Source organism: Kosakonia sp. H7A (genome assembly GCF_003028445.1).
Classification (GTDB): Bacteria; Pseudomonadota; Gammaproteobacteria; order Enterobacterales; family Enterobacteriaceae; genus Kosakonia; species Kosakonia radicincitans.
Map to the genome: position 1 here is coordinate 1 of NZ_PYTZ01000016.1, position 44,426 is coordinate 44,426.

The window sequence follows — 44,426 nt, forward strand, 5'->3', positions numbered from 1 at the left end:
CAGCAGGCTTTGCCGTCTCCGAAACCGGCAGCGAATTTGTCCTCTTCCTGGCGGGCCTGTCCGGCTCGCTCCCCAACAGGCAGTTCAATATGTTTATGTTCTGCCTGAATTTCTTCGGTTCTCAGTCTCCGGCTGACGTGGCCGTATTCGACGATATCACGGTCGTGAAAACAATGCGCCTTGTCCGCGTTATCCGCCGTCTGCGTGAGCTGCAGCGACTCGCTGCGAAAGGAGGGGAAAATGTCTGATGATCTGAATGATGAAATGGCCCAGGCCAGTACGGCTCTGTTCATCCAGCACGGCATTGATGCCATCCGGGCAAAGGTAAACTCTGCAACACCGTCAAAAGCCTTCTGCGAATGCTGCGGTGCGGCTATTCCGGTTGCCCGTCAGCTCGCGGTTCCGGGGGTGGATCTCTGTGCCGGTTGTCAGGAGGTTAAAGAGATGAAAAACCGTCACCGGGCTGACGGCGTCAGGGGGAAGCGCCATGCAGGATAATGCAAAAGTCACAGCCCGTATCCGGCGCCTGATGGCGCTGGGCACCCGCAACAGTAACCCCCATGAAGCTGCCCGTGCGGTGGCTCTGGCCCAGCGGCTGATGCAGCGTCACGGCCTGACGCCGGATATGCTTTCTCTCAGTGACATCACTGAGTCAGTCTGCCTCAGCCTGACCAGTGATGCGGATAAGGTGCCGGCCTGGCTGAGCTCGCTGGCAACCGTGGTCTGTATGGCCACGGGCTGCCGGTGCTGGTTTGGCTGGAATATTCATCTCAGTCCACAGGGCGTGAGCAGCGTGCGCCGGTCTCTGCACTTTTATGGCTTCAGCGAACGACCGGAGGTGGCGCTCTACATCTATACCGTTCTCCAGCGGCAGCTGCGTGTCGCTACAGACGCGCATATGGCCGGGTATCGCACGCGCCGCATTCTTCTGCGCACGCGCCGTCGCCGGGCAGACCAGTTCCGCGAGGGCTGGGTATCCGGCGTCTGGCAGGTATTGCAGTCCTTTTCACCCTCCGGGGAAGAGAACGCCGTACTGCAGCGCTGGCTGTCCCGGCGTCATGCCGGCGAGCCGCTGGCAGATATGACGGTCCGGTCTGCGGGAAAATGCCGGGGTGACAGAACGGCCCGGGTGGCCGGTTTTCTCGCCGGCCGGGATACAGAGCTTCACCATGGTCTCAGTGGTGAACAGGCTCCCCGACAGATTACGGCCGGAGGACATTCGCATGACTGACGTTCTGTTATGGAGTGCCTGCCTGTCAGGCTGGCTTTTCGATGTTCTGCTCGCCGCTGACCCGGTGATTTCAGGAGGTGGCCTGTGAGCCAGCATAATCTTTCTCAGGCCACCACGGCCATTCTGTCCTCACTGCTGATGGACATCAAAAACGGCAATATCCGTCGATGTGAATCACTGGGAATGTCAGTGGAAGAAATCCGTGCACTGAGTCAGGTCAGCCTTGATGAACTGCACTACCTCAGCCAGTCGCACGTTTCCGTGCTCGATGTCACCCTCAACCATGAAAACTTCTGGCTGATGCTGAATCAGGCCCGGAATGAGCAGAAGCGTTTCATGATGATTGACCGTGCGCTGGAACTCGGTGGCTCGATGGAGCTGATTGATCGGTACTTTGGTCTTTCTCCCTCAGAAGTCAGTGCACGTCGCCGCCTGATGGGGATTGAGTCGCGTCAGGGGCGTACGCAGTCTCTGACGGAGCCGCAGGATGCGGCGCTCTGGACAGAGTGGAAAGCGGCCGGGCTGTCATCACCTGATTCACATCAGGCACTGGAGGCGATGATGCTGGCGGCTGAACTGCACGGTCTGTCGCTGACGGCGGTGTGGAGTCGGGTCTGCCAGTGGTGCCGCGAGGCAACCCCGTCCCGTGCGCCCGACTCCCGGCAGCGTAAGGAGGCGTGATGGAAATGGTTGATTTTTCCCCACGCCAGCAGGTGTCACCGTCCGTACGCCGTCGCGCGCAGCGGCTGTTCCGGGCCGCATGCTGCGGACAGAAGGTGTTCCGCAGGCTGACCATGAACGGCTACCTCAAGATAGATGTGGGGCCGTGCTGGCGCATTCTCAGTAAAGATGGCGGCCGGCAGTGGTGGCTGATGGACCATGAGACCTACAACCGTGAAATACGCCGGTAACGGACTGCCGCTGATGACCACACAGTGCCGGGTTTACCCCGGCACTGTGCTGTCTCAGGCTGAAGAGGAGAGCATAAAATGACCATTCCTGCCGACAGTATTGTGGCGCACACGCTCGCCAGAATGCAGCAGAACCTTGAGCGGCGCACCGATAAGGGTGATGTCAGCCAGGAGCGCAGCGGACTGCTGTTTATGGGGAACGTGCATGACGCATTCCCGCGCAGGCTGTTTCTGGATACACGTCTTTCGCCGCTGGATAAAACCGCCTGGGTGATGATAAGGCTTTACGCCCAGCAGAATGAGGGAGCCATCTTCCCGACTTACGATGAGCTGCAGGTTCAGCTTGCATCCGCGCATTCAGAGAAGGCATCGAGGGACACTGTCAGCCGTGTCCTGCTGATGCTGCGCCTGACCGGCTGGCTCAGCCTGTGTAAGCGCGTGCGCGATGACCGTGGGCGTGTGCGGGGCAATATCTATGCACAGCATGATGAACCGCTGGGTTACCGGGACGCCGAAACTTTCGATCCGGGCTGGCTTAAGCTGCTTGAAGAGAGTTGCCTCAGCCGTAATAAAGCGGTCCGCATGACCGCGCTGGCCGTGGTGAACGATATCCTGCAGGACCCCGGAATGCGTCACCGTCACAGTCGCCTGTCCCTCATCGAAAGCCGCCTTTGCGCGCCGTCCACACCCAGGCAGATGGTCAGCCATCGCCGGGCAGTGAACCGGAGTCCGGAATCCGGACTCAGTCAAAAAAGTACCCAAAACACCCAGGAATCACTGAGTCCGGAAAACGGACTCAGTACCCCGTCAGCGGATAAAACACTGAGTCCGGAATCAGGACTCAGCCTGAAATCAACGGGTTACACCGGAGTCCGGAGTCCGGACTGTAACGTACGTTCTTTCACACAGAGTGTGAATAAAAAAACGTACGTACCGGGCGGGGAGCATTTTCTGCCTGACGATTTTGTGAACAAACTGAACAGCGAGGATCGGCAGATGCTGACCACGCAGATGGCCTCACTGCCTGAGACGGTGGCGAAAACGCTGGCTGACATGCTGCGTGAACAACTGCGGCTTGGCAGGCTCAACAACCCGGTAGGCTGGTTGTTCACGATGCTGCGGCGTGCCCGCAGCGGTGAGCTGAATCTGCCGGAAGCCCCGGCAACTGCCCGGACAACTGACACGCGTGCTGTACCGGATGCCACCCTGCCAGTTCAGCCTGCGAACCGCCCTTCACCTGACGCGGTCAGGGCGATGATTGCTGCCATACGTAACAAAGTCAGCCACTGAACATGAATGTCAGATATGTATTCAGACTATTTTCGGTTAATGATTCCGGCGATTTCGAATTTCTCAGACTGCTCAAAAAACGACCTTGTTGCGGGGCGCAACAAGGCTAAAAAATAAACACCCTGCTGTTGTGTAAGTGGTGACCGGCAAAACCTGCAACAGTAACCGGAACAGACAAAAAGAGTGAGTGGTTAAAAAATAGCCTTGTTGCGGGGCGCAACAAGGCTAAAAAATAAACATCCTGCTGTTGTGTAAGTGGTGACCGGCAAAACCTGCAACAGTAGCCGGAACAGACAAAAAGAGTGAGTGGTTAAAAAATAGCCTTGTTGCGGGGCGCAACAAGGCTAAAAAATATACACCCTGCTGTTGTGTAAGTGGTGACCGGCAAAACCTGCAACAGTAACAGGATCAGATAAAAAGAGTGGATGGTTAAAAAATAGCCTTGTTGCGGGACGCAACAAGATTAATAAACAATCAGATGTTAATTTCTTAATTGTCGTTATGAGTTTCACATTGTTGGTCATGCACGAGATTCAGGACTATGCCAGCTCTTCTTAACTGAATACAGGTGACGGCAACGATGGCAGATAAACAGGTAACAAGGACTGGTTCGCTCCAGTCAGAAATGACAATCGCGCTCCATACTAATTATGCAATTGGTTTGTGGCTGGGCCGCAGACGGGAGAAACAGGAGGGAGATGCTCCGGTTAAACACGGCATCATCGGGATGCCTCAGTTCTTCGTGCGCGCAACACTGATTAACCAGGACTCCCTGAATAATAATCCGTGGGCAGATGAAGCCATGTACCGTCTTGAGGAAAAGCTGAGATCTGCAACTGAGACGATGACCGGGCTTATTAAGAAACTGGATGAAGAGATGAGTATGCTTCCTGCAGGTATTACGCTGACAGAGATTACTTCGGTCGAACCACTCGATATTCATGTGTTTACTCGTACTCCTCTGGGATACCGGTGTGTGTTTTTGCTGGTCGGGTTTGACCAGTTTGCCAAGAAGGTGCTTCAGGCGTCACATTACGGGCTGATCACCCGTAATGGCCGGGATAATTATCTCAGTGAAGGTGGGAGACTTTTGCGTCAGATTTACGGGACGGTTCTTTCTTACCGCAGGGTGGATGCGACACGCCTGGACGCAGCAGAGAATAATGAAGTCTGGCAGAAGGCCTGTCAGGAGGCGGGTGAGCCCGATCGTGCTGTTCTGCTCGGAGAAAAACGTTCAGCATTTTCCCCTCCAGTTAATGAAGCGAGCGTGAACCTGCTGCGCCTGCGTTATCAGACAGTCTGAGTCGCCGGAGGCTGGTAATGCGGCTATATATCTGTGAAAAACCCTCGCAGGGGCGCGATCTGGCCGGGGTTCTCGGTGCCACCCGGCGCGGCGAGGGTTTTCTGGCGGGCAGCGGCGTCACCGTCACCTGGGCGGTGGGGCACCTGCTGGAAACTGCTCCGCCGGAGGCCTATGGCCAGCAGTACGGTAAACCCTGGTCGCTCTCTGCACTGCCCATTCTGCCGGCACCCTGGCAGGTCGTGGTCAAAAAAGAGACGCAGGATCAGTTTAAGGTTATCGAGCGGCTGCTGCGCCAGGTGGACGACGTGGTCATTGCCACTGATGCAGACCGCGAGGGCGAGGTCATTGCCCGTGAGTTGCTGGATTACTGCCGCTGGGAAGGTCCGGTGCAGCGGCTCTGGCTGTCTGCACTGGATGAACTCAGTATCCGCGCGGCGCTTCAGGACCTGCGTCCCGGTCAGGCCACGCTCGGGATGTATCACGCCGGACTGGGGCGTGCCCGGGCCGACTGGCTGATAGGCATGAACCTCTCCCGTCTTTACACCCTGCGCGCGGCGGAGGCCGGCTTCGATGGCGTGGTTTCTGTCGGTCGCGTGCAGACGCCGACGCTGGCGCTAGTTGTCCGCCGGGACCGGGAAATCGCAGCTTTTGTGCCGAAGCCGTTCTGGCAGGTTAATGCGCTCATTTCGGCCCGGGGGCTCACCTTTCCGGCGCAATGGGTGCCGGCGAAGGTGTATACCGACGAGGAAAAGCGCTGTATTCACCAGAATATCGCGCAGCAGGTGGCACAGTTATGCCGGCAGGCAGGTCACGCCGTGGTGACAGAATGTGACACAAAGCGTGAAAAAGACGCCGCACCACTGGCTTTTTCGCTGGGGTCGCTGCAGCAGGCCTGTGGCAGGCTGTGGGATATGTCACCCCAGCAGGTGCTCGATACCGCGCAGAGCCTGTATGAAAAGCACAAGGCCACCACCTACCCCCGCACCGACTGCGGTTACCTGCCTGAATCCATGCGGGAGGAGATTTCCGGTGTGCTCGATGCCATCGGCCGTACCGACCCGGAATGTGCGCCGGTGCTGGAGCGCCTCGACAGGGCATTTGTTTCGCGCATCTGGAACGACAAAAAAATCACGGCACACCACGGCATTATCCCCACGCGAAATGCGTTTCAGTTGTCCGCGCTGACGGAGACCGAGCGTAACGTCTATATGCTCATCCGCCGTAACTATCTGGCCCAGTTCCTGCCCCTGCATGAGTCTGATTTCACCCGGCTGCAGTTCGACATTGGCGGGCAGCTGTTCCGTGCCACCGGGCGAACGGAGGTGATAAAGGGCTGGAAGGTCCTGTTTGAGAAAGCCGGTGATGATGAGGTTCAGGATGATGACGGGGCTGGCGTTGCCCTGCCGCCGCTGGCGAAGAATGACCGCGTTACGGTCACCGGAGCCGAAGTCATTCAACAGATGACCCGCCCGCCGGCACACTATACGTTTGCCACGCTGATAGGGGCCATGATGAACGCTGCGGCATTTGTTACCGACGTTGCACTGCGTAAGGTACTGAAAGACAATGCGGGACTGGGCACCGAAGCCACCCGCGCCGGCATCGTAGAGCAGCTGCTGAACCGTCACTTTATCGTGCGTAAAGGCAGTAAAATCATGGCAACTGAACTGGGCGCCGATGTGATTGATGCCCTGCCGCCACAGCTGACCGAACCGGGCATGACGGCACTCTGGGAACAGGCACTGGATGAGGTCGCCGCCGGTCGTATGTCACTTGATGACTTCCTTCAGCGACAGGCAGGCTGGACGCGTAACCTGGTCAGCCAGGGGACACAGCAGCAGGTGCGTATCCGGATTCCGCCCACGCCCGCCTGCCCGCTCTGCGGGGGAAAAACCCGTCTGCGCAGGGGAGGGAAAGGGGAGTTCTGGAGCTGCCAGCGCTGGCCGGAATGCAAAGGTGTCATCAATATCGGGGGCACCAGAAAGAAACGACCGCGCAGGGCTAAGTCTCCTGAATCAAAGAAGAATTAATCCGCTGTCTCCGATTGCGGGGCGTTGTGGGCTCTGCTATTGTGACCCCGGCTCTGAAGCCGCACCCCGTGACTGCGGGTTTCGTCAGCATCTAATGCATGTGCTGCCGGAATACAGTCTGACCGGCCCTGTCCACACCTGAACGGGAGCCGGTAAGGCACGAAAACTCCGTGAAACCCGTGCCGGGCCCTTTCAGCCAGCGGAGCCACTGCGAAATGCAGATTAACCTCAGGTTGATGGTGCAGACCTCAGAAGGCGGTGCCGAAGGGTGCCGCTTTTTTTATTTTTGTGCACTGATGATTTTTTGCACGCTGCGGCGTTGACATCCGTGGCGTCTGAATGAATGATAAAGAGGCTAATCGTTGTCGTTCCGACAACTGCCAATGTTCCGGTGATTTGAGAGGAACGCCTTCGGGTAATCACATGCCAATGCCACATTAACCTGAGAGTGGCGCCTTCGGGTGGTTTAAACCTGTTTAACCTTTGCAAACAGGGACCTGATAACCAGGTTAAGGTCCATTTCACCAATACAGCCAGTCGGCAAACCTTGCTTGCTGACCTCCCTGCGGGAAACACTTCCCGTACGGGACAGATGTTTCTCCGCTACCTGTTCAGCTTTACTCCGGAGAAAACATCATGACTGCAACTGCTTCAACCCCCGCTTCATCTTCTGCATCAGCTTCCAGTCAGCAGAAAAAAGAGTATTTCAACCTCAACGTAAACGGTATTGGCTATCTGAGTTCGATCCGCCGTGTTCAGAGTGGTAATGGCGAATTCACCTGCGCTGTTATCAATGCCCTGACCGGTCCGACAGACAATGCGTCTTATACCCGTTTCGATGTCACCATCGCGGGTGCGGAGACCACCAAACTCATCAACCGCTGTCAGAAAGCCGTTGATGAAGAAGAAAAAGTGCTGATTGGCTTTGTGCTGAGCGGACTGAAAGCCGATGTGTTTACCCTGCAGACGGGTGATCACGCCGGTGAAAGCCGCCCTTCCCTGAAAGCCCGCCTGATTAAGGTCGAGTTTATCAAGAAAGGCCAGGACGTCGTTTATCAGGCACCCAACGCTTCCCAGACGCCGGAATCCGGTTCATCGGCTCAGAAAGAGTACGATCCGAATTCATTCTAAGCGTCACGGACACACCACCGGAACACATCCCGGTGGGTGTGTTCCTCTCAACTTAATCTTCTAAGAGGAAATCATTATGTCCGCACGCGGCGTCAACAAAGTCATCCTGGTCGGTCATCTCGGACAGGACCCTGAAGTTCGTTACCTGCCAAATGGCAATGCAGTGGCCGGTTTAAGTCTGGCCACTTCGGAAACCTGGCGTGATAAACAAACTGGGGAAATGAAAGAGAATACCGAATGGCATCGTGTCGTGCTGTTTGGCAAGCTGGCTGAGGTTGCCGGTGAATACCTGCGTAAGGGTTCACAGGTGTATATCGAAGGTCAGTTGCGCACCCGCAAATGGACGGATAACAGCGGTACCGATCGCTGGACAGCCGAGATTGTTGTCGGGGTTAACGGAACAATGCAGATGCTGGGCGGTGGTCGCAATAACAGCACCAATACCAGTGGAAACGGAAACAACGCGCAGTCAGGTCAGCAGGGTGGCTGGGGTCAACCTCAGCAACCTCAGACACAGTCCGCGCCACGAAATCCGGCGAATGAGCCACCGATGGATTTTGACGATGACATACCGTTCTGAATGATACGGGTATGACATCCGCCGAAAAGCCATTTACGCAATTTCATAACGGATTCATATTATTTTACCCTCTCCAATGCGCCAGTTTGACTGGCGCTTTTTTATTCAGGATAATTCGTGCAGAAGTGAGGTGCTTTTTCGATGCCGGTTATACTCAGACTTAATGGATTTAAGTTTTTCTTTTATTCGAACGAGGGGAATCCCCTCGAACCTGCTCATATTCATGTCCGAAATGCCGATGGTGAGGCGAAGTTCTGGCTTGAGGATGCGGTAACGCTGAGTCGTAACGATGGTTTTGATGCCCGTACTCTCAGAGCGTTGACTAAGATGGTTGAAGATAACCAGCGTTTTTTTGTGGAGGCCTGGAATGAGTATTTCAGCTAAAAATGTGAAGTTTGACGAGACTACGATGTGGGTTGAGTTAAGCGATGAGCGGGTCCTGGGTGTTCCCCTGGCCTGGTTTCCACGCCTGCTGAATGCCTCCGCACAACAGCTCAATGATTACGAATTGAGCAAAAGAGGCATTCACTGGGATGAGCTTGACGAGGATATTTCCGTTGAGGGTTTACTGGCCGGGCGTGGTGACATCAGTCATTTGCCAGGCCGGGTAGCGTAATCTCCCATACAGCCATGCTTCATTATTCTGTTTGTTAATCTGACTAAAGCGCCGAACAGGCGCTTTTTTTTCACCATTTTGCAGAAGTAGTTTCGTATTGTCCGATGGCCCGTTAACCGGGGAATATCCGCTTTGTACTTTTTCATCAAATGGATATATCACCGGAGCCCCTATGAAATTCATGAAGCATTTCCCGCTTATCTTCCTGGTCCCTGCCTTGCTGATGGCGGGCTGTAGTCAAAGTGCGCAGCAGGCACCAACACAGGTCACGCTATTAAATTCTGCCAGTGAAATTCCGCAAGGAACCATCAGCCTGAGCACCACGCTTATCCGTGTGAAGAAAAAACACGCTATTGCCTGGAAGGATGTTTTACCGGAGTGGAACCCTGCCAAAATGGTTTTTATCTTTCAGGGGGATGCACCTGCTGTTCATGACCGTATAGCAGCCAGAAGTGATGTCAGTATTGAATACGCAAGCACGGGAACAACCAACAATGGTGATCCGATGCCCATATCTGTGCATCGTAACTCCGACACGAATGACGGCGGGACTCTGGTCAACAAAGGCCTCGACCTTACACTAATTCCCTGGTACCAAAACGTGAATGGTCCCATTAATCTCAGGTTTTCTTTAAATATCCAGGATGAACGGGGCAGTTTTCAGGCAAGTCAGCTTATGAGCCTGCAACAGGGGAAAAGCCTCCTGATTTCCCGCATTATTGATGAGAATACGCAGGAGGTGCTAATCGTAACTCCCCGGATTGATCCTCAGGGGCTTCCGGGATAGCCTTACGCAGCTCTGTCAGCGGCGGTTTGCCCGACGCTTTTTTTCTATATAGCCGCTTTAAAAAAGGTATTGCCCATGAACGTATCGATAAAACAGGTCCGGATTGCCGATGCCATGCTGTGGGTTGAACTGAATGATAGCCGTGTACTGGGAACGCCGTTGACCCGCTTTCCGCGATTGTTGCAGGCAGGTGAACATGAACGGCAGCAATTCGAAATATTCAGGGATGGCGTCCGGTGGAAAGCGTCCGGAGAGGAGATATTCCTGACGGACCTGTTTTCTTTGTCACTGGCCTCTGATGACACGAATGTGTCTGAGGTACAGGCGGGAGCTGCGTCCGCCGGACGCTAATAATTGAGCACACCGAAACGCAGGTAGCCTGTGACGACGCCCCCGGAGCTGGCAGGAACCTGTTCCGGAGGTGTGTCAGCAAGGGGATCAGGTTTCAAGTGTTTTGATTGCGAGCTCCATTGCTTTCAATGTCATTTTACTTCTTTCTCCGGAGTCGCTGATCATAGCGGTCCTCAGAGCGTCAGCAATAACAATATGTTTAGGTTCGATATCAAGATCGTGAAATATCATCACCATATCGCCGATAACCCTGCACATTTCGTCATAGAGTTCATCTGCAGTTATCTGTGGTTCCATAATTCCCCCATTGATTAATGCCGTTAAAAAGCGTCACTCATCATATCGCCTCCGGCAGTCACGTCAGTGACATCAGTTCCGGTCCCGCCTTGCGTCTCTGCCCTTTTCTTCATCCCCGAAAAATAGTTTCGTGTTGTCCGGAATGCTGTCGCCGCCAGAATATCCGGGTTGTTTCGGACTAATCCTGGGGTGAACCTGATGGTAAAACTACAAAAGCGAGCGGGTGAGCATTACCGGCTTGCGGGGGTGGCCCTCTGCTTAATTGCAGCGGGTTGCACAGACAGCTCCCGCACGGAGCCTTTAAGCAGACTGCAGGGGGCACCCCGTGTTCAGGATGTTTATCAGAATACTTCTCCTGAAGTCGTTCGTTACGATCGCTATACGCTCGCAAGTACCCGACCTGCAGATGCCCAGCGTGATCCGTTAAATCAAATCATTGAAATTCGCATGCCCCAGCAGGTCGTCAGAACGGTGGGCGAAGGGTTGCGTTACCTGCTGCTGGAATCAGGTTATTCCCTGTGTAACGGGGATGCCACCGTTTTTGCTGAGCTGTTCAGTAAACCCCTTCCTGCCGTTCAGCGTTCGGTGGGGCCGGTTCGTCTGACTGAAGCACTGCAGGTACTGGCCGGACCCGCCTGGCGGTTGCATGTGGATGATGTGAACCGTGAAGTCTGTTTTGCTCTGCGTGATCAGTACCGCCATTTTGCACCAACTGCGTCAGTGTCGGTCCCGGGCAGTTCACTCAGTCAGGGGGCAGCCCCGAATTCAGGTTCACTGTTGAGTCCGGGTCTGAAACCCGCGGCCACCGGAAACAACAGCTTCCCGCTGCCTCCGGCACGCCCGGAAGGTCCTGGCGCACCAGGCACCATATCCTCTGTTACCCAGGCTGCATCGTCAGGGACCCCGAAAGTACCCCGCAACCCGTTTTCCGCCGGCGCATCTGCCGGGCCGTCACCGACCCCGGCGCAGAAAACACAGGCTGGTATCGTATCTCAGTCTGCATCCGGCAAGATCAAACCGTCAACAGCGCTGGCACCGGCGCCGGCAGTCTTGTCCGTTCCTGTCACTCCACTAAACACCGCGGCTCTGGGCGTAGCGCCAGTCAGTGCCCCGAAAGCGGACCGTACTGTTCAGGGGAAAAACCTGTCTTCAGCGACACCGCCTGCTTTTATTCCGGGAGCCCCGCTTTCATCGTTACCTGACGGTCAGGTATGGACCGCGAAGGCCGGGACTACGTTAAAAGAGACCCTGACGCAGTGGGCCTCCTCCGTCCACTGCGAAAGTGGCAGCAGCCCGACCTGGGTGGTCATCTGGCCCACGCCAGTGAATTACCGCATCGATGCGCCATTCACCCTTCGGGGGAATTTCGAATCAATGATCGTGCAGTTGTTTGATCTGTATCGCAAGGCAGAGAAACCGCTTTATGCCGGACCAAATCGTCTCCAGTGCCTGGTGTACGTCGACGACAAGCCGATTCAGGACGGGCAATAAGATGGGGTACGCCATAGTGGCCATCGCCATGCTGATGATGTTGGTGACCGACAGCATCACGTCAGTGGATGTCTCCGCGCAGCAGACCCAGCGTGATACGGCAGCGGCCACGCTGCTCGCTGACGATATCCTGCGCACGGCAAGCATGGTTAACGACTGGCGCTACAGCCACAGCCTCCCCGAAGGCGGGCTCACCCTTTCACAGTTCGGCTTCTCACCGGCACCGGATAGCCGCATTCGTGCCGCGATCGGTGGTGGACGCCTCTGGATATGGACAGCTGAACTGCCCGGATTGCGGTCTGCACTTAATCGTCAGTCCTCTGGCTCTGCGCTGATCCTTTCCGTGACCGGTGGGCATCTGCTGATGGCGGATGGCGCTGATATGAATCTCTCCTTACCGGCCGGGGTGTCGGAAGGCAATCTCGTTTATCTCAACTGAAGGAAGGCCGGATGACATCCTTACTGCCCCGTTTACGCACTGCTGCGCTGGCGATTTCGCTTGTTCTGCTCTCCGGTTGTGCATTTCAGGACATTAATAAAATCGGTAAGCAGGCGCGCGCGGACGGTGATACTGCGGCACGGCTTATGGACAGCAAAACGGCCCGTCCTCCGCAACTGGTGACCTGGACCGATAAACCGTGGGTTAACCTGACGCCAATCGGGTTCTCAGCCGCCGTCTCCGATGACCGGAATGTGCCTGACTGCCACATTCTTATCAATAATCCTGAAGGGGTGACGCTTCCGGATCTGGCACAGCGTATTACCACGGTCTGTGGTATCAGGGTGTCGTTCACGCCGGATGCCCTGGCGTCATTGTCGACGGGCAGTTCTGGTTCAGCGGCAACCCGGCAGGTTTCCGGCACCCTGCCGGCACCAGATGATAATGGCCGCGTCTCGCTGGACGCGATCAACGGGCAGAACGGTAACACCCAGCCCCTCGTGAACGCCAGTGCCGGTCTGATGGTGGGCATCAAATGGGATGCGCAACTGAGGGGACTGCTGGATGTGGCAGAAAGCCGGTACGGGCTTTCCTGGCGCATGGAAAACGGCGGTATTCTTTTCTACCGCTTTGATACCCGCATGTACCAGCTGTCGTTTATGAACACCAAAATCGACAGCTCAGCGTCGATCAATTCCGGGTCAGGCGCGCAGCTGGGCAGCGAGGGCTCTTCCAGCTCCGGTGAAGTCAGCACCGAGCAAAAAACGGCCTACGGTCTCAGCAGCGAAATCTTTGACGATATCCGCAAAACTATTGCGCAAATCCTGACGCCGAACGTCGGGCGGTTCTTTCTGTCCTCTTCCAGCGGTACGCTGACGGTCACCGACACGCCGGAAGTGCATAACCGGGTGGCGAGCTTTGTTGAATATGAAAACAAAATTCTCAACCGCCAGGTACAGCTGAATTTCCAGATCCTGACCGTCACGCAGTCGGTTAACCATGAACTGGGTATTGACCTTGATCTGGTCACTAATTCCCTTCGCAACTACGGCATCAACATCAAGGGCACCTTCAACGGCGCCACGACCGGTGCGGGGGCGATGGGAGTCTCGGTGCTGGATACCGCGACCGGAAGGGCGGGGAAGTTTGCCGGAAGCAATCTGATTGTCAAGGCGCTGTCTGAACAGGGCGATGTCAGCGTGGTCACCCGCCAGAGCCGTCTGACCACAAATTTCACGCCGGTACCGTACCAGCTGTCAAACCAGCAGGGAATGATCACCAGTACCGCCTCGACGGCGACGGCCAATGTCGGGGTGACCTCGACAATGACCACAACGACCCTCACGACGGGGCTGTTTATGACGGCGGTGCCTTCGATTCAGGATAACGGCGACGTGCAGATGCAGTTTGCCTTCAGCTATGACACTCCGCCCAAAATTGAGTCGTTCTACAGCGCTGACGGTAACACCCGTAACGATACAGCGGCCTATTCCAAAGAGGCGATTACCCAGAAATTCAACATGCGTACCGGCGAAACCATCATGGTCACCGGTGCCGATCAGGTCTCTAACTCTGCCAGTAAACAGGGGATGGGATCGGCAGATTTCTTCGGTTTAGGCGGCGGGCGAAGCGGCAACAGCAAGCGTACCACCCTGGTCATTCTTATCACACCGGTACTGATGCCATGATTTTCAGGAAAAGCAGAAAACTGTCAGCACAGGGGGAGCGCACTGCGGGTGTACTGGTTCTCAGTGGTCGCACTGGCTGGGTTGCGGGTATGCACTGGACGCAGGCCGGTGCAACTGGCCTGATGGCCCGGCTGCGTCTGCAGGACACCCACCGGGTAACCAGCGGTACCGGCACCGCCCGGGTGACGGGGCTGGTCAGCCCCGGGAAAGTCCGTCGCGGGGTGAAACTGTATTCACTGGCTTCGGTATTCCAGAGCGCCATCGGCGGCAGCAGCCATGGTCTGTACCGTCTTGACGATGGCAGTAACCAGTGGGTGTTTCTGGCAACGGTCCGTGACCAGCTTACAGTGATGGCGGACGTGACCGGTACGCTTCAGGAAGTGTGCATGGCCCGCAGCCATTTTCTGACGTTTAACGACCCCGGGGAGGAAGGCTGGAACTGCGTCGCGGATCATCAACAGAATATCAGCTGGAAAACCCTGGTTGAGGGACTCCCGGCCCGGACTCTGGCCCGCGCCCGTCTGAAAGAAACCTCCCTGCGCCGACCCGTTGTCGTGACGATCCTTGTCGTGGCCATGGTGGCTGCCGGGCTCTGGATACAGAATGAGAATGCGTCGTCTCAGGCTACCCGGGACGCGGCGATTAAAGCGAGCCGGCAGGTTGTCCGCGCCATCAGGCCTGAAGCGGCGGTAAAACCTGAGAAACTTCCCGGCCCCTGGGCGACCCGGTTCACGGTGCCGGCATTTATCGTGCAGTGCTGGGAAACCCGCAGCGTGACGCGGGCGTCCATCACGGGATGGCGCCTGTCGGTGGGGGAATGTGATGAGCAGCAGCAGGGGCTGCACCTGCATTACGAAACGACTCCGGGCAGCACGCTGGAAAACTTTGACAGCCGGGTTATTCAACTCTACGGGCATCCGGCAACGTTCGATTTTGTGGACGGCGGCAAAAACGGAAATGTGTTTATTCATTTTGCCTTTCCTGATGCGACGTCACTGCAGGATGAGCCGCTGCGTCCGGCCAATGAACTACTGAAAGGCTTCATCTCCCACATGCAGCGTAAAAACGTCCCGGTGCAGCTCAGTGAAGTGAAGCAGCCTGACGCGCTGCCCGGCACGAAAAGCGAACAGCCGAAAACCGACTGGCAGGAATACACCTTCACCCTTTCAACCGGGCTGATGCCCGAACTGCTGCTTGAGGGGATGGACGCCAGGGGCGTTCGTCTCAGTTCCATCTCTTATACCGTAAGCCCCCAGGGGCTTTATCACTACACCCTGCGCGGGAGCCTGTATGCAAAAAAATAATGCGATTCGCTGGCTGTTGCCATGCGCGCTGACCCTGCTGGCCCTGACGGGCCATGCCTGTGCTGATGAGCCTGTGACCGTCAGGCAGGTCATCCCTGACAACGTGACCAGCGGTGAGCTTGAGCTGGCCCAGGCGCGCAATATGGTGCTTGAACAGCAGGTTCAGACGGCACGCCTGAAGCAACAACTGCGTCAGGCCGAATCCTCCACTGAGCTGAACGTCGGCACGGAAGGTATCCCTGCCGGATATCCCCGGACATCCACTGTGGTTGCGCCTCAGGTTCAGACGGGCGATACCCCCTCTTTCAGTCGTATGCCGGTTCGTGCCCGTCTGCGTGAAATTTACGGTAAACCCGGCGATCTCCGGGCGCGCGTCAGCCTGCCGGACGGGGGCGTGACGGAAGTTAAAAGAGGGGATGCCATACCGGGCATGAAGGGGACGGTGACGTCAGTCACTGCTGAGGCCGTTCGCCTCAGCGACGGAAGCAGCCTGACTTTCTGAGGATACCGCGATGAACGCATATGCAGACATTGAGGAGTTTGTGCTGGTCGAGGAGTCAGCCGGACAGGTTTCTCTGGTCATCGATAAAAACCGCCGCACCGATGTGCGTATCCAGCGGTGGGTGATGGATCAGACCCGGCTCTTTCCTTATGCGAAGCCGGAGTTTGTCTCGCTCGGCGATCTGAAGGCCCGGCGTGAAACGTTCCGGCTTACGCAGACGGCGCTGCGGGTCAGCGCCGCGTTCGACAGTGACTGGAGTGACGTGCAGAAGCGTATGGTGAGGTATTTTGCGCTGGCCCAGTTGCTGGGCTCGTCGGACATCCACATTACCATTATGCGCAGTATTGGCCTGGCGCGCATTGAAATGCGTATCCATGGCGAGCTGGAGGTGATCGACGAGCTGACGAGCGATGAGGGAGATTCCCTCGTGCAGACGCTGTTCAGGTCCATGTGTGATATCCGCATTCCTCCCGCCTTCAACGACAGCGATATGCAGGCCGGACGCGTGGACGCTAAATTCGTGCGCGCAGCGGGACTGTTCGGTGCCCGCTACCAGCATATGACCACAGCTGACGGGATTTACGTTGTGCTGCGCACCATTGTGGATGACAGCGACAGGGTGCCGACGCTTGAGCAGCAGGGGTTTCTGCCTGAGCAGATTGCGCTTGCTAAACACATCCTCCGTTTTCCCAACGGGCTGGTTCTGCTCACCGGCCCCACTGGTTCCGGTAAAAGCACCACCCTGCGTATTTTCAGCAATATGTGGCTGGAGCGTACCCGGCACCGTAAACGTCTGCTGACCGTGGAAAACCCGGTGGAAGGGCGTATCGCCGGCGCAGTCCAGACACCCGTCATTAATGGTGACTGGGACAAGAGCAATGCTGCGGTGGTGCGCTCTGACCCGGATGCGATCCTGCTGGGGGAGATGCAGGAGATAAACGCGCTCATTGCGGCTATCCATGCCGCACATGCCGGTCATCTGGTCCTCGATACGCTGCACAGCAACAGCGCTGCCGGCGCGCTACCCCGCATGGAGGTGATGGGCGCTGACCGGCGGCTGATCGCGGATGCGGAACTGGTGAGAGGTCTGGTGAGCCAGCGCCTCGTGCCAACCCTCTGCCCTCACTGCAGCCTGACCTGGGCGCAAATGGCACCGCAGTTACCGGCGGAAACACGCGCCTATCTGGAAAAATACTGTACCGAGCCCGGGGTATGCGCCCCTCAGAACCTGCGCTTTCACAACCCGGAAGGGTGTGAGCACTGCCGAAAAACCCTTGAGCTGACCGGACGTGTGATAAGCCGCGGGGTAACCGGCCGGACCGCCATCGTCGAGATTATCCCCCCAGATGCCCGCTTTATGTCGCACTGGCTTTCCGGGGGCACTGCGGCGGCCCGCCAGTACTGGCTCAATAAAGGCGGCATCAGCCGTCGCACCCATCTGCTGATCCGGCTGAATGAAGGGCTGGTCGACCCGCTGATGGGGGATGTCGAAGTCCCCCTTGATGAAGATGAACTGCTTGCCATGGAGGTGTCCGGTGTCTGATAACCCTTTTCGCCCGTCACGGCCGATGAATCTTTTTCAGCGCGCCCGCTATCATTTTTTACGTCACTCCTTCTCAGGCAAGCGCCGTAAGCCGTTTTATGAGGTGTTACGTTTCCTGCTGGAGAACGACAGGGCCGATGCTGAAGCCTTCCGCATGATCGGCGACGTGTATACCGATTTTGGCCGGCACTGGCATCCTTATTCGGAGCTGGTCGAAGACTGCCTGCAGGCGCTCCGGGACAACCGTCCAGGGCAGCAGCTTCAGGACGTGCTGGCGCGCTGGCTGCCGGCAGAAGAGGCCGCACTTCTGGGGGCCGGCCGTACAGGGAAAACCCTGTCGGTTGCCCTGGCGCAGTCAGAGCGGCTCATTGATGTGCGGGGGCGCATTCTGGAGCAGGTGATTTTTGCCGCCACCTACCCGGCACTGTTTGTGGTGTTTTTCGGCATCATGATGGTGATCAACAGCGTAAAAATTGTCCCTACGCTAAGTCAGATGTCCGATCCGGCGAGCTGGTCCGGCGCGCTGGGGGTGATGAACAGCATGGCAGAGTTTACAAATCAGTGGGGACTGGCGTGTGGGGCCACCTTCACCGTTCTCCTGACCATTGTCTTCTGGTCACTTCCCCGCTGGACCGGGCGGCTGCGCCAGTTTGCCGACCGGTTTATGCCCTGGTCCCTCTATTCGGATTTGCAGGGGGCGGTATTTCTCATGAACGTCGCCGCCCTGCTTGAGACCGGACTCCCGGAAATTGACGTGCTGAAGACCCTGCGTAAAACGGCGTCGCTCTGGCTGTGTGAACGCCTTGACGCGACGATTGACGGCATTAACCGGGGTAACGCGCTTGGACGGGCGCTGCGTAACAGTGGCTTTGACTTCCCCAGCCGTCAGTCAGCCAACTATCTCTCCCTGCTGGGCAAAGGCGAGGGGGCTGCCGTTCTCATCAGTCGCTACGCTGACCGCGCGCTTGATGACATCACTGCTCGCGTCAAGCGGCGTGCGAATACCGCCCGCGGTCTGTCCCTGCTTCTCATTTTACTTTTCTTTGGTCTGATGGGCTCTATGGCCTTCGAGATCCAGGAAATGTCCCGTATGCCAGTGCATTAATCAAAAGGAAATTTATATGAATCAGTTATTAACCGTGTTACGTAACCGGATGCGAGGGCGTTCAGGGTTCCATCCCGACAGCGGGTGGGGAACAGCAGACCAGGGGGGCTCCGGTGTCATCGGTGTTCTTGGCGTCGTGTTTGTTGCGGGGCTTATCTGGGGGCTCTGGAGGTTGTTTAACGGTGGCTCAGAGACAACGAACATCTCCGACATTGCCACCAAAACAAAAGGTTACATGGGGGGACGGAGCGGTTACGACTTTACCAGCGGCACCACCATGACCGGTAATTTTATCCAGCGTGGACTGGCCCCGGGTAACATGCGCGTGGTGGGCGATCCGGATTCCGGTACGGCCACGCTGTGGAATGCCTGGGGCGGGCAGGTGGTGCTGGCTCCTGAATCAAGTGGTGCGGGAATAAACACCGGTTTCTCCATTACCACCAACAAAGTCCCCCTGAAAGACTGCATTTCGCTGGCGCAACAGTTCGGCAATGGCAGCATTTTCAGTGAGATTGAGATTAACAGTACCCAGCATGCTGACGGGACCGTCACCTCGGAAGAGGCAGGTAAGGAGTGCACCAATAACAGCGGCAGTGCCGGGACGAATACCCTGAAATTCCAGGTGAATGGGTAAGGTATGTGGCGTCTGCTTTTCCTGCTGTTGCTCCCTTTTCCCTTCTGCGTCAGGGCATTCTGCTTTGACGCTGCGGGACAAAAGTACCATGTCGATCCGCTGTTGATTGAAGCAATAGCGATGGGGGAAAGCGGCAAGCGGCCCGGTATTACGCATGATAACCGCAACCCGGAAACCGGGAAGATCGTGAGTACGGACTACGGGCTGATGCAGATTAATTCGACACATATTCCGGGGCTGATCCGGAAGGGCTATATCCGCAGCCCGCAGGATTTGCTCACGCGTCCCTGCCTGAATGTGCAGATTGGGACCTGGATACTGGCCGGCCATTTTCAGGTCTGCGGGATTTCCTGGAACTGCCTGGGTTCCTATAACGCGGGCTTTCGCAGGGACCGGCATGAAACCCGGGAAGCCTATGCCAACCGGATTTACCGGATATATGTCCGGCTGCTCCGGGATAGAAGGGGGATTGTATTGTGAGTCCTGCCGTGACAGCACCTCTGCTGTTTGTATTGCTGCTGTGGCTGGCCAGGGACGGGGTGCGTGCTGAGCTGGTGAGACTGACGGGGGAGGATGGCTCCGCTTCTCCGCTGACGGAGACACTCTGGATTGTCTTCCATGCGTGGGTGATGTCGCTGTACTGGCTTGCTGAAGCCGGATTATGGCCAACCTGCTGTGCGTTGCTGTTCTGCGTCTTTGTGTTTCGTCTTACGCTCACCGACCAGCTGACGGGGTATCTGCCGCGCGAGATGACCGTCAGTTTTCTGGTAGCGGGCCTGCTTGTGGCAGTGGCTGAGGGCACTCTGCTCCGTCATGCCGGTGCGGCCCTTGTACTCTGGAGCCTCATGATGGCGTGGCGACAGGCCGGACATTACCTGGCGGGGCATGAGACGCTGGGTATGGGGGATGTCTGGCTGGCCGGGGCGCTGGGGGCCTGGCTGGGGCTGTTGCCTGCGTTGTACGTCACGGCCGCAGGGACCGGTGGTTTTTTTCTCTGGCTGATGTTGTCCCGTCGTGCCGGGGGGCCTGTGGGCCCCTGGCTTGGATACAGCGCGCTGGGCGCGATGCTGGTCCTGCTTTATCAACCTGTAACCGAAGTAATGTGGTGAGCCATGACTCCAGAAACTGAAATACCGGCACCCCGCCACGATCGTGGCTGGGCCATTGCATCGACCGGCGCGGCCCTTGTTATCCTGATAAGCGTCGTTATCTGGGGGGCACAGCGATGGGATGAATATTTTGCCCGTCAGGACTGGCAGGTGAGTGCCCGGCAGGTCACGCGCTTTACCCAGGCCGTCCGGGCCTATACGGGTAAGTTCTACGATACGCTCCTGAATTCGGCGACAACGACACAACCCGTCATTATTACCGCGGATATGCTGAAAAATACCGGCTTTCTCGAACCCGGGTTCAGTGAAACTATTTCATCCGGGCAGACGCTGCGTGCGGCGCTGGTCCGAAATACCACTAATACCGATCAACTGCAGGGGCTGGTTGTCAGTCAGGGAGGCTCACCGCTCCCCTATATGGGCGTCCGGGATATCTCGGTGTCGATAAATGCAGGGCTGGGGGCCTATCTCTGGGACAGTAATACGACCGTGACGGGGGCGAATAAGAGCTGGACCGTTCCGCTGTCGGCATTTGGTATCACCTCCGCGACCGGACATGTGGCGACGTTGCTCACGACGGATGCCCTGAACGAGGCCCGCCAGGACTCCGATCGCCTGTACCGTTTCGCTGTAACGGGTAAACCCGACCTGAACCGGATGCATACCAGTATCGATATGGGCGGGAATAATCTTAATAACGCGGCAGCGGTGAACGGGCAGACCGGGAATTTCAGCGGGGATGTTACGGCCGGTGGCAATGTTTCTGCCGGGGGGAATATGGCGGCTGGCGGTAATGTCACCGCTAATGGTGGAGTGACCGCCAGTAATGATATTCGCAGTAATAACGGCTGGCTTATCACCAGGGGCAATAAGGGCTGGCTCAATGAAACATACCAGGGCGGATTTTACATGTCCGACAACGACTGGGTACGGGCAGTTAATAACAAAAATATTTATACCGCAGGGCAGGTCCGCGGGGGGAGCGTGCGGGCAGACGGAAATATGTCCGCTGGAGGGCTTCTGTATCAGGATCAGATCAACACGATAGGTTCAGACTGCACTATTATTGGCGCTCTTAGCCATGATTCAAGCGGCGCGTCACTTTCCTGTCAGGACCTGAAGTGGAAGAAAAATGCATCTGGTGTTCCGGGATATTATTGTCGGCGGACATCTTTTGATAAGGGACGTTCAGATGACTACGTTGGGTATACTCCCAGAACCGATGATAATTGTCCTGTGATTTACCCAGGTCAGTCTCCGCAGGGATATTGTAGCTGTATCAAAGTTATCCTTGATTATTAACTATAGCTTATTTCACTCTTGACAAAACAATAGAGCGACATAACACAAATCTTTGTTTGTTGATTTTTAATTTGTCCTGGTTATGTCCGAAATAACAGGACATGTAGTAATTTAACTGTTTGTATATATTCAATTTTTATATTCTGGTTTCAATGATGAAAACGACTTACTCTGACAATAGTGAGAACAGGTGTGACGAGAATGATTTTTCCAGCCAGCTGAACTTTCTTAAGGAATGTCTGCGACTTGAAGTTATTAATCGCTCCGGAAATAAGGAGTTTAGCTGGCTGAAGGTATTCCACCGCGTATTAACGAATCCGGGGAGACGATTTTATTTCTGGTGGCGTATAGCTTCTTTTTTGCACAGAACCAAAAAAGCGAGGCTGAAAAGGTATAGCCGTAAGATCAACAGCCGGTTGCGCAGTAAATATTCAATCGATATTGCACTGGATGCTGAAATAGGTCCTGGAATGAAAATCAATCATGGCTATGGCATTGTTATCAGGCCAGAGTGTGTCATCGGGAAGCGATTAAATATCCGACATGGTGTAACGATTGGTCGTAAGTCAAATGGTGATACGGAAGGGAAAACTGTCATTGGCGATTATGTGGATATAGGCGCCAGCACATGTATCATTGGCGATGTGACCATCGGACATAATGTGGTGATTGGCGCTGGATCATTTGTTAATAAAAACATTCCTGACAATGTTATTGTCTGCAACCCCCGACCTCTGAGTATAAGGGAAAGACCAGATAGCTAATCTCTTCAGCTAAGGGTGCTGGCGTTATTTATCGTCATCAAAAGACATCCCCGATTACGAAAACAGAAATCTTCATAACCGGCTGAAGAGTTAATCATCGTTATTCGCCGCGTGTTTTTGCACCTTATGGCCGTTCTGCTGTGCAGCCATAAGGAATCCCAGTATGTCACTCAGTCATGCCTCGCCCGACGAGCTGCTCCCGGAAACGCCTGAACCTCAGGAAACACCCCGGGAGGCTTTGCCCGATGCGGCGGGGGGCCCGCGTCAGCGGTTCCCTTTTAACGTCCGAAAACTTCTCCGTACCGGCGGCATCGTTTTTCTCACCCTGAGCCTTGCCGGTTCTCTTGCCGCGCTGGTCGTGATGGGGAACGCGATGTCAGCGCTGACCATCCGCGTCAACACCCTCGATGCTGCGTTTCGCAGTGGTCAGATAGGTCAGCTCACTTCAAACGTCTCTGAGATGGAAGCGCGCCTGAAAACACTCGAACAGCAGGCGGCCACGCTTGCCTCACTGCCTGCTGCCATGCAGTCGGTCGGTGAGCAGCAGAGCGCTCTGAAGATATCCGTCAGGCAGCTTCAGGAGGCCGGCAACAGCAGTAATCAGGCGGTGACTGAGATGCAGACGCGTATCAGTGCACTTGAGCACGAAGTACAGCAGTCTTCTGCCTCGCTGGGCGAGATTACCCGACAACTGGCGCAGAAACCTGCAGAGCCTGCAAAGCCCCGGACTGCTACCGGGACGGTTAAACCCCGGGCGGTGATCACAACAAAAAAGAGTAACCGGTCAGCTAGGCGCGTGGTGACGCTGGCTGCACCGTTTGTGCTGACCGGCATTGAACGCCGTGGCGGTCAGACCTTCGCCATTGTTATTCCCCGTGGTGCCTCGCAGATATCCGCCATGCGCCTGCTCTCACCGGGGGATGCCATGCTGGGCTGGCGGCTGCAGTCGACAGAGGGGGAGCATGCGGCCCTCTTTGTCGTGAATGGCATCGAGCACCGGCTGCTGGTTGAATAAACGGAGAACCACCCGTGATGAAAAAGAAATTCCTGGCTTCACTCTTACTGACACCGCTTCTGACCTGTGCGGCCACTGTTCAGACCCCGTCAGCACAAAGTACGGCGTCTGAACAGCAGACATCTTCCACCGCCTGGCTGAGTTCGCAGCAGCAGGCACAACAGTGGGGGTTGTCCGACAGTGACTGGAGCCGTTATCAGATGCTGATGAAGGGGGAGCGCGGCATTATGTCACCGGGCCTTGACCCGCTGACGGCGCTGGGTGTGGAGACCGATAACAGCGCCGAGCGCCGTCGTCTGGCTGAACTCTGGGTCCGCCATGAATACCAGCGCAGCGAGAAGGAACTGGCCTTCCAGCGTGAAATCAATGCCGCCTGGCTGCGCCTGTATCCCGAGACGCTTGCCGTCAATATGGGCAGCAATGCGGCGGGCATTGCGCACGACACGCAGGGACGTCTGGCCCTGTTTGTAAAGGATAACTGCTCCCGCTGCGATGCGCGTCTTGCTGCCGTACTGGCCGATGACCGCCCGGTCGATATTTATCTGGTCGGCGGGAACAGCGATGAAGCCATCCGCACCTGGGCCATCCGTCACAACATCCCGGTGGAAAAAGTCCGCAACCGTCAGATAACACTCAACCACGACGGTGGTCTGTGGCTGCGTTACGGGCAGGGCCAGATGCCGGTCATTCTGCAGCAGGGGGAAAACGGATGGCAACTCGCCGCGTTCTGATGCTGGTTGCCGGGCTGCTGTTCGCGGCTGCGGCGTCCGGCACCACAAACCTGCAGGTTATTCCTGATGCGTACCGGCAGATTGCTGCCGCAGAACGGGTACCAGCCGAGTCGCTGTATTCGCTGGCGATGGCTGAAAGTACCCGCAAAACCGAATGGGGCGCGAAGCCGTGGCCCTGGACGATTAACGTGGCGGGGAAGGGATACCACTATGAGACGCGCGATGCGGCGTTCACGGCGCTACTCGGTTTTATGCAGCGCTGGCCGCTGAAGAACATTGATGTCGGTGTGGCACAGGTGAACCTGGGCTGGAACGGACATTTCTTTCCCACCTACCGGGACGCGTTTGACCCGTATACCAACCTTCGCGCGGCGGCGCGTATCCTGCGCGCCTGCTATGACGCCCGGCCCGGCAGCTGGCTGCAGGCGGCCGGCTGTTACCACCATCCTGCAGGCGGGCGTCATGCTGCGGTCTATATGGCCATTGTTCGCCGCAAGCTGAGCCAGATAGACGTTGCTGATATTTCAGCCCGTCCTGAACAGGCCGTCTCCCTTGCCCGGAATTCTCTTACCTGGATTGAACCTCAATGAAAAAGAAACGCTTTAACGTGCTGTCAGCCACGTTGATTCCTGTCTTTCTGGTTGCCTCTTTCAGCGCATATGCCGCGCTCACGGTAGCGGGAGACCTGGGCGGGGAGTCCACTGCGCCGTTTTTTGATGCGATCAACGCCGCTCCCGGTAACGCGGTGGAGGGTGCCACACTTCCTCCTCCTCCGGCGTCCCTGTCCATTTCCGATATGTTGCCGGTCAGCACGCCGGAAATGTCTCCGGGGGCTGTTGCCGCCCGTCCGCTGGATCTGCCGGCTATGCCGCCGGTGTTTGTGCTGGGCGACGATCCTCTCTCCCGCCAGTGGCTTCAGCAGCGTGCCCAGGAGCTGAGCCGGATTCAGGCAACCGGCCTGGTTATCAGCGTGAAGGATGAAAGCGGACTTACCGCACTGCGTCAGATGGCTCCCGGGGTGGCGATGGTGCCTGTCCGCGGCGGCGATCTGTCGCGCCGGCTTGCCCTCGAACATTATCCGGCGCTCATCACCGCCACGGGTATTTCACAATGATGCCGGCTTCACTCATCGCTGAGCTGCTGAGCCAGCATCGCTGGATGTTTACGCTGGTTCTGGCCTGCGTGGTGCTGCTGACCCTGATGGGTCGCATCCGGCACACCGCCAGTCAGCGTCGCCACCGTCGCTATCAGAAACAGGCCGCGCGGGCGCTGAGCAGGCTGCCACAGCTGCGCGATGAGGCTGCCCGCATAACCTGGCTGCGAAAAATGAACCCGTATGTGTTCGAGGAGATGCTGCTGACGGCACTTTCCCGGCAGGGGCTGCGCATACAGCGTAACCCCCGTTACAGCGGTGATAACGGTGCAGACGGTCAGGTCTGGATCAACGGTCATCGCTGGCTGATTCAGGCCAAACGGTACAGCGCCACCATCAGCGCCGCCCATGTTTCTGCATTCGGACAGCTGACAGAGCAGGAGGGCTGTCCTGGCCTGTTTGTGCATACCGGCCGTACCGGCGAGGTGAGCCGGGAAGCCTTTCGTCACTACAGCAGCATCACCCTTATCAGCGGACAGCGACTGCTCTGGCTGCTGTCCGGTGACCGGCGCTGGATGAACACACTGACCAGACCGTCACACAGCTCCCTCATCCCACAAAGTCAACGTAAAGAACCGGCACCATCTCCCGTCATCCGTGATTAAGAAGGAACATTGCCATGCCTAAAATATTGTATTCCCTGACAGACCGCATCTTCGACCTGGTTACCTCTCATGCCTCTCAGGCGGCAAAAACGGCCTCGATGGTCTTTTTCGTCTTCGTGCAGTGTGCGCTCAGAGTATTTATTCTGCGTCCCCTCATTATCTTTTGCTGCATGGTACTCGCGGTTCTGACCGCCGTGCCTGTTGCGGTTTTTATCAGTCCGTCGTTCACCCAGGATGTGCTGGCTCAGGGCCTCTTACGGGTGATTCACCTGCTCCCCGGGGCGTATACCCCGCTGTTCGTTGCCGGTGCACTGTCTGAACTGGTTTACCTGATTCGCCGTTTTACGGTTCTGCCTGCTTTCTGGCCGGATAATGCGGCTCAGCGAAAAGGGAGATAAGCGATGAGTGATTTTCTGGCGAGAACGGACGCTAATCCGCCACACTGGGCGGGGGAGGTCATCGGTAAATGGGATGACCATAAGTTGCGCCTGTACGGTGGTTTTTTACGTCGGCATTACTGGACCGACCAGGGCAGTATTAATGTGTTCTGCATAAAAGGCACCGACCATCCTGACTATCAGGGACTGACCTGGCATGAGTTTCTGCACCGGGGTAAGCGCATGGATCGGAACATTCCGATGCTGGAGCGTAATCCGGGTTACTACCTGGAGACTGACCGCAAAAAACCTTCCATGTATTACAACAGCTATGACGGCATTGACTGGTATATCGGTGCTGACGGCAATCACCGCAGCGGTCTGGCGCGGTTTCTGTTTCATGAGCGGGAAATGGCGTATCTGCACGGCGTGCATCTGAACCATTATGAGTTCGATGAGCCCTTGCTGACCGTGTATCTGGCGCTTCATGAAGAACTGAGTCAGCATGCCGCACAGGGTTTTCATATGGACCTGAGTGTGGACCGCTTCCATCACAGCCGGGAGGATACCGCTGGCTGGAAAATTGATATCTTCACCACCTCGCTGTTTTTCGGTGCGGGGGAATGGCGACGGGAATATCAGGATAATCCTGCCGTCAGTGTGATCACTGCGGCCCGCGCCATTACCGACCCGATGCAGGGATGGGAATTGCTGTATTCTCTCAGGGAATGGCGCGATAAGCGTACAGCCACAAAACGATCCGGATTTTTCAGACGACTGACCGGCTGGGGGCGCAGATGAGCGATCGCTATGTCATGGAGTCCCTGCTGCGCCCTGCGGTGGAGCTGTATTCCGCGACGGTTGCGGCCAGTGCGACCTGTATCTGCCTGACCGCCCCGTGGGCAGTGGCCCTCGCGCCTTCTGTCAGCTGGGTGACGGCCGCCGGATTCGGCGTTCTGGCCCTGAAGCGCACCCGCGAGGGCATGAAAATCCTGCGTTACCGGCAGAATATCCGCCGTTTGTCCCGTTACGTGCTGACCAGTGAACAGATACCGGTCAGCCGGCGCCATCTTTTTCTCGGTAAGGGGTTTCAGTGGTCGGCTCGCCATACCCAGCGGCTGATGGAAGCACGTCGACCGGAGTGTGAAATCTATGTGCAGCCCTCCGTGCTGTACCGCATGGCGCGTGAGATGGAAAAGAAGATGGAGTACAGCCTCCCCTGGCTGTGCCGGCTGACCCGCACGGATTCGGCGCTCAACCCGTTTCGCCCTTTACCGCCGGTCGGCGGCAGCCCTGTGTATCACGGCGTGGAGCCTGATGAGACTACGGTGACTTACGATCTCGGCGAACGCGTCGGGCATATGCTCGTTATTGGCACCACCCGCGTGGGCAAGACCCGACTGGCGGAGCTGCTTATCACCCAGGATATCCGCCGTACAAACGCCGCCGGTGAACACGAGGTTGTTATTGTGTTTGATCCCAAAGGGGACGCAGATTTACTCCGGCGGATGTACGCGGAATCGCACCGCGCGGGGCGTCAGGATAATTTCTGGGTGTTCCACCTTGGCTGGCCCGATATCAGCGCCAGGTATAACGCCGTCGGACGGTTCAGCCGTATCTCCGAGGTGGCCTCCCGCGTGGCCGGACAGCTCTCCGGCGAAGGTAATTCTGCCGCTTTCCGGGAATTTGCCTGGCGTTTCGTCAATATCATCACGCGCGCGCTGGTCGCACTCGGACAACGACCGGACTACGGCCTCATTCTGCGTTATGTCACCAATATTGGTGAGCTGTATGAGACTTACGTGGATAACCTGCTGAGCGAAAAGGCGCCGCAACTGATGAGTGTGGCGGAAGCTCTGATGCAGAGCGGGATCAGCGATAAGGATCTGCCGCGTCATCTCCAGGGCAGGCCCAACGGCGTGAAAATCTGGGTGTCGGAGCAGGTACTCGGTAGTCCGGAAGGGAAAAAACTCTGGGACCCGGTGCTTGATGGTCTGCGCAGCGCAGTACAGTATGATCGCACCTACTTTGATAAAATTGTCGCATCGCTGCTGCCGCTGCTGGAAAAGCTCACCACCGGTAAAACGGCCGCACTTCTCGCCCCCGACTACGCCGACCTGGACGATCCGCGCCCGATCCTCGACTGGCACAATATCATCAAGTCGCGCGGCGTGGTGTATGTCGGCCTCGATGCGCTCTCCGATCCGGTGGTGGCAGCAGCAGTCGGCAACAGCATGTTCGCCGACCTGGTATCAGAAGGCGGTCATATCTACAAGTTCGGCCTCGGTGACGAGGAGGAAGGGAAATCCGCAAAGGTGGCCATCAACCTGCACTGCGACGAGTTCAATGAACTGATGGGGGATGAATTTATCCCGCTCATCAACAAGGGCGGCGGTGCTGGTTTTCAGGTTACGGCCTACACGCAGACACTCTCCGACATCGAGGCCCGTATTGGCAGTACGGCGAAAGCGAACCAGGTGGTGGGGAACTTCAACACCCTGGTGATGCTGCGCGTGCGCGAGAAAAATACCGCCATGCTGCTTACCGATCAGTTGCCTGAGGTGGACGTCTACCAGAAGACACTGACATCGGGTGTCACTGACGTCTCACGTCCCGGGGAAGGCACGGACTTTAACAGCAACGTCAACGACCAGGTGAGTCTGGTAAAAGTACCGATGATCAGACCCGCAGATATCATCAATCTGCCGAAAGGCCAGGCCTTTGCGCTGCTGGAAGGGGGAAGACTGTGGAAAATCCGCATGCCGCTGCCGGCGGAAAACAACGATCCGCATATGCCGGCCAGCCTGAAACACCTGGCCGACAGTATGGAGAAAAACTACCACACCGGTGAAACCTGGTGGACCGGTGGGGACATGACATTTGCAGGAGGCGCGGATGTCACGGCAGGACAGTGAAAACGGGCAGCGCAGTGTACCTGCGCGTCAGCGACAGTCCGGGCCGATTGGGCTGCTCCTGTGGGATTTTCCGGTGGGCCTTCTCGGTATTCTGCTCGGATCGCTGCTGGTCAGCCTGCTGATTGAGTATGCCTGCATCGCGCTGCTGTGGCCTGAGGAAGGCGCCGCTCACAGCTACCAGGTGATGGTGGCGGAAAGCCACTGGTTGTCGGAGGGGTATACGCGCAGCCTTCTGATGTCCGCGCCGGTTGAGACAGTCAGCCGCTGGGTGCATGTTGCCTGGCAGTGGCTGTTCGTGGACAGCGGATTCAGCGGCTGGCTGCAGTCATTTAAATCCCTGAGTGAAAAAGGCAGCGGGCTTATTCCGGCGCTGAATGGGGTGGGGGCTTCACTTGTGAGCTGGCTGGGTGTGTACCTTCAGGCCACGGTCTGGGTCACGCTGATTTTCTTTATCCGGGTTATGATCCTGTTTCTCAGTCTGCCGCTGTTTGCGCTGGTCGTCATCATGGGCGTGGTGGACGGTCTGGTCAGACGCGACCTGCGTCGCTACGGAGCGGGGTATGAATCGAGTTTTGTGTATCACCACGCCAAGCGTTTTATCAAACCCGCTCTCTATGGCCCCTGCATGCTCTATCTGGCATGGCCCACGGCGGTGTGGCCAAACCTGCTGTTGCTGCCATCCGCATTGCTGGTTGGTGGTGTGCTCGCCGTAGTGACGGGGTCCTTTAAAAAATATCTGTAGCGCGATATCGCCTGAAGTACCGGTTTCGGGATGATGCCCGGCAGCCCGCAGCTGATGCGGGCTTTTTTTATTCTTTTTCTCAAAAACGTTGATGATTCAGGAAGGTTAATGACTTTCGGCCTGGAGTGCTTTGCTGAGTTTATCCCTGACCTGCTGAAGGAATTTCTCAGGTGTAGTACCCCACAGTTCAGGATCAAATTCATCGCCATATCGTTCCATGAACTCAACGGCCAGATTATCACTTTCATCTGTCAGCAAATCGATATCAGCAAGCAGACCATATAGATTGGCTCTGCGTGAATCCTTTATAAAGGCGTCAATCTTTGGTTCTATTTCATCGCTTTCATCAATAAGGTCGTAATCCTGACCAAAGTAAATAGTAATGAAGCAGCCAAGCTCGTTAAGGTTTAATTTTTTCATATCAGGCCTTTGGAAACGCTGTCAGAACGAAGTACGGCTTATCATGCCAGTACTCAAAGCGTAAGATAACCCTCACTCTGTAGCAGGCTGTGACCTGTGCAGATCCTCTTGATACAAGAATACCTGTCTGACCAGAGAAGAGGCTTTCCAGTTCCATTTTTGCATTCATTCCAGGCGGGAGGTGCTTTACCCACATCTGTATCTGGTTCCGGTTATCTGCAATAACCTTTGATATAAGCTGTTCTGCTTCTCGCACATTCCTGAAACTGCTTGTCGCCGTTAATGTTGGTCTCCTCTCCAGCCTCTCAAACAGTTCTTCCGGCGTTTTACCTATGTGTCGCTCCAGCGTGTGGCCACCCGGAGTCCGGCCGGACAGGGATTCATGCTCAGCAAGACGTATTCGCCCTCCGCGGATCGCAGCAACACGTACTGCACCGGCAGCAATGGCAAATCCCACTGGTATCGCCAGGTCAACCGTCATACCGACTTTCATAGCGGTATCTTTATCGGCGCCCAGTGATTCAGCCAGTGCCACGGCAGAGTTGTAGGTATCCGTTGTTGTCTGGCGGCCTGTCCATATCTGCCGGACAGAGGCCTGTATGGCGTCCAGACTGTGTGTGCCGACAATCACGCAGCCTGCTTTTGTAATCATTGTGGGTTCAGGCACAATGCACAGGGCTCCGGCGCCAAGCATTTCAACGACACCGCCGGCCAGTCCCAGTCCGCCGTAAAGTCGATTGCTCAGGGTCTCTCCTTCGCTGATACTCCGGTCCGACAATACCGCAGCCATCTGCACCGGCGACATGGCTACTCTCAGTCCGTATTCATTGTCCATACAGCCACACTCCCTTTTATTATCCTGGAGGAAGTGTACCAGTATTGCTGCTATTTCGCGCAGACCCCGGGGTTTTCAACGTCACAGTCGATGCCGGATTCAGAGAATTCCGGCATTAATTTTCGCTGACACATAAAGAATTTCCTGCTGTAAGACACGCGGCTTTGCGTCACTCTCCCGACGACCAGTTAACCGGAGAGCCGCAGAATGCCTCACACCCGAATCCTCACAGCACTGCTGTTCGTCACGCTGCCCGTGCTGCAGTGCCAGGCCTCAGAGAAAGACGAGCTGGCACTGGTTATGCGTCAGCTCGACCAGGTACAGGCCGGACTTGACCGCGCCCGCGTGGCCGCCAATCAGACCCAGGATGCCCGCTTTTACTTTGATTACCAGCAGGCGACACGCGATATCACCACCATGAAGCTGGGTATCTCCTCCTATCTGGAACCCTCACGTGCTCAGCCGGTATCACGCCCTTCTTCTGTCACAGGTCAGTACCGTTCTGAGGAGCCGGCATGGCGATGAACGGCGCGCAGCTCAACGGCTGGAGTGCCGGCACCGGCAGCAGCCTGACACCTTCACAACTGAACACCCTCATTCTCGGCTCGCTTGCCATTGCCATTCTGCTTTTCAGCGCCTGGGCACTGGTTCAGGCCTACCGGGGGCTTACCACAAAGTCAGTGACATTCCGTCAGTTCAATGAGCTGGTCGTACGTCTTGTGGTGCTGTACCTGCTGATGCTGTTTCTGTTTTTCCACTGAAAGGACAACTCCATGAAATCCATGTTTCTCAGGCTTTATCATTCTGCTTTTTTGCGTTCAGGACTGCTGCTCACGACATTAATGACGATCGCTTGCCAGGCGCTGGCAGACCTGCCTCCGGTTGAGCAGCCAACCACTGGCGGTGGTGGCGGGACTTATAACACCGCCATGGGCTACATCAAGATGGGCGGGCTGGCGCTGGGCCTCCTGGTAAGCGTGGGGGCGTTCCTGGCCGTGGCGCATGCGGTCATCACCTCCTTTCATGACATTCGCCGGGGCAAGGGCGAATGGACCCAGTTCCTGATTTATCTGGTGGTTGGTATCTGCCTCATCCTGCTCGTTATCTTTCTGGCCACGAAGGCCGCGGATATTATTTGAGGAGTGCATATGGCCGTCATCGATTTTCTTCCTGACCGACTGAATAATCCGCCTGTGGTATGGAAAGGATTCACCTCCGGTGAGTTCCTGCTGGCGGCCATCATTGGCATTATTGCCGGTGTTCCACTGGCAGTACCGCTGGTACTGGTGCCTTTTATCGGCTGGCTGGCCTTTCCCACCTGTATGCTGCTGACGCCACTACTCGTTATCTTCTTTGGCGGTGGATGGATCGCCAGCTACAAACGCGGTAAACCGGAGAATTACATCTGGCAGCGCCTGGAGGAAATCCGCTGTCGTACCGGTCTGTCCCGCGCCTTGATCCTTACCAGCCGGGCATGGGAGATGAAACGTACCACAGCGATAAAACGTGGGGGCAGTCATGAGTCGTTTTCGTAACGGTATGACCGCGCGTGATAACCACATTTTCTCCCTGCGCATTGCCTGTGGGCTGTTGTTTGCCGGCATGCTGATCTGCGGTATTGGCTGGATGCGTGCGCCCTCCGAACTCACCATCCATAATCCGCCGGATCTGCGTTCCGGCAGCACCCGAAAATGGTGGGAGGTGCCCCCCTCAACCGTTTACAGCTTTGCTTTTTATATTTTCCAGCAGCTGAACTCATGGCCAAAAAATGGTGAGGTGGATTATCCGGCGAAAATTGCCCAGATGAGCCCCTATCTGACGCCGTCCTGCCAGGACTTTCTCAATAAAGACGCTGAGATGCGCAAAAACAGCGATGAGCTGCGTGACCGCGTGCGTGTGGTGTACGAGATCCCGCGCCGGGGTTACAGCAGTCACAGTGTCACCATTCTTGATCAGGACCACTGGATTGCGCAGCTCGATCTGGTGGCGGATGAGTATTACCACACCGAGCCGGTAAAACGTGCGCTGGTCCGTTATCCCCTGAAAGTGGTGCGCTGGGAGGGAGATCCTGAACGCAATCCTTTCGGACTTGCGCTGGACTGCTATGCGGCCACGCCGCAGCGTCTGGAGGCTGCCACGCTGTCTGAGCCGGAGAAAAAATAATGATTATTCAGCTGAAAAAAGGCTGTCTGGTGCTGCTCGCCGGACTGACCCTGTCGGGGGCGGCAGACGCGGTTGAGCTGATGAAGTGGGAGCGTATCCCGCTGCAGGTCCCCCTGACGGTGGGCCAGGAGCGTATCGTTTTTGTGAATAAAAACGTGCGTGTCGGCTTTCCACCCGCGCTGAACAATAAGCTGCGTATTCAGAGCACCGGCGGCGTGGTTTATCTCGATGCCAGCGAGGCGTTTCCTGTGTCGCGCCTTGAGCTGCAGAACAAGGAGAACGGGGAAATTATCCTGCTGGATGTCTCTGCTGTGCAGGGTAAAACCACGCGGGAGCCGGTGAAAATTGTCTACGATGGCGAGGTGGCCACCGCGACTGCCAGTGACAGGCAGTCCGTCAGCAGTGACGGTGACAGCACCGGCCGTCAGCCTGAACAGACGGATGCAAAAAACGGCGTGCCGGACCATAAGCCCGCAAAACTGAATGCGCCACTGCCTGTCGTGCTGACACGCTATGCGGCACAGAACATGTATGGCCCGCTGCGTACGGTTGAGCCGGTGCCGGGTATCAGCCCGGTGTCGCTGAAGCTGCCCTCTGCTATTACCACTCTGATGCCGTCAGAACCTGTCATCGTTACCCCGATGGCGGCATGGAGCCTGCAGGGCAGCAGCGTGATTGCGCTGCAGGTGCGTAACCGTTCTGCCGGAAAAGTCGTTCTCGATCCTCGCGCGCTGGAAGGCCAGTTTGTGACGGCGACGTTTCAGCACCGCTGGCTGGGCCGTGCGGGCACGCCGGAGGATACAACTGTCCTCTATCTGGTGACGGCAGGTCGCCCGGAGGGGGCCTTTATTGCGGAGCCACCGGTGCTTCAGCCTGCTGACGGGCATAAACGGAGAGCGAAAAAATGAAGGCGCCATCCTCAAATCTTCTTGTGAAAGTCGCCGTTCCACTGGTGCTGGCCGGTGCCGTCGTGGTGGGTGTGAAATCCTGCTCAGGAGGCGGGGATAAGACGGTGGCGCCACACACGGCTAACAATGCCGCGCTGAAAGACCTGTCTCCGGAGGACCTTAAGGCGCTGGGTATTGAAGGTGACACGCCGCAGGACACGCTGCGCACGGTGGTGGGGAACTTCCGCAAGGTCCAGGATCGTCTTGATGCGCTCGCGGATGATAACAAAAAGCTGAGTGATGAAAACAAAGCCCTGAAAACCACCAACAGCAACGTGGACACGCAGATTAATCAGGCGGTCAGTAATGTCCGTGCCGAGGAGGCGCAGAAACGCCAGCAGCTCAGTGCTGAGGTCACCGATCTCAGTACCCAGGTCAAACAGTTGATGGATCAGTTGCGCAATGGCGGTGCCGGCACGGAATCCGGAAAAAACGGCGGCTCCGGTAGCGATATTCCGATCGGGCTGGGTTATGACAGCGGACTGAACAGCGGCGCTGCCGGCGTATCGTCTTCCGCTGATGGCCTTCAGTGGGTGGAGCCAAAAGACGGTGTCCCCGTTGATGCCAGCGGTCGACCGGTGACCGACAGCAATAAAAATAATGCTACGGGCTTCTCCTTCGCTTCCTCATTCAGCGAAGCGGGTGAGGCAGGTAAACAGGTTGCCGGGAAAACGGCCACAGCGGTCCAGACGCAGCTTACTGATGCACAGAAGGCCACCGACCCGGTGTATACGCTGCCGGAAAACTCGACTCTTGTGGGCAGCCGCGCAATGACCGCGCTGCTGGGGCGTATCCCCATCGATGGCAAGGTGACGGACCCCTATCCCTTTAAGGTGATGATTGGCAAGGACAACCTGACGGCAAACGGCATCGAGTTGCCTGACGTGCAGGGGGCCATTGTCTCCGGTACGGCGACGGGCGACTGGACGCTGTCATGCGTACGTGGCGCCATTACCAGCATCACCTTTGTCTTCAGCGACGGCACGGTCAGGACGCTGCCTTCGCCTGACGGGCAGGGACAGAACGCAAACAGTGGTAATCAGAACAGTCAGGGCGGTAATAACAGCAGTATTGGCTGGCTGTCCGACGATAACGGTATTCCCTGCATCTCCGGCACGCGTAAAAGCAACGCCTCGACCTATCTGCCGACCATGGTCACACTTGCGGCCGCCAGTGCGGCGGGTGATGCCGTGGCGGAAAACCAGAGTACCGGCCAGACCAACGCGTACGGTGGCGTGACCTCAACGCTCACCGGTGATGCCGGTCAGGCTGTGCTGGGTAAAGCGCTTTCAGGCGGAATGCGTGAGACCGTTGACTGGGTGAAGGCCCGCTATGGCCAGACGTTTGATGCCATCTATGTGCCACCGGGGAAGACCGTGGCCCTGCATATTACACGCCAGCTGGCCATCAATTACGAAGAAAAAGGCCGTAAAGTGAAATATGACTTCAGCCTGGCCGGTAACGGCACGGGTATGGACTGACGGGAGTTCCGATGCAAAACACCAATCTCAGTTTACTCTCTACAGCAGTCGCTCTGACGCTTCTGCTGACCGGCTGCAGTACGTCGAAAGATGAGATGCTGCCGCCCGGCGACAGCACCATGCTGGAACTCTGGAACGACGGTGCCTCCGCAACCCATGCAACCGGCGAGGGCCGCACCACCCTGCGCCGCCCGGTCACCGACAGTGAGCGCGTTATTTCACAGCAGACGCGCGAAAGCTACAGCCGCACTCAGGAGAATGAAATCCAGCAGACGTTTCCGCGTCTGCCTAATCCCGACATGGTGATGTATGTCTTCCCGCATCTGGCCGACGGCAACACGCCAGTGCCTGGCTACAGCACGGTATTTCCTTTCTACAGTCAGGTGCAGTACGCGCTGCCTGGCGAGCGCACGGAGGATTTGTAATGGCATTTTCACTTTTCCGTCGCAGGGCTGAAGCGCAGGAGGCGCACCAGTACGGTGACGGGCCGTTTTCCGTTAACGGCCATGAGCCCCTGACGCGCGAGGGGCGTCTGACCCGCAGCGATGAAGCGAAGCTGTATGAGACGGCCCCGTCCATCATCGATCACATTCCCTGGGGTGAATATCTCCCTGAACATCAGTGCATCCTGCTTGATGACGGCATGTCCGTAGGGGCGGTCTACGAAATCATTCCGGTGGGCACCGAGGGGCGTCCGGATTCCCGCCTGGAGGAAATCCGCGACGTGGTGGAAAACGCGCTGCAGGACAGCCTGCCGGAGCTGGATACACATCAGTGGGTGGTGCAGTTCTACTGTCAGGATGAGTCTGACCTGATGGCGTATATGGATAAGATCCGGGGATATGTGAAGCCCCGGGCGCAGGGCACCGCTTTCACGAACGCCTGGCTGAAGGAGCAGGCCCGTCACCTGCAGAATGTGGCCACTGAAAAAGGCCTGTTTGTCGATGAGGCCGTCACCGGTGCGCCGTGGCGCGGTCAGATCCGTCGTACTCGTATGGTCATCTACCGCTGGGTGGAATCACCGTATCGCGACCCCATGGCCCCCGAGGTGCTGCTGAAGCAGGTCTGCGATCGCCTGACGGCCGCGATGAGCGGTGCCGGTATTCAGTGCCTGCGCCAGAACGGTGAACAGATCCACAGCTGGCTGCTGCGCTGGTTCAATCCCGATCCCAAATGGGTTGATAAAGCCACACTGTATCGTTGCGCCAGACATACTGACGACGCTCCTGGCGAACTGCCGTTGCTGAATGATTTCAGTGAAAGTCTGTGGTTCACCCGCCCCCGCAGCGACGCGGAGAAAGGGGTGTGGTGGTTTGACGACGTGGCGCACAGGGCGGTGCCGGTGGCCCGCCTGCGCACACCACCGTCCACGGGGCACCTGACCGGTGAGGTCCGGCGCGGCGATAACATCAACGCCATTATGGACCTGCTGCCGGAAGGCACGGTGCTCACCATGACGCTGGTTATTCAGCCCCAGGACAAGCTCGAGGAGAACTTTGCCCGCCTGAGTCGCGACTCGATGGGGGAGAACGTGGATTCGCTGCGTGCCCGGGAGGATGCGGCCACAGCCCGCACTTACCTGGGTAATAAGCATAAACTGTATCGCGCGGCCATTACCCTGCTGATTAAAGCACGGGATCTGTCTTCGCTCGACAAACGCTACCTTGACCTCAGCAGTAAGCTGCTGAACTGCGGGCTGGAGCCGGTAAACCCGGAGCATGATATCGGGCCGCTCAGCACCTATATGCGTGCATTACCCATGTGCTTCAGTCCGGCACAGGACCGGCACAACTGGTATACGCGGCTGATGTTCGTGCAGCATTTTGCCTGCCTGGCGCCGGTGTACGGGCGCGATACCGGCACAGGGAATCCCGGATTTACCTTCTTTAACCGGGGCGGTGGTCCACTGTCCGTCGATCCCCTCAACAAAAATGACCGTACGCAGAACGCCCACCTCCTGCTTTTTGGGCCGACCGGTGCGGGTAAATCGGCTACAGCACTTGATAAGCTGGCCCAGATGATAGCCATTTACCGTTCACGTATCTTTTTACTGGAAGCGGGTAACAGTTTCGGGCTGGCCGGAGACTATTTTGAGTCCCTGGGGCTCACCGTTCATCGTGTCAGTATCAAGCCCGGTAAGGCCATCTCTCTGGCGCCGTTCGGGGATTCGCATCTGCTGATGCAGGAAAAACCGGATGAACTCATTATCAGTGAAGAGGCGCTTCCGGATATTGATGACGATGAGGACAAGGATGAAAAACGTGATGTGCTGGGAGAGATGGAGATTGCCGCCCGCTTGATGATCACTGGCGGCGAGCCAGCGGAGGAGCAGAGAATGACGCGCGCCGATCGCGGGATGATCCGTGAGGCCATCATGATCGCCGCGCGGAGCACGTTTGAGGCCGGACGGCAGATGTTGCCTGAAGACCTGATGTTTGCGCTGCAGGGCATCGCCCGCGATACGGGTATGGGTGAGGACGGGCGTGAAAAGCGCACGGCCGCGCGCCGGGCCCGCGCCGAGGAAATGTCGGAAGCGCTGCGGATGTTTACCGAAGGCTTTGAAGGCGAGCTGTTTAACCGTCCGGGTACGCCGTGGCCGGAGGCTGACGTGACCATCGTTGACCTTGGTACGCTGGCGCGCGAAGGCTATGAGGCGCAGATGGCCGTTGCGGTGATTTCCCTGCTCAACACCATCAACAACATTGCTGAGCGCGAGCAGTACAGTGACAGGGATATTATCGTCTCTATCGATGAGGCGCATATCGTGACCGCAAATCCCCTGATGGGGCCTTATGCCACCAAGATTGTGAAAATGTGGCGTAAGCTGGGTGCCTGGCTCTGGCTGTTCACGCAGAACCTGGCCGACTTTCCGGATACGGCCAAAAAGATGCTCAATATGGCGGAGTGGTGGATTTGTCTGGTGATGCCCCCTGATGAAGTGGAGCAGATAGCGCGCTTTAAAACGCTGAACAGTGAACAGAAGGCGATGCTGTTGTCTGCCACCAAACTTCCTAAAAAATATACGGAAGGCGTAATTTTGTCACGTAAGGTGCAGGCCCTGTTCCGTGCCGTACCCCCGAGCCTCTACCTTGCTCTGGGTATGACAGAAAAAGAAGAAAAAGCTGAAAGACGGCTCATTATGAATAAATTACAGTGCAGTGAACTTGAGGCCGCATTCCAGGTTGCACGTCGTCTTGATGCCAGCCGTGGTTTACATATCTGACAGGGGAATTCATGAAGAAACTGACTATGGCACCGCCGATGGTCGTTGCGGACAAAGCGCTGATTGCTTCTGTCATTTTTACCGTACCGCCGCAGGGTATGGCCTCGATAGGGCAGTCTGACAGCGCGTCGCTTGATACGCTGCTGCGGGAAATACTGAAACGCCTGGAAACACCGTTTTTGCTGTCGGTTTACCCGCACCGTGTGGGCCGTCGCAGCTGCGTGGCGGTACACCTGACGGATGAGAATGAAAAAAAACTGGATATTCTGATCACCGTGACCGGCAATACGCTGTGGCCCGGTGAAGCGGAGTTCAGAAATGGCTTGCGATGGAATGTCTGCGTACCCGACGCCACAGACCTGCTGTGGGTACTGAAGGAGATTGACAGAGTTACGGGCGGGGAAATCTGCAGTTAACAGGACCTGCGTGTTTGTCGGACAGCGCTTTCTGCTGTCTGACAAATACGCAGGCTGCGGGTGCGGGCGGCAAAGAGCCCGCGTTAATGTACGTTTTCATTCTGTACAGCGATTGAGTCTGATACTTCAATAAACCCTTCATTCATTTCCTCGCTCAGCTATCAGTACCCTTCATTTTATCGGCTCTGCATTTTATAAAGGCGTCGTGTTTCAGTCCGTTGCCCATTCGGCGTGTGTTCACCTCTATATCAATGTAGAGTTCCCGGCAGTCACAATGGCTTCCCGTTCATTATCGTCTCCATAGAGGTGGCCTTTCCTTTACAGACCGGTTTCCTGTCTCTCCACTGGCAGGCTGTCATGACATTGCCGACTATTCTTCCACAGACGCAATCACAGTTCTTTATTTAACCCTCCGCGCGCTTCCGGAAAATGACACCTGAACCCACATAACGGAGTCTTCCGATGCGCTATCCCTTTGAACTCGATCCGCAGATTATCCACCACATCATCTACAGTCAGGCTGGTTCGATCGGCAAGGCCGTGATTGAACTTATTATGAACAGCGTCGATGCCGGCGCTGGCGCGGTGATTATCGACATTACCCCAGAGGGGTTCTCCTGCCGAGACGATGGCCGGGGTTTTGCGTCATACGATGATGTTAAGCGCTACTTTGGCCGGTTCGGTACCCCGCACCAGGAGGGCGATGCCACTTATGGCCGTTTCCGGCTCGGTCGTGGTCAGATTATGGCACATGCCCGGACTCTCTGGCGTTCGCAGGCATGGCAGATGTCCGTTGATACGCGTGAGATGGGGTATCACTATGACCTGGAAGAGCTGACCGCTCCGGTGCCGGGCTGTGTCATCAGCGGTGAATGGTATGATCCGCTGACCAGTCAGGAACGGATGTCGTGTCTTCAGGAAATTCGGGACCTGGTGCGCTATACGCCCGTCACCGTGCACTTGAACGGCACCGTCATTACCCGCCTGCCAGCGCTGGAAAAGTGGGATTTGGAGGACGATGAGGCCTGGTATCGCCTGCGCGAAGACGGTGCCGTGTCGGTATACAATCAGGGCGTCCTGGTGCGACATGACCCGGCTCATGTCTGGGGCGTGGGTGGCCTTATCGTCAGTAAAAAGCCGCTCGCACTGAACGTCTCCCGCACCGAAATCCTGCGCAAGACCTGCCCGGTGTGGAAATCGATTGCGGCCCGGTTTGGCCGGCTTGCCGCCACTTTTTCTGACCATCAGGGTAAGCACCGTAAAACGGAAGCCCGGCGGGAGAAAACGGCGCGTTCGCTGCTGTCCGGCGAGGGAGACATGCAGAGTCTTTTCAATGGTGAAGAGGCGATAACCCTGCTGCCGGGAAAGCAGCACGTCACGCTGGAGCACTTCATCCGCAAATGCTGCCATTACCCCTCTGCGGTGGATAAAAACTTTTTCACTCTTATCCGCTATGCCGGTGAGGTGCCCCGGGGAGAACTCATTGCCCGTGCGGGGATCGCGCCGGTGGTGCATCCGGTCACGCTTTCCCGCTTTGGCTGTTATGAACCTGAAGAGTTCATGGAGTGCCTGAGCCGTGTCCGGGAAAACCTGATGGCGTACCGGGAACCCCTACCCCGTGAGCAGCGATGGGGTTCCGGCTGGCAGTCAGAACTGGCGCTCGTTGACTTTGAGACGCTCAGTGCAAACTTTATCGACTGCACGCAGATGGTCAGCGAAAAGCAACTGGATAAGGAGACCCGGCGGGCGTGGACGGCGCTGCGCTGGTGTCTGGCCGAATACGCTGCTGTCTGCTCGGGCGGCGAAGCCGGTTATCAGTCGCGGGCGTATGGCGGCAAACGCTTCCAGATTCTGCTGGGTGAGTCGACGTCGTCCGATGCCTGGACGGACGGCGAAACCTACATCGCGTACAACATCGATATCGTCCGCCGGCTGAAGCCTGATGCGCTGCGTACCGCCAGTCTGCTGTTCAGCCTGACGGAGCACGAGGTGGCACACCAGGGCGACAGCCTGGACTGTGGCCACGATGAGGCCTTTTACCAGCGCTTTCATGACATCAGTACCCTTTGTGCGCCCGATCGTCAGCACTACATGCACATCTGGCTGATGAAGTACACCACCAGTCTGGAAGCGGAGGGCAGGCGTGCCAAAGGCACGGCATGGCGGGAGCGTTACCTGTCGGAGCGCGCCAGTACCGGCCGGGAGAAAAAGGGGCTTCCCGGTGTCATCAGCCATGAAGGCATTGAGGTCGCTGTGAACGCGCCGTCTGAGCCGGAGGATGTTGCCCGGCTCAGCTTTCTCAACCTGCAGCTGAACGGTGCGGGCACGGCAGTACCGGCGGAGATCGACTGGAACAGCGTGGTGGCCGCGGGTATTGAGCAGACCCGGGTAAATCAGGACATACGTGGCCAACAAAAGAAACTACTGGAGGAATGGTACGCTTCAGATGAGGGCGCGGCCGGGATACTGACGGATGAGCAATGGGGAGGGGAAGATGAAGAGCAGATGTGGCTGGAGTCCCGAAAACTGCATTACCTGTCCATTTTACCCGGGGCGACTGAGGAAAATCTGAATGACAGTGCCCTGAAGTTTCTGGCTTATATGACCGTTTCAGAAGAGGAAGAACTGGCCGCCTGGGCCATGCGGGCTTGGGAAAACAGTGACCAGTGGTACGCCAGAAATACCCCTTCATACCCTGAGAGTGAAGACCTGTATGACCAGGACTTCGATCAGTCACCTGAAAGTGAAAGAGCGATCCCGGCGGACTGGCTGCCCTTTGTGCGGGAGGGGGAGACCCGCTGGATGGTTGAACGTAATACCGCCGCAGCGGGTTTCATGTGGGAAATGGATTACCTTCACTGGCGTAAGGAGAACGAAGCCTGACATCCGGTTTAATTTTCATTTTCCGGGTATGAGTTAAATACTGACCTGTCCATCAACTGAACGCACCCTGAGCGGGTTACTCACTCAGGGAGTGTTCTCCATGAAATTACCCGTCTGCTGCCTCGCAGCACTGTTCCTTACCGCCGGCGCCCGTGCCGGCACCGTCATTTATACCGACAGCGCCCACCCGGTAACGGGCAACCCGGGCCCTGACGTGACCGTCATTCTGCTGGATGCCCCTGACCGGCTACAGTCCGGACTGTTCGGCCCGCTGCCGGCAGACCCGGCGCAGGCTGAACAGCAGGCCCGCGCTGTCATCAGCTCGTCCGCTTTTCAGCAGCGTCAGCAGGACCTTGCCGGAACCTGGGCCGGTCTCACGCGCGCCTGGTCACTGGGGGTTGAGAAATATCCCGCCGTGGTGTTTGACGATAAATGGGTGGTCTACGGTACCACCGACGTCGGTGTGGCCACGCAGCAACTGACTGCCTGGAAGGCGAGGGGACAATGAACATGATGCTCTCCCGTCCGCGCCGGCTGGCGCTGGCCACGTTGCTGACCTGCACGGGGACGCTGGCCAGCGTCAACACCGCGGGGCTGCTCTCCAGTGCGGCCAGTCCGGACTGTATCAGCTGGCGTATCAGCGGTATCTGTTACTGGCTTCTCTGTACGCCGTTCGGCTGCTCGGTCAAAACCTCCGTGAAGGTCACGCATTTCATCCCGCAGGCCGTGGTCTCGGCCTATCTCAGCCCCGGCGCCAATCCCTGGACAGAAATGTCGGCCGTCAGCAGCCTGGCTGACGGTGCCGAAAGTACGCTGCTGGGTGGTGCGGCCGGTGTGGCCACCGGCGGCGGACGTCAGGAGATGAAAGCCCCCGGCGAGCGTAAACAGAACCTGCACTTTTACTACGGTGACGCCTGGGGTCACCCGGCCACGAAACTCATCGGCGGGATGGTCCCGGGGTATTCCTGTGACAGTGCCGCCACGCCGTTTATGCCGTACTTTACGAGCAGCCTCGATGCGCTGGCCTGGCGCACCGGCGTGCCGGAATCGCTCTATCCGGAGGCGTTAATCCCTGGGCAGCGTGAAATCGGCAGCACGACCAGCGGCAATATGTGGGGCAATGTCTACCCCCGCAGTGGCTTTGTCACCCAGACCGACAGCTACAAATCGGCGGCCGTTGTGGTACAGCGCGTGGCCGACATTATCACCCGGCAGGGACAGCTGCATGTTTACAGTCCTCTCACTGGCCAGCGATCGCCGGGATACTGGCCACCTGAGCCGGTGCAGGAGAATACCGGCACGAAAAATCACAAGTGGCAGCGCCTCTCTCCGCAGTTGTCGCAGAACTGCGCGGTGTTCCCCGACACCGGCGGACAGACGGCTGAAGACGGCAACTATGCCTGGGCACTGTGGCAGCCCTACAGCTGCTGCAAACGACGTGGCCAGACCTTCCTTTACAGCACCGATTTCTCATGAGGATTATGCAGATGAAACAGCAGTATCCGCAGCGGCTGCGCCGCCCCCTGGCGACACTGGCGCTTTTTGCCGCTCTTTCCCTGCCGGCACTGGCCGTGAATACATCGCTTTCGTCCGACGGTGCCTCGGTCAGCGGCGCCATCAATGACGGCCTTTTTTATTCCATCGGTGGTGGCTCAGTGATTTCTCCGCCGCCGAGCCGCAGCAATATGTCGCGACTCGGGCTGAACGGAGGCTGGAGCAGCGATCTCATGTGCGGCAACTTCGACCTGAAAACGACCGTGGGAAATCAGCTTAATGGTATCACCAGTGGGTTTAAGGACCTGATGGGCAATGTGATTCAGGGTGCCACCGGTGCGGTCATGAGCATGCCGGCGATGGCCATCCAGCGTGCCAATCCGGGGCTGTACGAAATGCTGACCAACGGCGTGCTGCAGGCGGGGCTCAGTTACGATAAAGCCCTGCTGAACTGCCAGAATATGTCGAAAAAACTCGCCGATTACACACTTGGCAGCAAATGGCAGCAGGCTGCTGTAGCCGAAGAGTATAAAGACGTCGTGGCTTCGAGCGGCGGGGATGCCGTCTCCAGCGACCAGCAACTGCAGAAGGCCACCGGTGAAGAAGGTGTCACCTGGG

The 44,426-nt window shown here is 57.0% G+C and carries 50 protein-coding genes and 2 pseudogenes; 49 read left to right on the forward strand and 3 right to left on the reverse strand.

Going from position 1 to position 44,426, the window contains the following annotated elements:
- The 14 genes and pseudogenes from CWM66_RS27045 to CWM66_RS27115 form a co-directional block, all read left to right on the forward strand.
- Nucleotides 1-248, forward strand: a pseudogene (locus CWM66_RS27045) (hypothetical protein); the annotation flags it as partial.
- The gene (locus CWM66_RS27050; RefSeq protein ID WP_071921503.1) at nt 241-498 is read left to right on the forward strand and encodes a TraR/DksA C4-type zinc finger protein; all 258 of its coding nucleotides are present in this window, start codon (nt 241-243) and stop codon (nt 496-498) included. The pseudogene CWM66_RS27045 and the gene CWM66_RS27050, both read left to right, overlap by 8 nt.
- On the forward strand, nt 488-1,231 hold the full coding sequence (locus tag CWM66_RS27055) for a DUF2786 domain-containing protein (protein ID WP_107147687.1): 744 nt from the start codon (nt 488-490) through the stop codon (nt 1,229-1,231). Before CWM66_RS27050 ends, CWM66_RS27055 begins: the two co-directional genes overlap by 11 nt.
- Nucleotides 1,232-1,315: 84 nt before the next feature.
- Nucleotides 1,316-1,912, forward strand: coding sequence for a DUF2857 domain-containing protein (locus CWM66_RS27060; protein WP_107147688.1), 597 nt, complete (start codon nt 1,316-1,318; stop codon nt 1,910-1,912).
- On the forward strand, nt 1,912-2,142 hold the full coding sequence (locus CWM66_RS27065) for a hypothetical protein (protein ID WP_107147689.1): 231 nt from the start codon (nt 1,912-1,914) through the stop codon (nt 2,140-2,142). The genes CWM66_RS27060 and CWM66_RS27065 overlap by 1 nt, the downstream gene beginning before the upstream one ends.
- A gap of 78 nt (nt 2,143-2,220) precedes the next feature.
- Nucleotides 2,221-3,432 (forward strand): STY4528 family pathogenicity island replication protein, encoded by a 1,212-nt coding sequence (locus tag CWM66_RS27070; protein WP_107147690.1) that lies wholly within the window; start codon nt 2,221-2,223, stop codon nt 3,430-3,432.
- 580 nt (nt 3,433-4,012) lie between these two features.
- Nucleotides 4,013-4,735: a PFL_4669 family integrating conjugative element protein gene (locus tag CWM66_RS27075; RefSeq protein WP_107147691.1), complete on the forward strand. Its 723-nt coding sequence runs from the start codon at nt 4,013-4,015 to the stop codon at nt 4,733-4,735.
- 17 nt (nt 4,736-4,752) lie between these two features.
- The gene (locus tag CWM66_RS27080) at nt 4,753-6,765 is read left to right on the forward strand and encodes a DNA topoisomerase III (RefSeq protein ID WP_107147692.1); all 2,013 of its coding nucleotides are present in this window, start codon (nt 4,753-4,755) and stop codon (nt 6,763-6,765) included.
- Nucleotides 6,766-7,401: 636 nt separating this feature from the next.
- Nucleotides 7,402-7,896, forward strand: coding sequence for an STY4534 family ICE replication protein (locus tag CWM66_RS27090; protein ID WP_107147694.1), 495 nt, complete (start codon nt 7,402-7,404; stop codon nt 7,894-7,896).
- Nucleotides 7,897-7,972: 76 nt separating this feature from the next.
- Nucleotides 7,973-8,476 (forward strand): single-stranded DNA-binding protein, encoded by a 504-nt coding sequence (locus CWM66_RS27095; RefSeq protein WP_107147695.1) that lies wholly within the window; start codon nt 7,973-7,975, stop codon nt 8,474-8,476.
- Between the two features lie 141 nt (nt 8,477-8,617).
- On the forward strand, nt 8,618-8,860 hold the full coding sequence (locus tag CWM66_RS27100; protein WP_071921493.1) for a DUF4160 domain-containing protein: 243 nt from the start codon (nt 8,618-8,620) through the stop codon (nt 8,858-8,860).
- Nucleotides 8,844-9,092, forward strand: a complete 249-nt coding sequence (locus CWM66_RS27105; protein WP_071921492.1) for a DUF2442 domain-containing protein — start codon at nt 8,844-8,846, stop codon at nt 9,090-9,092. Before CWM66_RS27100 ends, CWM66_RS27105 begins: the two co-directional genes overlap by 17 nt.
- Nucleotides 9,093-9,264: 172 nt before the next feature.
- Nucleotides 9,265-9,879 (forward strand): hypothetical protein, encoded by a 615-nt coding sequence (locus CWM66_RS27110; RefSeq protein WP_107147696.1) that lies wholly within the window; start codon nt 9,265-9,267, stop codon nt 9,877-9,879.
- A gap of 75 nt (nt 9,880-9,954) precedes the next feature.
- A complete protein-coding gene (locus CWM66_RS27115; RefSeq protein WP_071921490.1) occupies nt 9,955-10,230 on the forward strand; it encodes a DUF2442 domain-containing protein in 276 nt (91 codons plus the stop codon).
- Nucleotides 10,231-10,317: 87 nt separating this feature from the next.
- Here the strand turns inward: CWM66_RS27115 and CWM66_RS27120 are convergent, their stop codons facing one another.
- On the reverse strand, nt 10,318-10,527 hold the full coding sequence (locus CWM66_RS27120) for a DUF2767 family protein (RefSeq protein WP_107147697.1): 210 nt from the start codon (nt 10,525-10,527) through the stop codon (nt 10,318-10,320).
- 198 nt (nt 10,528-10,725) lie between these two features.
- Here CWM66_RS27120 and CWM66_RS27125 point away from each other — a divergent pair, with 198 nt between their 5' ends.
- The 21 genes from CWM66_RS27125 (at nt 10,726) to CWM66_RS27225 (ending at nt 29,946) form a co-directional block, all read left to right on the forward strand.
- On the forward strand, nt 10,726-12,018 hold the full coding sequence (locus CWM66_RS27125; protein WP_107147698.1) for a TcpQ domain-containing protein: 1,293 nt from the start codon (nt 10,726-10,728) through the stop codon (nt 12,016-12,018).
- Between the two features lies 1 nt (nt 12,019).
- Nucleotides 12,020-12,457: a type IV pilus biogenesis protein PilM gene (gene pilM / locus CWM66_RS27130; RefSeq protein ID WP_107147699.1), complete on the forward strand. Its 438-nt coding sequence runs from the start codon at nt 12,020-12,022 to the stop codon at nt 12,455-12,457.
- Nucleotides 12,458-12,468: 11 nt separating this feature from the next.
- On the forward strand, nt 12,469-14,145 hold the full coding sequence (locus CWM66_RS27135; protein ID WP_107147700.1) for a PilN family type IVB pilus formation outer membrane protein: 1,677 nt from the start codon (nt 12,469-12,471) through the stop codon (nt 14,143-14,145).
- Nucleotides 14,142-15,449: a type 4b pilus protein PilO2 gene (gene pilO2, locus CWM66_RS27140; RefSeq protein WP_107147701.1), complete on the forward strand. Its 1,308-nt coding sequence runs from the start codon at nt 14,142-14,144 to the stop codon at nt 15,447-15,449. The genes CWM66_RS27135 and pilO2 overlap by 4 nt, the downstream gene beginning before the upstream one ends.
- Nucleotides 15,436-15,951 carry a type IV pilus biogenesis protein PilP gene (gene pilP / locus CWM66_RS27145; protein ID WP_107147702.1) on the forward strand — a complete coding sequence of 172 codons (516 nt, stop codon included), beginning with the start codon at nt 15,436-15,438 and terminating at the stop codon, nt 15,949-15,951. The genes pilO2 and pilP overlap by 14 nt, the downstream gene beginning before the upstream one ends.
- A 10-nt stretch (nt 15,952-15,961) precedes the next feature.
- On the forward strand, nt 15,962-17,494 hold the full coding sequence (locus CWM66_RS27150; RefSeq protein ID WP_107147703.1) for a GspE/PulE family protein: 1,533 nt from the start codon (nt 15,962-15,964) through the stop codon (nt 17,492-17,494).
- Complete coding sequence (locus CWM66_RS27155; protein WP_227121943.1) at nt 17,487-18,599, forward strand: type II secretion system F family protein; 1,113 nt, start codon at nt 17,487-17,489, stop codon at nt 18,597-18,599. The genes CWM66_RS27150 and CWM66_RS27155 overlap by 8 nt, the downstream gene beginning before the upstream one ends.
- Nucleotides 18,600-18,615: 16 nt before the next feature.
- Complete coding sequence (locus CWM66_RS27160; RefSeq protein WP_107147704.1) at nt 18,616-19,233, forward strand: type 4 pilus major pilin; 618 nt, start codon at nt 18,616-18,618, stop codon at nt 19,231-19,233.
- Between the two features lie 3 nt (nt 19,234-19,236).
- Entirely contained in the window at nt 19,237-19,713 is a 477-nt protein-coding gene (locus CWM66_RS27165) for a lytic transglycosylase domain-containing protein (protein ID WP_107147705.1), read from the forward strand.
- Nucleotides 19,710-20,342, forward strand: a complete 633-nt coding sequence (locus CWM66_RS27170; protein ID WP_071921482.1) for an A24 family peptidase — start codon at nt 19,710-19,712, stop codon at nt 20,340-20,342. Before CWM66_RS27165 ends, CWM66_RS27170 begins: the two co-directional genes overlap by 4 nt.
- A 3-nt stretch (nt 20,343-20,345) precedes the next feature.
- Nucleotides 20,346-21,644, forward strand: a complete 1,299-nt coding sequence (gene pilV, locus CWM66_RS27175; RefSeq protein WP_071921481.1) for a shufflon system plasmid conjugative transfer pilus tip adhesin PilV — start codon at nt 20,346-20,348, stop codon at nt 21,642-21,644.
- Between the two features lie 152 nt (nt 21,645-21,796).
- Entirely contained in the window at nt 21,797-22,408 is a 612-nt protein-coding gene (locus tag CWM66_RS27180; protein ID WP_233218437.1) for a serine O-acetyltransferase, read from the forward strand.
- Between the two features lie 163 nt (nt 22,409-22,571).
- A complete protein-coding gene (locus tag CWM66_RS27185) occupies nt 22,572-23,423 on the forward strand; it encodes a plasmid transfer protein (protein ID WP_107147707.1) in 852 nt (283 codons plus the stop codon).
- Between the two features lie 17 nt (nt 23,424-23,440).
- On the forward strand, nt 23,441-24,154 hold the full coding sequence (locus tag CWM66_RS27190) for a TIGR03759 family integrating conjugative element protein (RefSeq protein ID WP_107147708.1): 714 nt from the start codon (nt 23,441-23,443) through the stop codon (nt 24,152-24,154).
- Entirely contained in the window at nt 24,133-24,744 is a 612-nt protein-coding gene (locus CWM66_RS27195; protein ID WP_107147709.1) for a transglycosylase SLT domain-containing protein, read from the forward strand. Before CWM66_RS27190 ends, CWM66_RS27195 begins: the two co-directional genes overlap by 22 nt.
- Nucleotides 24,741-25,268: an integrating conjugative element protein gene (locus CWM66_RS27200; protein WP_071921476.1), complete on the forward strand. Its 528-nt coding sequence runs from the start codon at nt 24,741-24,743 to the stop codon at nt 25,266-25,268. Before CWM66_RS27195 ends, CWM66_RS27200 begins: the two co-directional genes overlap by 4 nt.
- Nucleotides 25,268-25,912 (forward strand): restriction endonuclease, encoded by a 645-nt coding sequence (locus CWM66_RS27205; protein WP_107147729.1) that lies wholly within the window; start codon nt 25,268-25,270, stop codon nt 25,910-25,912. The genes CWM66_RS27200 and CWM66_RS27205 overlap by 1 nt, the downstream gene beginning before the upstream one ends.
- A 14-nt stretch (nt 25,913-25,926) precedes the next feature.
- Nucleotides 25,927-26,310, forward strand: a complete 384-nt coding sequence (locus CWM66_RS27210) for a hypothetical protein (protein WP_107147710.1) — start codon at nt 25,927-25,929, stop codon at nt 26,308-26,310.
- A 3-nt stretch (nt 26,311-26,313) separates the two neighbouring features.
- The gene (locus tag CWM66_RS27215) at nt 26,314-27,090 is read left to right on the forward strand and encodes a hypothetical protein (protein ID WP_071921474.1); all 777 of its coding nucleotides are present in this window, start codon (nt 26,314-26,316) and stop codon (nt 27,088-27,090) included.
- The gene (gene traD, locus CWM66_RS27220) at nt 27,087-29,204 is read left to right on the forward strand and encodes a type IV conjugative transfer system coupling protein TraD (protein WP_107147711.1); all 2,118 of its coding nucleotides are present in this window, start codon (nt 27,087-27,089) and stop codon (nt 29,202-29,204) included. Before CWM66_RS27215 ends, traD begins: the two co-directional genes overlap by 4 nt.
- Nucleotides 29,185-29,946 carry a TIGR03747 family integrating conjugative element membrane protein gene (locus CWM66_RS27225; RefSeq protein WP_107147712.1) on the forward strand — a complete coding sequence of 254 codons (762 nt, stop codon included), beginning with the start codon at nt 29,185-29,187 and terminating at the stop codon, nt 29,944-29,946. Before traD ends, CWM66_RS27225 begins: the two co-directional genes overlap by 20 nt.
- Nucleotides 29,947-30,051: 105 nt before the next feature.
- Here the strand turns inward: CWM66_RS27225 and CWM66_RS27230 are convergent, their stop codons facing one another.
- Together CWM66_RS27230 and CWM66_RS27235 are read right to left on the reverse strand one after the other, a co-directional pair.
- Nucleotides 30,052-30,366, reverse strand: a complete 315-nt coding sequence (locus tag CWM66_RS27230; protein WP_107147713.1) for a contact-dependent growth inhibition system immunity protein — start codon at nt 30,364-30,366, stop codon at nt 30,052-30,054.
- A gap of 1 nt (nt 30,367) precedes the next feature.
- Nucleotides 30,368-31,201: an RNase A-like domain-containing protein gene (locus CWM66_RS27235; RefSeq protein ID WP_107147714.1), complete on the reverse strand. Its 834-nt coding sequence runs from the start codon at nt 31,199-31,201 to the stop codon at nt 30,368-30,370.
- 207 nt (nt 31,202-31,408) lie between these two features.
- Between CWM66_RS27235 and CWM66_RS27240 the strand changes: the two genes are divergently transcribed.
- The 14 genes and pseudogenes from CWM66_RS27240 to CWM66_RS27305 all read left to right on the forward strand — a co-directional run.
- Nucleotides 31,409-31,726, forward strand: coding sequence for an RAQPRD family integrative conjugative element protein (locus CWM66_RS27240; protein ID WP_107147715.1), 318 nt, complete (start codon nt 31,409-31,411; stop codon nt 31,724-31,726).
- Entirely contained in the window at nt 31,717-31,962 is a 246-nt protein-coding gene (locus tag CWM66_RS27245; RefSeq protein WP_107147716.1) for a TIGR03758 family integrating conjugative element protein, read from the forward strand. Before CWM66_RS27240 ends, CWM66_RS27245 begins: the two co-directional genes overlap by 10 nt.
- A gap of 12 nt (nt 31,963-31,974) precedes the next feature.
- Complete coding sequence (locus tag CWM66_RS27250; protein WP_107147717.1) at nt 31,975-32,340, forward strand: TIGR03745 family integrating conjugative element membrane protein; 366 nt, start codon at nt 31,975-31,977, stop codon at nt 32,338-32,340.
- A 9-nt stretch (nt 32,341-32,349) separates the two neighbouring features.
- Nucleotides 32,350-32,736 (forward strand): TIGR03750 family conjugal transfer protein, encoded by a 387-nt coding sequence (locus CWM66_RS27255; protein ID WP_107147718.1) that lies wholly within the window; start codon nt 32,350-32,352, stop codon nt 32,734-32,736.
- Nucleotides 32,720-33,364 carry a PFL_4703 family integrating conjugative element protein gene (locus tag CWM66_RS27260; RefSeq protein ID WP_107147719.1) on the forward strand — a complete coding sequence of 215 codons (645 nt, stop codon included), beginning with the start codon at nt 32,720-32,722 and terminating at the stop codon, nt 33,362-33,364. The genes CWM66_RS27255 and CWM66_RS27260 overlap by 17 nt, the downstream gene beginning before the upstream one ends.
- Entirely contained in the window at nt 33,364-34,272 is a 909-nt protein-coding gene (locus CWM66_RS27265; protein ID WP_107147720.1) for a TIGR03749 family integrating conjugative element protein, read from the forward strand. The genes CWM66_RS27260 and CWM66_RS27265 overlap by 1 nt, the downstream gene beginning before the upstream one ends.
- Nucleotides 34,269-35,792: a TIGR03752 family integrating conjugative element protein gene (locus CWM66_RS27270; protein WP_107147721.1), complete on the forward strand. Its 1,524-nt coding sequence runs from the start codon at nt 34,269-34,271 to the stop codon at nt 35,790-35,792. Before CWM66_RS27265 ends, CWM66_RS27270 begins: the two co-directional genes overlap by 4 nt.
- A gap of 11 nt (nt 35,793-35,803) precedes the next feature.
- On the forward strand, nt 35,804-36,217 hold the full coding sequence (locus CWM66_RS27275) for a TIGR03751 family conjugal transfer lipoprotein (protein WP_107147722.1): 414 nt from the start codon (nt 35,804-35,806) through the stop codon (nt 36,215-36,217).
- Nucleotides 36,217-39,015 carry a conjugative transfer ATPase gene (locus CWM66_RS27280; RefSeq protein WP_107147723.1) on the forward strand — a complete coding sequence of 933 codons (2,799 nt, stop codon included), beginning with the start codon at nt 36,217-36,219 and terminating at the stop codon, nt 39,013-39,015. Before CWM66_RS27275 ends, CWM66_RS27280 begins: the two co-directional genes overlap by 1 nt.
- An 11-nt stretch (nt 39,016-39,026) precedes the next feature.
- A complete protein-coding gene (locus CWM66_RS27285) occupies nt 39,027-39,431 on the forward strand; it encodes a hypothetical protein (protein WP_107147724.1) in 405 nt (134 codons plus the stop codon).
- A gap of 462 nt (nt 39,432-39,893) precedes the next feature.
- Nucleotides 39,894-42,314 carry an ATP-binding protein gene (locus CWM66_RS27290; RefSeq protein WP_107147725.1) on the forward strand — a complete coding sequence of 807 codons (2,421 nt, stop codon included), beginning with the start codon at nt 39,894-39,896 and terminating at the stop codon, nt 42,312-42,314.
- A 100-nt stretch (nt 42,315-42,414) separates the two neighbouring features.
- Complete coding sequence (locus CWM66_RS27295) at nt 42,415-42,822, forward strand: TIGR03757 family integrating conjugative element protein (RefSeq protein WP_107147726.1); 408 nt, start codon at nt 42,415-42,417, stop codon at nt 42,820-42,822.
- A complete protein-coding gene (locus tag CWM66_RS27300) occupies nt 42,819-43,790 on the forward strand; it encodes a TIGR03756 family integrating conjugative element protein (RefSeq protein WP_107147727.1) in 972 nt (323 codons plus the stop codon). Before CWM66_RS27295 ends, CWM66_RS27300 begins: the two co-directional genes overlap by 4 nt.
- A gap of 11 nt (nt 43,791-43,801) precedes the next feature.
- A pseudogene (locus CWM66_RS27305) lies at nt 43,802-44,426 on the forward strand (integrating conjugative element protein); the annotation flags it as partial.

Coding starts and splice junctions, on each gene's coding strand:
- CWM66_RS27050 (WP_071921503.1), top strand. CDS start 241: ATGTCTGATGATCTGAATGATGAAATGGCCCAGGCCAGTACGGCTCTG.
- CWM66_RS27055 (WP_107147687.1), top strand. CDS start 488: ATGCAGGATAATGCAAAAGTCACAGCCCGTATCCGGCGCCTGATGGCG.
- CWM66_RS27065 (WP_107147689.1), top strand. CDS start 1,912: ATGGAAATGGTTGATTTTTCCCCACGCCAGCAGGTGTCACCGTCCGTA.
- CWM66_RS27070 (WP_107147690.1), top strand. CDS start 2,221: ATGACCATTCCTGCCGACAGTATTGTGGCGCACACGCTCGCCAGAATG.
- CWM66_RS27075 (WP_107147691.1), top strand. CDS start 4,013: ATGGCAGATAAACAGGTAACAAGGACTGGTTCGCTCCAGTCAGAAATG.
- CWM66_RS27080 (WP_107147692.1), top strand. CDS start 4,753: ATGCGGCTATATATCTGTGAAAAACCCTCGCAGGGGCGCGATCTGGCC.
- CWM66_RS27090 (WP_107147694.1), top strand. CDS start 7,402: ATGACTGCAACTGCTTCAACCCCCGCTTCATCTTCTGCATCAGCTTCC.
- CWM66_RS27095 (WP_107147695.1), top strand. CDS start 7,973: ATGTCCGCACGCGGCGTCAACAAAGTCATCCTGGTCGGTCATCTCGGA.
- CWM66_RS27100 (WP_071921493.1), top strand. CDS start 8,618: ATGCCGGTTATACTCAGACTTAATGGATTTAAGTTTTTCTTTTATTCG.
- CWM66_RS27105 (WP_071921492.1), top strand. CDS start 8,844: ATGAGTATTTCAGCTAAAAATGTGAAGTTTGACGAGACTACGATGTGG.
- CWM66_RS27110 (WP_107147696.1), top strand. CDS start 9,265: ATGAAATTCATGAAGCATTTCCCGCTTATCTTCCTGGTCCCTGCCTTG.
- CWM66_RS27115 (WP_071921490.1), top strand. CDS start 9,955: ATGAACGTATCGATAAAACAGGTCCGGATTGCCGATGCCATGCTGTGG.
- CWM66_RS27120 (WP_107147697.1), bottom strand. CDS start 10,527: ATGGAACCACAGATAACTGCAGATGAACTCTATGACGAAATGTGCAGG.
- CWM66_RS27125 (WP_107147698.1), top strand. CDS start 10,726: ATGGTAAAACTACAAAAGCGAGCGGGTGAGCATTACCGGCTTGCGGGG.
- pilM (WP_107147699.1), top strand. CDS start 12,020: ATGGGGTACGCCATAGTGGCCATCGCCATGCTGATGATGTTGGTGACC.
- CWM66_RS27135 (WP_107147700.1), top strand. CDS start 12,469: ATGACATCCTTACTGCCCCGTTTACGCACTGCTGCGCTGGCGATTTCG.
- pilO2 (WP_107147701.1), top strand. CDS start 14,142: ATGATTTTCAGGAAAAGCAGAAAACTGTCAGCACAGGGGGAGCGCACT.
- pilP (WP_107147702.1), top strand. CDS start 15,436: ATGCAAAAAAATAATGCGATTCGCTGGCTGTTGCCATGCGCGCTGACC.
- CWM66_RS27150 (WP_107147703.1), top strand. CDS start 15,962: ATGAACGCATATGCAGACATTGAGGAGTTTGTGCTGGTCGAGGAGTCA.
- CWM66_RS27160 (WP_107147704.1), top strand. CDS start 18,616: ATGAATCAGTTATTAACCGTGTTACGTAACCGGATGCGAGGGCGTTCA.
- CWM66_RS27165 (WP_107147705.1), top strand. CDS start 19,237: ATGTGGCGTCTGCTTTTCCTGCTGTTGCTCCCTTTTCCCTTCTGCGTC.
- pilV (WP_071921481.1), top strand. CDS start 20,346: ATGACTCCAGAAACTGAAATACCGGCACCCCGCCACGATCGTGGCTGG.
- CWM66_RS27180 (WP_233218437.1), top strand. CDS start 21,797: ATGATGAAAACGACTTACTCTGACAATAGTGAGAACAGGTGTGACGAG.
- CWM66_RS27185 (WP_107147707.1), top strand. CDS start 22,572: ATGTCACTCAGTCATGCCTCGCCCGACGAGCTGCTCCCGGAAACGCCT.
- CWM66_RS27190 (WP_107147708.1), top strand. CDS start 23,441: ATGAAAAAGAAATTCCTGGCTTCACTCTTACTGACACCGCTTCTGACC.
- CWM66_RS27195 (WP_107147709.1), top strand. CDS start 24,133: ATGGCAACTCGCCGCGTTCTGATGCTGGTTGCCGGGCTGCTGTTCGCG.
- CWM66_RS27200 (WP_071921476.1), top strand. CDS start 24,741: ATGAAAAAGAAACGCTTTAACGTGCTGTCAGCCACGTTGATTCCTGTC.
- CWM66_RS27205 (WP_107147729.1), top strand. CDS start 25,268: ATGCCGGCTTCACTCATCGCTGAGCTGCTGAGCCAGCATCGCTGGATG.
- CWM66_RS27210 (WP_107147710.1), top strand. CDS start 25,927: ATGCCTAAAATATTGTATTCCCTGACAGACCGCATCTTCGACCTGGTT.
- CWM66_RS27215 (WP_071921474.1), top strand. CDS start 26,314: ATGAGTGATTTTCTGGCGAGAACGGACGCTAATCCGCCACACTGGGCG.
- traD (WP_107147711.1), top strand. CDS start 27,087: ATGAGCGATCGCTATGTCATGGAGTCCCTGCTGCGCCCTGCGGTGGAG.
- CWM66_RS27225 (WP_107147712.1), top strand. CDS start 29,185: ATGTCACGGCAGGACAGTGAAAACGGGCAGCGCAGTGTACCTGCGCGT.
- CWM66_RS27230 (WP_107147713.1), bottom strand. CDS start 30,366: ATGAAAAAATTAAACCTTAACGAGCTTGGCTGCTTCATTACTATTTAC.
- CWM66_RS27235 (WP_107147714.1), bottom strand. CDS start 31,201: ATGGACAATGAATACGGACTGAGAGTAGCCATGTCGCCGGTGCAGATG.
- CWM66_RS27240 (WP_107147715.1), top strand. CDS start 31,409: ATGCCTCACACCCGAATCCTCACAGCACTGCTGTTCGTCACGCTGCCC.
- CWM66_RS27245 (WP_107147716.1), top strand. CDS start 31,717: ATGGCGATGAACGGCGCGCAGCTCAACGGCTGGAGTGCCGGCACCGGC.
- CWM66_RS27250 (WP_107147717.1), top strand. CDS start 31,975: ATGAAATCCATGTTTCTCAGGCTTTATCATTCTGCTTTTTTGCGTTCA.
- CWM66_RS27255 (WP_107147718.1), top strand. CDS start 32,350: ATGGCCGTCATCGATTTTCTTCCTGACCGACTGAATAATCCGCCTGTG.
- CWM66_RS27260 (WP_107147719.1), top strand. CDS start 32,720: ATGAGTCGTTTTCGTAACGGTATGACCGCGCGTGATAACCACATTTTC.
- CWM66_RS27265 (WP_107147720.1), top strand. CDS start 33,364: ATGATTATTCAGCTGAAAAAAGGCTGTCTGGTGCTGCTCGCCGGACTG.
- CWM66_RS27270 (WP_107147721.1), top strand. CDS start 34,269: ATGAAGGCGCCATCCTCAAATCTTCTTGTGAAAGTCGCCGTTCCACTG.
- CWM66_RS27275 (WP_107147722.1), top strand. CDS start 35,804: ATGCAAAACACCAATCTCAGTTTACTCTCTACAGCAGTCGCTCTGACG.
- CWM66_RS27280 (WP_107147723.1), top strand. CDS start 36,217: ATGGCATTTTCACTTTTCCGTCGCAGGGCTGAAGCGCAGGAGGCGCAC.
- CWM66_RS27285 (WP_107147724.1), top strand. CDS start 39,027: ATGAAGAAACTGACTATGGCACCGCCGATGGTCGTTGCGGACAAAGCG.
- CWM66_RS27290 (WP_107147725.1), top strand. CDS start 39,894: ATGCGCTATCCCTTTGAACTCGATCCGCAGATTATCCACCACATCATC.
- CWM66_RS27295 (WP_107147726.1), top strand. CDS start 42,415: ATGAAATTACCCGTCTGCTGCCTCGCAGCACTGTTCCTTACCGCCGGC.
- CWM66_RS27300 (WP_107147727.1), top strand. CDS start 42,819: ATGAACATGATGCTCTCCCGTCCGCGCCGGCTGGCGCTGGCCACGTTG.